The sequence below is a fragment of the Siphonobacter sp. SORGH_AS_0500 genome (assembly GCF_031453245.1).
Classification (GTDB): domain Bacteria; phylum Bacteroidota; class Bacteroidia; order Cytophagales; family Spirosomataceae; genus Siphonobacter.
This window is the reverse complement of record NZ_JAVIYT010000001.1, coordinates 1127916-1185586: the sequence shown is the minus strand read 5'-3', so window position 1 is coordinate 1185586 and position 57671 is coordinate 1127916. Positions and strand designations below refer to the sequence as shown.

Below are 57671 nucleotides of genomic sequence, written 5' to 3'. Positions count from 1 at the left end.
GTTTTTCTGGTTCTATATGATCACTTGCTGGCGGGATTTAATACGCTTCCCATTGGGCCTATCGGGGTTACCATTTTTTTCGTGCTAAGTGGGTTTCTCATTACCCGCATTCTCATTGAAAGTAAAAATCAGTATAAACCCCGTGAAGATGGCTTTAAGACTTATCTGAAAAAGTTTTACATCCGCCGGACCATTCGGATTTTCCCGATTTATTACCTGACAATCTTCCTGCTCGTGGTATTCAATGTGCCGCCCGCCCGTGAAAAATTCTGGTGGCTGGTAACTTATACTTCTAATATTTACATCGCCCATCACGAACACTGGCTGGGCGTGGTGGATCATTTCTGGTCATTGGCCGTTGAAGAGCAGTTCTATATCTTTTTCCCTTTCATTGTATTCTTTATTCCAAACCGGCATTTGCCTAAATTACTCGTCGGTTTTATTATCGGTAGCGTATTATTGCGTCTGTATTACTTCCTGACGGGAGCTCCCTGGTTTGTAGCCTATGTATTAATGCCGACCAGTCTGGATGCCTTCGGCCTGGGCGGACTCATGGCCTATATGTACATCTACCAGCGAGAGTTGTTTGACTCTACCTTTAAACGGGGAAGTCTGGTTTGGCTGGGTCTGGCTATTCTCGGGGGAAGTTTGTTATGGTATCATCTTTCGCCCGATCCTCATTTGTCCCTTAACTCGGTTTTTGAACGATTAGCGGGTTCTATTTTTGCCTTCTTCCTGATCGGTAAAGCCATTACGGGTTACAGTGGCGTAATGAAATGGCTCCTCGAAAACCCGGTCAGTGTCTATCTGGGGCGAATCAGCTATGGGCTATACCTGTATCATAATTTTGTTTTCAATCATTATCACATTACGCCTACGCATCCCGTATATCGCTTTATGCACCGGATTTACCGTTCATTCCCCTCGCTCGAGGAAAATCTGGTTTTCAATTTCGCTACCTACATCGTATTAACCATTTTCGTTGCCACGCTTTCCTGGTATATTATTGAGAAACCGATCAATAACCTAAAAAGTCGATTTAAGTATTAATCCTTCCCTATTGCTTAATCATTTTACAACCTTTATGTCTGGTTTTTTACAGCAACGATATTGGACGAACCTCGGCTGGGCGTTTCTGGTAGCCATTACCATCGTCCCTATGATGGTGCTTAGTTTCTTTAATCATCCCTCTGCCGCCGACGATTTTTGCTTTGCCTACATGGCTCGGGATTATGGTATTCTGTGGTCCACCAAATTCTATTACGACCAGTGGACAGGGCGTTATTTTGCCTGCCTGCTCTTCCATTCCACGCCCCTATTCAAGGGTTGGTTCTGGTATTACCAGGCCCTTCCCATCGTTTATATGCTCGCAACGGTCGGCAGCGTATACCTGTTGCTGGGTGAGTTAATTCACACCTCCCGTGCACAGAAATGGTTAATCAGCACTGCTTTTTTAGTCTTATACATTCTTCAGTTAGACAGTATTGTAGAGAGCTTTTTCTGGGTAACGGGTTCGTATACCTATGCTTTGCCCCAAATCCTGACCTTACTATTTTGGGTCGCTTTAATCCGTTCCTACAAACCTGAAAATAAACGTATTAAATACGGACTTATCGTTTGGGCAGCGTTTTTGGTTTTTGCCATGATTGGCCTTTGCGAGATGTTTCTCTTACTCACGACGGGCTTGCTACTTTGTTTTATGGGGTATCGGCTTCTGTTTCAGCGAAAACTAGACTGGCTATTGCTTATCCTTTTCCTCGAAGCTGTGATTTGCTGCTATCTAGTACTCGAATCCCCCGGTTCGAAGATTCGTCAGGGGAGTAATCCCCTAGGCGGTAATCTTTCTTTTTCCATCCTTACTTCCTTCAAAACAGCGGTAATGGTTGGCATTAAATGGTTACCCTTAACGCTCGTATTTCTGGTTTTCTGGATTAACTGGCTGAGTAATAAAATCAGTCATTCGTCTCTTTTCAGTGCGTACGTTCGCATCCCGGTTTGGGTAGGTTGGCTGGTATGGGCCGTGGTGGTTCCGGTTCTTTACTTCCCGATTTTTTACGGCGTAGGTATTGAAAGCGTTTCACCACGTATTCATAACTCCGTCTATTTCTTCTATTTAATCGGGTTCTTTTATAACGTATTGGTAACCATGCTCTGGATTCAGGAAAAGTGGAATCTTGGTTTTCTGAGTCCCGGTATTGTGCGAGTGCTAACGCTGCTGTCCATTCTTGTTTTGCCTTTACTTATCTGGAAAAATACGAACGTTCGGATGATGGCGAGTGATCTAAAAAATGGAACTGCGGCGGCTTACAGCCGCGAACTCTACGATCGTTACGAGAAAATCCGGCAGGCTCCCGCTCATGCAATGGTTACCATTCAACCCCTGAAGCACGTTCCTCGATCGCTTTTCCTGGAAGACATTAAAGACAATCCAAAGCACCCCTGGAATGATTGCGAGACTAAGTTTTTCCAGAAAAAAGCTCTCGTCATTACTCCTTAACCTTTGCCTTATTGATTGAATTTATATGAAAACCAGCCGTTTGTTCCCACTTCTGGTCAATACGATTCCCATTATTGGTTTCGTTATTTTCTTTCTATTATACGTTGTCAATGTTCCCTGGTTCGATGATTTCGAAGCTTTGTCAGGATTTTTTCTGGAATTCCTGAAATCCAAAACCTGGGCTGAAAAATGGCACTGGCTGATTGTTCCTAATAATGAACACCGGATGGCGACGGGCAAGCTTATTACTGTGCTGGTATATTACTGTTCGGGTTTTCTCGATTTCCGCTGGATTCAGGGGCTAGCAAATTTCTCGGTGATCGTTATCTGGGGATTATTACTGCTTACCTTCCGCCGATTTAAAGTATCGTACTGGTATTTTCTGCCATTAACGCTCATTCTGTTTCAGCCTCAGTATTACCTGCTTACGTTTTGGTCCATTACAGGCTTACAACACGAACCTTTACTAGCTCTGGTTTTACTGACTTTATATGTTCTAGCTTTACGCACCCGGCTTTCCTTCCCCCTAGCTTTAGTTTTAGGCCTAATCACGACCTTCACGATGAGTAATGGCATGTTTGTCTGGCTAGCGGGGTTAGGTGTACTTTTGCTTCGCAGACGCTTCCGTGAAGTCTTTATCTGGGCTTTTGGAATGGCCGTTGGAATAACTGGCTATTACTACAACTTCCCCTATTCGGGTAATGAACGCAGCTTTGGTAAATTCCTGCAAATGCCGCACTTATCCGTCAGTGGCTTTTTTACCTACATGGGGGGGCCATTTGACTTTTTCCCCTCTATGCCTGAACCCTGGCGATTTGTGTTACCCACGCTGGCGGGTTTGGTCATCATGTGGATCGCCGTTCGCTGGTTTACTCAGCAGTTCTGGCCTTTGATTCGTTACTATTTCCAACCTTCCATTGACCCACAGGAATCTACTTTCGTTCAGGACTTTCTCCTCGGCGGCATGCTTTTCCTCTTGATCAACGCAGGTGTAATCGCCATTCTACGTCCCCACTTCGGGTATTTCGTGATGTTGATTAGTAACTACCGGCTATACCCTTTGCTCTTTTTATGTTTATTATATCTGGCCTGGCTAAAAGGTCAAAAACGGGTGTCCTTCAGTCCGGCACCGCTAATCGCTTTGGGGGTTTTATTTAGTTTTCTATCCTATTTCAATTATTACCCATTAGTAGTCGAACGCCGCAAGTTGTTATTAACGAACGCCTTCAATCAATACCATAGTAACATCGGGCTTGCCGCCACTCGCGGCACCATTCTGGAGCCCTACATCATCTGGGCTTTCAAAGAGCCCATAAAAATGGGAGTATTTCAACCACCCGTTCATTTTTTTGATGAAGCTTTGAAAAAAAATAAGGAGGCTCAAAACATTTCTCTGATTCCAACTATTACCACTAAGGAAATTAGTGTCGTACAGTCGAACTTCCCTGTCCCCAGGAGTCGAAACGGCATGGTGTTACTTCACCTGAAATCGACCTTTAATACGGATGAATACCTCGTGCCATTTGGTGGCGTGCCTAATACGGGTAAAAACCCGTTTTTACCGGGGATTGGTGGCAGAGCGAGCTTCCCACACGATCTGCTGAAGCCGGGTTCTTACGAGATGGAGCTCATTCAAATGGAGGGTCAGGAAGCCAAACGCTATGCTTCTGAGACGAAATTGACCATTTGACATTACTTTTGCATCTTAATTCTGTTTCAACAACCTTCTTATTAATTTCCCATTGGATAGTCCACAAATATCAATCGTTGCTCCGCTGTATAATGAAAGTGAAACCTTTCCTCACCTCATTGAACGGCTAAATGCACTCATGGATAAGTTACCTCAAAGCATTGAGGTTGTTCTGATTGATGATGGCAGCAGGGATAATACCGCAACGCTAATGCAGGCTCTGGCTTTATCGGACTCCCGGTACCACTGCGTTTTTTTGGCTCGAAATCACGGCCACCAGTTAGCTCTAACGGCAGGGATGAGTGAAGCTCGTGGGACAGAAGCCATTATGGTTATTGACGGCGATTTACAAGATCCGCCAGAATTACTCGAAAGTTTTTACTCCAAATACAAAGAAGGCTATGATGTAGTATATGCCGTTCGCCGCAAGCGGAAAGAAGGATTCATCAAAAAAATGGCCTATCACAGTTTTTACCGCATTTTACGCTCTATTTCTTACATTGATATTCCTCTGGACAGTGGTGATTTTGCTCTGGTTTCGCGTCGGGTAGTGGATGTCATGAATAACATGCCCGAGGAAAGCCGATACCTGCGGGGCATGCGTACCTGGGTGGGCTTCAAGCAAATTGGAGTAGAATACGAACGGGATGAACGCATTGCCGGGGAGTCGAAGTATTCATTTGCGTTGCTCTTCAAACTGGCGTATAACGGTATTTTCAATTTCAGTGAATTTCCCATTAAGCTCTTAACCCGGCTCGGTTCTACAGCGATTGTTTTTGCAATGCTGTATTTTATCTATAACCTGATCAAGAAATTTGTATTAGGTATGGACGTTCCCGCGGGTTTCCCGGCCACGCTTTTCACCATTATTTTCTTCGGAGGTTTGAATCTGTTCGGACTGGGTATCATTGGCGAATACGTGCTTCGAATTTTCTTCCAGTCCAAAGGCCGACCTTTATTTATCATTCGTTCGAAGATTCGCAATAAACAGTGGGAAAACTAAGTCAGATTCTTGGAGCTTTTTCCACTCATCAGGCAATAGCCGGACTCTTGATCCGGCTATTGCCATTTCATCCCAAAATGTTGTTATTGACTCCCGGAAAATTTTAGCTTTGGCCCATAATTTTACACGAACGTTCTCACACAGATTTAAACTTCAACAAATATGTCACGCGGAATTATTGCTACGATTGCCATCATAGTTTTGATTGTCATTATGGGCGGCTGTTCCTACAACGGTCTGGTTCAACAGGATGAAAGTGTTAATACGGCCTGGAGTAAAGTTCAGTCTGATTACCAACGTCGGGCTGACCTGATTCCGAACCTGGTTAATACCGTTAAAGGTGCGGCTGAATTTGAGAAATCGACGCTTACCGATGTAGTGAATGCCCGGGCCAATGCCACTTCTGTCAAATTTACAGCAGATCAGTTAACGCCCGAAAACATTCAACGTTTCCAGCAAGCCCAATCTCAGTTAAATGGCTCTTTATCCCGATTGTTAGCCGTTGCTGAAAACTATCCTCAACTGAAAGCAAACGAGAATTTCCGGGATTTACAGGCTCAACTGGAGGGCACTGAAAACCGGATTAAGGTTTCTCGCAACGACTTTAACGACGCCGTTCAGAGCTATAACCGTAAGGTTCGTTCCTTCCCGACCAATGTCCTGGCCGGTATGTTCGGCTTCTCGGCCAAAGCGTATTTTGAAGCCGATGCCGGAGCAGAAAAAGCCCCAACGGTTAAATTTTAAGTCGGTCGCTGGTCTTTACCTCTCGGGTAAAGACCAGCTTTTTCTCCAGAATGGCTATGCTTACGGAAGATCAGACGCAGGAAATTATTCAGCATATTAAAGAGGCAGAGAAGCAAACCTCGGGTGAAATTCGGGTTCATATCGAAGAGAAAACGCAAGCCGATCTAAATCCACTCGAACGGGCTCAGCAAATTTTCATGAAGCTCAACATGCACCAGACCGCCCAGCGTAATGGTGTATTGTTTTACGTGGCTATAGAAGCCCGAAAATTTGCTATCTGCGGCGATAAAGGAATCAATGAGGTCGTTCCAGCGGAATTCTGGAATAGTACCCGTGATGCCATGCGGGAGCATTTCCGGCAGAATGATCTGGTACAAGGCTTATGCACAGGTATTGAAATGGCCGGAGTGCAGCTCAAGACCTACTTTCCCCGCCAGTCTGACGACCAGAACGAATTACCCGACGAAATTTCCTTCAGTTAACGTAAGAATTGCCTTCGGCAGATTGCAGTTTTGAGCCAGATCCACTCAAAACACCAAACTCAAAACTCCTAACAGTAATGGTCACAATTCCCGCTCCATTTTTCAAGTACCTACGGAAGGGACTCTGGCTGTTCTTCTCCCTACTCAGTTTCATTTTTACCTACGCTCAGGACATCCCTGAACGTCCCGTACCCGCCCGGTTGGTGAATGATTATGTAGGAATGCTCTCCGGTAACGAAAAAGCCCAGCTTGAACGTAAGCTGAAAAGTTACATGGATTCTACCTCTACCCAGATTGTCATTCTCGTTGTTAAAACCACGGGTGATTATCCGCCCGGCGATTATGCCTTCGAAGTGGGTAGACGCTGGGGCATTGGTCAGAAAGGAAAAAATAACGGTTTAATTATCCTCTGGGCCACAGAAACCCGGAAGTTATACATTGCCACGGGATACGGCATGGAAGGCTCTATTCCAGATGCGGTAGCCAAGCAAATTGTTTCGAATACACTCACACCCGCCTTCCGGGAACAGCAGTATTACCGGGGATTAGATCAGGCTACTACCGAGATTATTCAAAGAGCCAGCGGTGAATACAAAAGCGAGGGTAATGCCGAAGGTGATCTTCCCATTGGTACGGTACTTATTTTCCTAGGCATAGCCGTTGTAGTCTTTATTTTCATTGCCCGATCCATGGGTAACAGCTGTCGAAATTCCGGTGGTCCGGGTGCTGGAATGCCCTGGTTTGGTCCTTATACTACCATGGGCGGCTGGGGCAGTTCTTCGGGTAGTTGGGGAGGTGGAAGTAGCGGCGGTGGCGGCTTTGACTTTGGCGGAGGGAGCTTCGGCGGTGGTGGTGCTGGTGGTGATTATTAAAACCCATAAGGCCTTGAGTAAAGGCCTTATGGGTTAGTTTTTATTTTTGGTAAAGATTAAGATCACTCCGTCTTTCGCTTTACTCCCGTATTTTTCCATAGCCGATGCGTCTTTCAGCACATGAACTTCTTTAATCGTATTCGGCTCAATGTTACTTACATCGGTTGCTTCTTTTCCATCCACGATATACATCGGGGTTTTGACCTGAGTATCTGTCTTTAGTAGAGAGATTTTTACTTGACTGGTCGCGTTTTCATCGCCTGAATTGGCTTTTACCACTTCTACCGACTTTATCTGATCTGCGTTTACTTTCTCAACTTCTTTTTGGGTTACTTTTTCATCGTCCAGGTAATATTCCGTTGTCTTACTTTTTTCAGGATGCACTCTTACCTGCCGTTTTGGGTTAGATTTAGCTTCAACAACTGTTTTTTTCTGAAGCAGAATTGGCTCATCCTGAGTGGGTTTTTCAGCTAACTTTAAGGATTTAGCGACGCTGGTATGAATCGTGATTTTTTCTAATACCCGACGCGGGGTAAAGGCCATACCCCAGAAGACTAGTAAAGGAAAGATCAATAAAAACTTAATACTTTTCCAGGGAGCCGAGGAGGGCGTATTAATCTGACGGATTCGATTTTTAAGTTCTGAAACGTTGAAATGCGTCCGAACGGGGACGGCCAGTCCACTTTGGCGGAGTAAATGATATTGATAATGGCGAGCATTTAGTCCGCTTGTTAATACGCCATTATCCGCCAGATATTCCAGATTCTGACGAATGATTTTCACCCACCAATTGATCAGCGGATTAAACCAGAAGATGATTCGAAGGAATTCTCCCATAATCACGTCCCAGGAATGTCCCTGTTGGGCGTGAACCTGTTCGTGCAACAACACTTCTTTTAACTCATGGGAATTGAACTGAGCAGGATTCATGAAAATCCAGCGGAAAAAGGAAAAGGGAGCGGTCTCTTGTAAGGGCACCCAGATCACCTGCTTTTCAACGACTGAGCGTTGAGAAGATTGATACAAGTGATAAACGCTGACAAGTTGCCGGATGAATCGAATCATCATTATTACTACTCCCACTCCCCAAATACTCAGAATCAGCCCTTCAAGGGAGGGATACTGAGACTGCGTTTGCTGAAGAGCTTTGTACTGGAAACTCAGATCAGGTACATACGTCGTTACCTGCTGGATCGTGTTCCTTTGCGATAACCACTCGTTCCAGGCCGGAATAATCAGCGAGGCTAATCCGGCAAGCCAGAAAAAACAGCGATTCCAGCGGTAATAGGTTTCCTTTTGCAGAAGTAAAGCGTACAAGCCCGCAAAACCCGCCAGACTCAAACTCGCCTGTATCAGATAAATCAGGATTTCCATCTTATTGGCCTTTTTCAATCATGGATAAAATCTCCCGCAGCTCGTCTGCCGAGATTTTCTGTTCTTTGGCAAAGTGGGTTACCAGATTCTTGTACGAATCATCAAAGTAATCTTTTACTACCTGCCCCGCCATAGCTTCCCGTTCCACAGCAGGATAATATTCATACACATTGCCATACCGACGAAACTTCACATACCCTTTCTTTTCCAAGTTTTTAAAAGTCGAAGCCAATGTATTATAATGCGGTTTAGGCTCTGGCATGGCTTCCAAGATTACTCCTAAGGTACCTCGCTCTAATCGCCAGAGCGTTAGCATAGCGGCATCTTCTGCCGGAGTTAATTTTTCCATCATCAGTTGCATCCGAATTTTTCGGAAATCTACGTAATAAATAATAAACTAAAGACTTTTAGGGAACGGATTATCAAACTTAGGAGGCATTCATAACCTGTTGATAACACAGCCGCTGGCAGCATTTAATTTCAAATATGTGCAGCTGTTCACTTCCCAACGTTTTGCTATCAGCTTTTGAGCAAACGGCTTATCCATTCAAAGAAGTGTTTATAGCCTGTTACTCTGATAGCCGCTGGTAGCGACTTTTTGTTAGCCGAGCTATGCTACCAGCGTGGCCCGCAACGTATCTAATTCACTACATTAATTGGCGTTCCGTTCAGAAAAGCTTTGATATTATCCGCCGTCATTTGCAACAATCTCCGCCGAGCCTCAAAGGCCAACCAGGCTACGTGCGGGGTAATCACACAGTTTTTAGCTTCGGGTAAAGGATTATCCAGCGAAGGCGGCTCTACCGAAAGAACATCTAGTCCTGCTCCGGCGATTACTCCCTGATTCAACGCATCAGCTAAGTCCTGATCGACAATCAAAGGCCCTCTTCCCGTATTAATGAGGTAAGACGTAGGTTTCATCCAGCCCAATCGTTCGGCATTAATAATTCCTTTCGTTTCTTCGGTAAGCGGACAATGCAACGATACCACGTCACTTTCCCGGAAAGCCGTTTCTAAAGGCAGTATTTCAACGAATTCAAAACCGGTCGCGGGCTTTTCGCTGCGACGATGAGCAATGACCCGCATTCCAAAGGCATGAGCAATTTTAGCCACTTCTTTCGCAATACTTCCAAAGCCAATCAGACCTAATGTTTTGCCAGAAAGCTCCGTTAGAGGACTAAACGAGTAACAAAAATCGGGGCTTTTCGCCCACTGTTTCTGCCGAACCGATTCATTCAGTCGAGCTACGTCATTGGTGAAATGAAGTATCAACGAAAAGGTATGCTGAGCCACCGCTCGTGAGCTGTACTCACTGACATTGGTAACTGGAATATTCCGTTTGCGGGCGGCTTCCGTATCTACAATATTATAGCCTGTAGCCGTTACACCGATGTACTTGACCTTAGGTAGCTGCTCCAGAATTTCCGCCGTTAACTTCGATTTATTAGTTAAGAGGATGTCGGCCTCTTTTGCTTTTTCTACAATTTCGTCCGGTTTCACGCGGTCATATACCGTGAAATCACCGATTTCCTGCAAGGGTGCCCAGTTCAGATCGCCGGGATTAAGCGTGTACCCGTCGAGTAATACGATTTTCATGCGTTTAGCTACGGTTTTCAATGGTAAAGACGTCGATGGATCGCGTCTCCTTCTCCGTCAAAATTTCAGTGGCATTAATCTTAGCAAAAAAGACGCGATGAATCGCGTCTCTCTCGATGTATTCTTCAATGATTTAATCCACCAATAAGGGTTTGATTACTTCAGCCCAGCGACGATACCCTTCGGGCGTCATGTGCAGGCTGTCTGATTTGTATAAAGTCGGTTCTGGACGAAGGTCGGCGTTTAGCATTACAGGCCATACATCCAGATAATCAGCATCTTCCTCACCATCCAGAAATGAACTAACCAGACGGTTGAATTCCTGCATTTCAGCTCTTTTAGCCCAACGTGAAGGAGCGGGTTTAGCAGAGATGAAAAGCACCGGAACCTGAGGCATATCCTTGCGGATTTTGGCATATAGCTTAAAAAATTCCATATAGGTATCTTTTGCCGATTTACCGCCGGCAATGTCGTTTTCTCCGCAATAAATAACAATTTGTTTGGGCTTGTAGACGGGAATAAGGCGTTTATAGTAATACGAAACGTCAGTTAAAGTAGAACCTCCGAATCCCCGATTGAGTACGGGTTTATCGGGAAAAGCTTCTTTGATATCTGACCATAAACGTAAGGACGAGCTGCCCACAAAGAGAATGGGATCTTTTACGGGAGGATTGGTTTTGTCCTGCTCTTCGAATGCTTTAATTTCTCCTTCATACTTATTCTGAGCATAGCTGGAAAAAGTAAATAATAGTACGAAGGCATAAAGAAGGGTTACTTTCATCTCACAATAGTTAATGGGTTTGAGGTAGTAGTCAAATGTATAACGAAATCCGGGCAGGAGTGTTACAGGGGTCTTGCAAACCTCAACCCGTTTTAAAAATAAAGACGAATGGAAATCCATTCGTCTTCAAATAAAGTCTGAAATTCTCCGAAACTCAAAGTTTTACTTCTTCCATTTTCGGGGCAAAGATGTGCATGGCACCCCAGGCCAGCAGATACGCAAAGCCACAGATGATGAATACCAGGTTATAACCAGCAACGATATTACCCTGAGCTTTATAGGAATCAAGAATAGAGCCAATGAGAATTGGGAACAGCATACCGCCAATCGAGCCGGCCATGCCGCCCATGCCCACGACCGAACTTACGGCACGTTTGGGGAACATATCGGAAGCCGTGGTGAAGATGTTGGCACTCCAGGCCTGGTGAGCGGCAGCGGCCAAGCCAATCAGAGCAACGGCAATCCAGATGTCATTAATGTACTTAGCACTAATGATGGGAACAACGGCCAGAGCAAAAATCAGCATCGCCATTTTACGGGCTTTAAAGACGGGCATCCCGCGTTTGATGAAATAACCCGACAGATAACCGCCACCAATACTACCAATAGTTGTCGCCGTGTAAACGATAATTAGCGGTAAACTAGGTTTCTTTAAGTCCAACTGGAAACGCTCGGCAAAATAGGAAGGTAACCAGAACAGGAAGAACCACCAGATGGGGTCAGTCAGCATTTTGCCAAAAATGAACGCCCAGGTTTGCTTGATACCAATCAGACGGCCCCAGGAAACCGAACCACCCTCTACCTCGGCTGTGGCCGCGGCTAAGTCGCTGTCACTGTGAATGTGAGCGTACTCAGCAGGGTCCATGTTCTTTTTCTTAGCGGGAATTTCATACATCACCAACCAGAAAATAAGCCAGATAAAGCCGATGGCTCCGGTAATGATAAAAGCAGCCTCCCAACCATACACCCCAAGAATCCAGGGAACCATAATGGGAGCTACAACGGCTCCGATATTAGCTCCTGAATTGAAAATACCCGTAGCTAAAGCTCTTTCTTTTTTAGGAAACCATTCGGCAACGGACTTAATAGCCGTAGGGAAGTTACCTGCTTCGCCTAAACCTAATAACACACGAACGGTAATGAAACCCATGGTACTGCTTACAATAGCGTGTAACATAGCCGCTATGCTCCAGAAAATGATGGAAATGGTATACCCCATCTTGGTACCGACTTTATCAACGATACGCCCAAAGAGTAATAACCCGATGGCATAGGCCGCCGAGAAGAAGGTTACGATACGACTATAATCTGATTCGGTCCAGCTGAATTCTTTTTCCAGGGTAGGTTTAAGCAGGCCAATAATCTGACGATCAACGTAATTGATCGTCGTTGCAAAGAAAAGTAACATAACCACCGTCCAGCGATAATTGCCCATTTTCGTTGGAGTTGACAGTGATTGGCCTACCTGCGGAGGATTAATATTCATAGCAGTTGGGTACGTAAAGAGGTATTGGGGCTTAGAAATAACCCGGTCTATGCGAAATAGACGTTCCCGGCTCGGTTTTACCCTCACTCCCCCAAAAATAAAGAGCCGAATAATCGGAATTTTCCGACTACCCGGCTCTTTAGCGGCCCGTTTGAAAGGTTTGATGATCAGTTTGAAGAAGTTGGATCGTTTGATGATGTCTAACGTTTTAGAATAACTCTCTAACTTCAAACACAATCAAACTTTGAATCTAACCTTCAAACCCTCTCCAATACAATCCAACACGCTTACTTCTTCTCTGGCATGAGCTTCACCTGAATCAGGTTGGGGCCGAAAACTTTGGCGGCCAGTGCTTTCACGGAGGCTACCGTTACCTTATCAACCAGACTCATTTCTTTCAGGATGTCGCGGGGATCTTCGCCGTTTTCGTAGCTGGAAAGTAATTCTCCCAGCCAGTAACGGTTTTCCTTCAATTGTACTTCCAACTGACGTTTGGTTTCAATTTTAAATTTATCCACGTCCGTCTGTGAAGGGCCATTTTTCTTCAACCCATCCAGTAAGGCAATCGTTTTGGCACCTAACTCATCTACGCGGCTGGGGTTCGTTCCGTAAGCCACTAACAACGTGTAGCGAGGTTTGGGTAACTTCTCCGCACTTGCCTGAGACCCGATGTAATACACCCCGCTTTCCTTCTCGCGGATTTCTTCAATCAGTTTGATATTCAGAATTTCCTCGATGGCACTCAGGTTGGTTACGTTCTCAGGCGTATACACAAAGTCACCCGAATAGACCAGACGAGCGGCTGATTTATCGTCAATACCCCGATATACCGTCTTGGTTACTTTTCCTTTCAGAGGATGAATATTCAGATCTTTGTAAGATTCCTTCTTACCCGTCGATGGCAAACTGCCCAGGTATTTTTCCAGCAAAGGCTTCAGCTCTTCTACTTTGAAGTTTCCTACGAAGAAATACGTAAAGTCAGCCGCATTAGCGAAGCGTTCCTTATAGATGTTGAACGCCTTATCAACGTTGATTTTATCTACGTCGGAGGGCTTCATGGGCATCCGGCGGGGATTGTAACTGCTCAGAGCCGCCGAAAGTGTATCTCTGAAAACCGCCTGTGGATCGGGCGTATCGAAGCTTTGCTGTAACTCATCTTTCAGGTTAGCCAGGTATCCCTTGATCACTTCAGGATCTTTACGGGGAGCAGTAATGTTGGCGTAGATTAGCTGTAAAGCTGTTTCTGTGTCTTTAGGAGAGAACGAGCCCGACATTCCTTCCGTGGTTTCACCTACATACGTCGAGACGTTAGCGACTTTCCCCGTCAGGTATTTTCTAAGTTGAATAGCAGAAAAATCAGCCAAGCCACCCTGAGCCGCAATCACATTGGACTGATCGGCATCCAGGTTTTCGGCTAGAGGATACAGCGAAGTCCCCCCAAAACTGTACGACCGGAACAGAATTTCATCATTTTTGAAATCCGTCGGTTTCAGTACCACTTTCACCCCATTCGAAAGCGTCAGTTCGGTTACCCCGATTTCAGCAATCTGTTTTTCAGCCGTTACTTTACCAGCTTTAGGTTCACTCGCCAGCAAGGGTTTCGACACCACCTCATCCACGTAGGCCGTTACGTTTTGTCCGGCATTATCAATCCATTCCAGCAGTTGAGATTCTTTGGGTAAGGTGGCTTTGTCTTTCTCTGGAGCCATTACAATGACCGCCCGGTTTTCTTTCGAAATCAATTCTTTGGGTAAGGCATTGATTTCCTCGAGTTTGATACCGGGTAACTCTTCTTTCACGAAAGCAGCATAACGCTCGGTTCCCATGGAAGGCACGTCATTGATGAAGTCGTTCATGTACTCCATTGCGAAGGCTTCAGACTTGGTTTTATCCTTTTCCTTCAGACGTTTTTCCGTAGACGTCATCAGGTTTTGTTTGGCCCGTTCCAGCTCCGTTGCCGTGAAACCAAACTTAGCTACGCGTGCATTTTCGTCCAGAACGGCTTTCAGGCCTTTTTCAATGCCACCCGTTTTCGCCACAACGCCGCTTACATACGAATCGTAGTTACCCAGGAAGCTACTCGTTGAGCTGAATCCGTATTGGAATGGAGGATCAGCCTTTTTCGTTAATTCCTGCAAACGGTTATTCAACATCTGATTAAATAGAGTCCGTTTGATTTTCTCGCGGGTATCAGCAAAGGTTTTCTCCTTCAGCTCGGGTAAACGCGTCAGGATCTGAACAATGGTATAAGGTTGTTCCTTATCCGTTACAATGGCCACTTTCGTGTCTTTGTTATCAGGAATGGGGAATACGCCCACGGGCTTAGGATTGGTAACAGCCGGAATGGCTCCAAATTTTTCCTGAATGATTTTTTCTACCTGAGCTACGTCAAAATCACCCACCGCAATAATGGCTTGGTTTTGGGGCTGATACCAGGTTTTATAGAAGTTACGAATGGTTTCGGGTTTGAAGTTTTTCAGAATATCTTCCGTTCCGATTACGTTCCGCTGACCCCATTTCGAGCCGTTCATAATCACGGGAAAGTAAGCATCCCGCATGCGTTGCTGGGCACCTTTTCCACCGCGAAGCTCTTCCAGAATAACGCCACGTTCTTTATTGATTTCTGTTTCGTCCATGGTCAGATCGTGCGACCAGTCTTCCAGAATATCAAAAGCCCGCAGGAAAACCTTCATGGAATCCGTTGGAACGGGCAGAAAGTAAACCGTTTGTTCAAAACTGGTGAATGCATTCAGATCGTCTCCGAATTTAATGCCATTGGATTGCAGGAAGCTCACCAATTCATTTTTAGGAAAACTCTTGGTTCCGTTAAAGGCCATGTGCTCGGTGAAGTGAGCCAGACCATTTTCCGGATCTTCTTCCTGAATAGAGCCGACTTTTACCGCCAGCATCAAATGGGCCCGATTTTTCGGTTCGGCATTTTTACGGATGTAATACGTCAGTCCGTTGGGTAGTTTTCCTACTTTAGTTTGGGGGTCAAACGGAATGGGCTGATTTAGGTTTTGAGCCACCGTATTTATGGCTACCATCATCATTCCGATGAATAAACTGGAGCGAACTCTCATGTAAAGTATAAGTTATTAGTTTGCTAAGCGATGCAATAAAGGAAAGTTTTAGGTAAGAATGCTAATGAGAATTAGTAAGCGGAAAAAGTAATCTGATGAGCGGTATTACTCATTGAATGTCTCCGCCATTTTGCTGAACGAACGACGCAGGCCTTTCAGCATATCTTTTTCAGGCGGCATGGAACGTAAGCTTCTAAACGCCGCCTCGTAATAACGCAGAGCTTTAATGGCTTCCTGATCGTCATAAAACATCTGCCGCCAGAGCAATTTTGTGCCTGCAAATTTCTGAATACCAACGGCTCCACGATAAAACCGGACGGGAAGATTGATAAACCGTGGCTCGAAGTACCCCTGCTCCCGCTTAATGACAATGTCGAAGTAATGAGCCGCGTATTGAATATGCTGACCCACTTTAGCCTTCAGCTCGGCATCTGACAATCGATGATCCGGCCGGAGTCGCCAGGTATTGCTTTTCGGGTCGAGTAAATCGTGATCTTCATGCGTGAAAACGGTGGTGTACTTGAAAAGCCGGACACTGTCCAGACCCGGTAATTTCGCCGACCAGTAATTCGGAAAGAATGTATAGATCTTTAGCTGTAAGTTAGGTAAGGAAAGAGCCTGCCGCTTGAGGTAAATGGTCTGTTCGTCGGCAGAGATCTCCCAGTCAAACATTCGGTAATGACCACTGCGGGTATAACAGACGACGCGACCGCCGGGATAAAAATTCAGATAAGATTCGGGAGGAAAACCATCTGCTGTATCGGGAGGTAAGCCGGATACGGTTTCAATGTCTACGTCCGTTGTTTTCCAGCTTTTCATAAACTGGTCGCCTGGCTGAGTACAGGCAACCATTAATGCCATAAAAAGCATTAATACCATAAGCGGTTGTATTCGCTTCATTGCTTTCAACTGATTAGTAAGGTTTAGGTGGGGTACTCATTTTCATAGACTTCTCCGTACAAATTAAATCCAATTCAAAACTAAATCGCGTAGGTTCCGTTAGGTAGCTGGAGCAATAACGCGAAAGTTTTTCCTGATTGCGTATCTGAATGGCTTTTAGAAAAGTATTTTCGCGTTGAAATCCAAGTTTATACAAGGAATAAGTACCTGTTTTCGTATTAATAAAGAACTGATAACCTACCAATTTGATTTCCGTACGCATGCTGCTACAGACTCTTTCCGTGACTCCTGATTCGACTGCTGCTACTCCTGTAGCAGCGGGTGCCGAAAAATCGATTAGCCTTCTCGATCTGCTTGCCGCCGGTGGCTGGATTATGATTCCCATTGCGGTATTGCTTTTCCTCACGATTTATCTTTTCGTAGAACGCTGGCTGTACCTTAAAAAATCAACGGCTCTGGGGGCATCCTTCGAGGCCAGCTTCTGGGGACTTGTGCAGTCGGGTAACCTGAATGCAGCTCGTCAGCTTTGCCGGAATGATAGTTCAGCGGTTTCCCGCGTGCTGGAAAAAGGCCTGTCCCGCATTGGAACGCCTATTCCACAAATTGAGCAGGCCATGGGTAACACGGCTCAACTTGAGCTTTCCTACATGGAAAAGAACCTGGGCTTGTTAGGTACGGTTGCCGCGATTGCCCCCATGTTCGGCTTCCTCGGAACCGTAGCCGGGATGATCCGGGCTTTCCACGATATTTCCGTTTCCAATAACCTGAGCATCGGTACGATTTCAGGGGGTATTTATGAGAAAATGATTACGTCGGCTTCGGGTCTGGCCGTTGGTATTTTGGCCTACATTCTGCTGACGATCCTGAACGGTATGGTAGACCGGGCCGTGGCTCGTCTCCAGGCCGCCACGAACCAATTCCTGGACGTTCTTTACCAACCGGTTTCAGCATAAGAGTTTAGCATTTGGGGTTTAGCGTTTGGAGTAAAAGAACTCGCAACGCTAAACTCAAAACCCAAAACTCTAAACATACTCTCATGAAAATACAACGTCGTAACCGGCATAAGGGGCATATTGAGGCTGCTTCGCTGTCGGATATTCTATTTTTCTTACTGATTTTTTTCCTGATGATTGCGACGCTGGCGAGTCCTTCGGCGATGCAGATGTTGTTACCGCAATCATCTACGGCCCCTTCGACCCCATCACAGGTCATTAACCTGTCGGTAATGCCGGATCAGCAGTATAATGTGGAAGGCCAGGTCGTTGGGTTGGCTGAACTGGAGAGTGCGTTACAAAGCCGCACCGAAGGGCAGGAAGCTCCCGTTGTGTTAGTTCGCATCGAAAAAACCAGCTCCGTTCAGGATCTGGTCGACGTAGCCGACGTTACGGCCAAAGTAGGAGCTAAACTCGTCTTAGCAACCTCCGCAAAACCCGCCGCGACTAGCTCGAAGTAAGTCATATATTTTAAACAAAAACACCCCGACAGGTTAACGTGTCGGGGTGTTTTTGTTGCTTCCCCTTAAATTTAACTCCGCTAGGGTTATGGTATATGATACTTTTATGAAATAGATAACCCCGGAGGGTTTCCATACGAATAGCCCTGGATAAAATCCGGGGACACCCGTTAGCGACTGGCCTGAGATTTCTACTTCGTATCCATTTTTCCTTTATATGTTACTTCCCCGGATTCCATCCGGGGCTATTCATAATTTAACCCCGCTGGGGTTGTGGTATACGATACTTTTAAAAAAATGTCCCATTAAGTTCGAGAGAATAGGCAAGGTAACCCCTATTTCAAATGATTTAACGTATAACAAACCCAACGACTCAGCAAGCCTTCACCCGATTTGGCTTTTAAGTTGCCCAATCGGAATTCGTAGATAAAGCCGGGTTGTAAGTCTTCCAGTTCTAACGAAATCTTCTTTCCGTCGGCCGACTGTTTCACCTGCTTCACTACTACGGGTTTTTCGTCAAATTTCTTTGAACCATATTCCCGGTGGTATTCGTAATAGAAACGCTTCACCGCATACTGACTTATTTCTGTCGCTGTTTTTGCATCTATGGGTTTGGTAAACGTCAGGTCAAAACCCGTTTTTGTAAGCTTGAAATCCATAATATCCAGCGGCGTTTTGCCATTCCAGTGAATCCGCTGAATGCCTTCACTACCAACCCAGCCACGATCGGTCTGCCCTACCCACAAACTACCGTCGGGAGCAAAAGCAAAACGGTTATTACCTACTCGCATTCCCTGAATATGTACCGGAAGACAGGCTCCCTGCGTTTCGCCGCCTACTTCTTCAAGCAAGACCCGCATCAGGTAACGATGATCCATATCACCAACGAAAGTCTGGTTGATGAAAGGTCCAAATTTTCCCTGTGTCCGGTCAACAATGGGTTGTGTGACAGAATTGGCAACATATCCATGCGGAAAAGCCACTGATTCCCGGGTTCGCATAGAGTCCAGCGTTTTAGCTGGTAAAGTCAAAGGATCGATTTTGGGAAAGTCCTTCTTCCAGACCAGACTAGAGGGATGTCCATAGAATTTGCCGGGCTTCACTACGTACATTTTGCTTGTACCCAGCCAGTCGCCCTGATTATCATTGACCAGTAAGCGGCCCGCCGCGTCAAACGCCAGAGTATTCGGCGAACGGAACCCTAAAGCGTAAGGGTGTAACTTTCCATCCCTAGTCAGCTTCATTACCCAACCGCGATAGGGCACGCAGGAATACATCCGACCGGGACGACCGAGGGGGTTATACTCGCCCCGCACTTCGGGCCGAATACCCGCTCCGTTGGAAGCCGTATTCAGGGCAATGTAAAGGTTGCCTTCTTTATCCTTCACCGGACCAAAGTTGAATTCATGGTAATTACCCGAAATACCGAAATCGTCCGTTACTGTGCTGAAATCATCGGCTTTCCCATCGCCATCCGTATCCCGGATTCGGGTTAATTCGGCTCGTTGTAATACCAGTATTTCTTTGGAAGAAATGGCCATCAAACCCAGGGCATCGTGAATGCCTTCAGCAAAGAGTTTCCACTCTTTTGTTTTGGGGTTATAAAAATATAACTCGCCCCGGTGAAAAGTAGCGACTAAACGACCGTCAGGTAAAAAATCAATCGCTCCGACCTCTCCTTTTAATCCTACCGGAAGTGCAATATTTTCAGCCACGTAGACGGTATCGCCCAGAGCAGACGGGCTGCTCATGTGGTGACTATGATCCTGAGCCATCGCTTTCGTTACCAAACCCAGACTAATGGCGAGAGTAATGAGGTTCCGCATGATTAAGAATTGGGTTTAATGGTAACAGAAAATTTGGCACTACCGGGGTTCAGGACATAAACTTCCCGACTGGAAGGATCTGCTTTCAAAAATTTCGGCTGATACGTCGTTTGCTGGTAGGTTCCGGTTTTATAATAGATCTTCTTTTGAGCAGGATTTTTGATCACCAGAAAATCACGAGTAATGCCTATTTCGCCGGGTAATACACGTAGGGTTTCGTGAATTTCAATGCCGTCGACGAGGTATCGGAATGTGGGCAATCGGTCTTTCAACTTATACCCCAGAAATTTCACTACGGGAATGTGTTCGGGCGTGCCTACCCGGATGGGGTAATTCAGCGAATCTTCTTTCCAGTAGACATCTCCTATGATCTTTGTAAACTTATCCCCTTTTGAATACCACTGCTCGGAGTTGTCCACAAATCCCCCCGTCCAGGCATACCGCAGACGACACTGCCCGGCGTCCCAGCAGTAAGAACTATTCCCGTCGAAACTCACGACAATAGCCGCCGGACTGGCTCCAGAAACCCAGGTTCGGTATAACAGAGGATATTCCAGCGGAAAAGCATGCGGCCCTACCTGCTGTCCAGCCACTTTGTCTTTCACGATTTGAGCCACGTGCGGGTCTAGTTCAAGCGGCGGCAATTTCGCGTCTCGGGCATATAAAGCTCCGTACATTACAAAGCCGTGACCCGGATAGGTGCAAACGTAGGAATACACGCCCTCGCCTACCGTAAAGGTTATTTTTTCGGAGTTACCCGGAGCAACAATTTTGGTTGCGGCAATAACCATTGGCGTTTCAGGGACGTAATTTTTTTCGGAAGGGACCTTCAGAGCCTGTTCTACCACGGTTTTCCGCATGCCGGCTTTGGTAATAACCAGGTTATGGGCCATGTCGTCATAATTCTCCAGAATAAGCGTAACCTGGGTATTAGGGCTAACCTGAATTCGGGGTGGGTCGTACTGTAGACCTGCAATGGCTTTGATAACAATGGTAGTGTCCGACTGAGCCCACGCCAGTGACGCTGTACACAACAGCACGAGTATTAGTTGAATACGTTTTAGAGGCATCGAATTTCTGAGTAAATCAGAGCTTTATTAAATCCGGCTGGCTTGCTCAGACCAGCCTTTTACAAAATTTCACGGTAATTATTTTCTACACCGAGAAAATCGACCAAGTAGGCCATCTTCACGTTAAATCTGTGCAAGAAAGGAACCAGAATCTTCTTTCTGAAACCCTGAGGGCTTATTTCCATTCCCGCTAACTTATATTTTTTTCTTCATTACTCTACTTACTTTCAGGGTATAGACCGATTTTTAGCAGGCAATCCCCGAAGAATCAGGCTAGTTCGTTGAGTATTCCACCAGAATTTATCAATTTTGAGGTCTGACAGGGCTTTCACCTTTCGCGAAGGAAGAGCTTTTAAAAATCCATTTCTACTCGAAAAAAGAAAAATTTATACCTTTTTTCGGGAAATGAGCCAAAGGAAATTCTTTTCCCCTAACTAAAGGATTCTCTTCCTGAAAGCTGGATTTTTCGGGACGAAATCCTAACTTGCGGCCCTGGAAACTTGAACACTTGTATTCCGTACACATGCCTTACCAGAAAAAAACCAAAATTGTTGCCACCGTTGGTCCGGCTTCCCAATCCAAAGAAATGTTGCTGAAGCTCGCCCAGTCTGGTGCGAACATCTTTCGGCTTAACTTTTCCCACGGAACGCACGCTGACCACCTGAGTCGCATTCAGGCTATTCGCGAAATTAACGCCGAACATGGCTTAAACCTTACCATCCTTCAGGATTTACAAGGACCTAAGATTCGTACCCAACTCGTAGAAAATAACGGCGTTGAACTCATAGCCGGAAACCCACTGACTTTCGTTATGGACGAAAATCTGCTGGGAACTTCTGAACGCGTAGGTACGACTTATACTTCTATGTACCTGGACGTAAAACCCGGCGAACGCATCCTGATGGATGACGGTAACCTGGAAGTACTGGTAGAATCTATCGATTACGATAAAAAAGAAGTACACACGAAAGTGGTATACGGTGGTATCCTGAAATCGAAGAAAGGCATTAACCTGCCCGGCACGAAAGTAGGCTTACCCGCTCTAACTGAAAAAGACGAAGAAGACTTGATCTTCGGTCTGGAGCATGACGTAGACTGGATCGCTCTTTCGTTCGTTCGTTCCGCTGAAGATATTCTGGCCGTTAAGGAAAAAATCAAGGCGAAAAACGGTCGTTCGAAAATCATCGCTAAGATCGAAAAACCCGAAGCCGTTGTTCCCGAAGTACTCGATGCCATTATCGAAGCTACGGACGGGGTAATGGTCGCTCGTGGTGACTTAGGCGTAGAGTTAGATGGTGCCATGGTTCCTGAATTACAGAAAACCATGATTCGCAAGTGTATCAAGCAGGCGAAACCCGTAATCGTAGCCACGCAAATGCTGGAATCGATGACGAGCTCTCCCCGCCCTACGCGTGCGGAAACTTCTGACGTTGCCAACGCCGTTCTGGATGGAGCTTCGGCAACCATGCTTTCGGCAGAATCTGCTTCTGGTCAGTATCCCGTAGAAGCGGTTTCGACGATGACACACATCATCGAAGCCGTGGAAGAACAGCAGAACCATATTCCTATTATTTATGGCGATGAATCAGCGATTTACTTCAAAAATCACATGCTGAAAGGAGAAGAAAACTCTCCTACCATCCTGAACGACCGGGTTATTGCGGCAGCCTGCCGTCTGGCTCGTGACGTACAGGCGAAAGCCATCCTGTGCATTACGAACAGTGGTTACACAGCTTACCGTCTGTCTTCACACCGTCCCAAAGCGGATATTTTCGTATTCTCGGCGGACGAAAAACTGATGACGCAGATGGGACTGTTATGGGGCACACGCGTATTCAATTATGACAGTGCCAACCTCAGCACCGAACAAATCTCACACGATATTGCGAAAATTCTGGTTCAACAGGGTCATCTGCAAAAAGGCGATGTATTCGTAACCTTACTGAGCGTTCCTGCTCAGCAGGATTTACGTACGAACACCGTGAAAATGGGTGTAATCGACAAAATCGCGGATGAAGTAGCTGCTGAACAGTAATCTTCATTATCAATAGTAGCAAACCCCCGTTACTTGAATCTCTGAGTAACGGGGGTTTGTGTTTGTGAGCCTCATACACTTGCAGCCCTAGCCTTCTTTTTTTACCTTGTCAGTCATGGAAAACCAACCTATAAAAACCTGGCAGGAACGGCTTCAGCAAGTGATTTATGAGTCGAATACCAAGGCCGGCAAAGCTTTCGATATTGCTTTATTGATTGCCATTTTCACCAGTATTCTTGTGGTAATGCTGGATAGCGTGGATAAATACCACCAGCATTATGGCCGATTATTCTTCTTTCTGGAGTGGTCCTTTACCTTTCTCTTTACGATTGAATATATTCTTCGACTCATCAGTATCCGGCAACCTATTCGTTATGTGCTGAGCCCGCTGGGGCTGATTGATTTACTCTCCATCATTCCTTCCTATCTCAGTATTTTTTACGCAGGTGCTCAATCCTTACTCGTCTTGCGGGCTTTGCGTCTGCTACGGGTCTTCCGAATTTTCAAGCTCACCCATTACCTTACTGAAATGGAATTTCTGACGGTTGCGATTCGATCCAGCCTTAAGAAAATCAGTATTTTTATGCTTACGGTTATTACCCTGGTAACGATCCTGGGTTCGGTGATGTACCTGGTTGAAAATCATCAAAATGGGTTTTCCAGCATTCCCGAAAGCATTTACTGGGCCATTGTTACTATTACCACCGTAGGGTATGGCGATATTTCGCCCGTCACTCCCATGGGTAAGTTTATTTCCAGCCTTGTCATGCTGATTGGTTACGGTATCATCGCCGTTCCGACGGGTATCATTACCAATGAAATTGCCGCCGCCGCCCGCAAAAGGAATCACAGCAGTGAAGCCTGCCCCTCCTGCGGTCGCGAGGGTCACGATATGGATGCCGTTTTTTGTAAATTTTGCGGAGCAAGACTCTGAGGGTTTGAGTTCGTTAGAAAAGGTTTGAAGAAGTTTAAGTGAATTGGAGTTAGCAAGCAATGAGTGTAAGGTATTGCAACAATCGCAGGCCTTAACTTATTCCTGTCAAATCTTTTCAAACTTCTTCAAACCTTTTTCTAACGAACTCAAACCTGCTCTAACCCACTCAAACTATTTTAATCCGTTTTTAAAGTTCCTTTAAAGCTCCTATAAGTTCTTGAAAGAACCTTTGCTGACGTCAAGCACAGAAAGTACAGCCCGTTTACTACCCGCTGATCCCACTTTTAAACTACCAGACAGTGAAGCTTATTCCATTATTCAGAGTCTTACTGAGCATCCTTTTTTTAGGTTCGGTTGCTCAATCGTCTTTTGCACAGACCGATACGCTTCGCCTGACCTTACCTCAGGCCGAGCAGCAGTTTTTGCAAAAAAACTTTACGCTGATCGCCCAGAAGTACAACATCAATTTATCAGAAGCGGCTGTGCAGCAGGCGAAACTTTGGGATAATCCTAACTTTCAGTTTGGGTTTAATGCCTACAATCCCAATACGTCAAAAGTGCTTCCTCTAAGAAACCCATCAGGAGATATACTTAATCCTACGGGGGGGGCCTATAGCTGGCAACTACAGCAAGTACTGAATCTGGCGGGTCGCCGGAGTAAACTGGTGGCCTTAAATGAAGCAAATACGGAAGTTCAGCAAGCCATTTTTCAGGATGTGATGCGGAGTTTGCGTTATCAATTAGCCCAGACGTTTGGTAACCTTGCCAGCGAGCAGGCTCAGTATGCCTTCATTCAGGAAGAACGAGCTCGCCTGGCCAATCTACTTGAGGCATTCCGGGCTCAATTAAAACTGGGTGTTATTTCTGAATATGAAGTTACCCGTCTGGAACTGGAACAACGGAATACGGATGCTTCCATCAATGACCTACGTAACCAGATCAGTCAAGACGAAGCCACCTTACGTATACTTCTAGCCGATTCGTCCTCTACCTACTACCTCACTGAATTTCAAAACCTTGATTCGGCATCACCCCTGCTCAATCAATTACTGGATCAGGCAGTTTCTAATCGTCCTGATTTAAAAGCAGCTCAACGCCAATCGGCATACGCTCAGCAAAATCTTACGTATCAGAAATCGCTGGCAACTCCGCAGCTAATGGTTGGGGCCAACTATGCAAGATTTGGGGATGCTTATCCTAACTATTACGGTTTGCAGGTAGCCATGGACCTTCCTTTCAAAAATCGCAATCAGGGAAACATTCAGGCGGCTAAAATTGGAATCGAACAAAGCAATCAGAGCATTAACCAAAGTCAGTTACAGGTAAAACAGGAAGTCATTTCCGCCTACGAACAGTGGCAGCATGCTCAGCAACTACAGGCAAATCTTGATCCAGGATACCGTCAACGCATTCAGGACATCAGTAAAAACGCGACCATCGACTACCAAAAACGGGTGATTGATCTGGTCAGTTTTATTGATAAAGTTCGCTCCTATAAAGATGCTCAGTTGAACTTCATTAACCTGAGTAACCAGTTGTATCAGGCTCAGCAACAAATCAATTACGTTACTAACTCCAAGACTTTTTAACTCCACTCCAGGTTTCCATCCCTTTTCCCACTTTTTATGAAAACGAACTTAAAGCCGTTTTTCTACCTGCTGAGTCTGCTGACTCTTGCGGCTTGTCAGCAAAACAAAACACCCCAGGAAGTAAATACGAAGGATACGGATTCGGCCTTTAAGACAGATACGGTTCACATTCGAAATTACGAGCAGGAGTTACAATTCACGGGCGAAGTGTCTTTCGATCAGAAACAGGTAGATCGCGTTTTCCCCATTGTTAGTGGTAATGTGTTGGAAGTAAACGCCGAGCTTGGAGCCTATGTGAAACAGGGCCAAATATTAGCCAAACTGCAAAGTGCGGATGTAAGCCAGTTTCAACGCGATTATAATCAGGCCAAAGCCGGTTTCGACATTGCCAAACGCAATGCAGATAATGCCGAACAGCTTTATAAAAGCAAATTTTCGAGCGAATCGGATTTGATTAATGCCCGTAAGCAACTCGAAATTGCGACTTCAGAACTGGATCGTTCGACGCAGGTATTGAAAATGTACGGCGGAACCTCGTCTACTAACCAGCCGACCTTCCTGGTGAAATCTCCCGTGAGTGGTTACGTGGTAGAACGGAACGTGAACCCCAATACCCAAATTCGTTCGGACAATGGAAACAGCATGTTCACCATCTCCAATCTGTCGGATGTCTGGATTCTGATTAATATCTACGAATCGGACATTGAAGCCGTTAAAGTGGGACAGCAAGTGAATATCACAACTCTGGCGTATCCTGATAAAGTTTTTCAGGGAAAAATTGAAAACATCAGCCAGGTGATTGATAACGACAGTAAGGTATTACAAGCCCGCGTGGTATTACCTAACCCCGGTGGACTTTTGAAACCTCAGATGTTCTGCACGATTAAACTGCACATTGAAAAACCCGAAAGCTTACTGGCGGTAAATCCGAAGTCGGTCATTTTTAGCGAAGATAAATACTTTGTCATCAAGGATATGGGCAAAGGAAAATACGAGGCAGTACCCGTGGAAGTCATCCGTAGCACTTCCCGCTATAGCTATGTGAAAGGCGACTTGAAAGATGGTGATCCCATCGTTACCGAAGGTGCCTTATTACTTTTCAATGAATTAACGGACTAATCCCCCCACTCCCTTCCCGGGTCCGATCATGAATAAGTTCATTAAAAATATCATTGGCTTTTCCCTTAAACACAAAGGCATTGTGTTTCTGATGACCGGACTGGTTGTCATTGCGGGAGCCGTTAGTTTTTACAATACGCCGGTGGAAGCTTACCCCGACGTAACCAATACCGAAGTGGTTATTATTACCCAATGGCCGGGTCGTAGTGCCGAAGAAGTGGAGCGTTTCATTTCCAGTCCGATTGAAACAGAAATGAACTCCATTTCCCATAAGACGGCGATTCGTTCCATTAACCTGTTCGGCTTATCTTTCATTAAAATCGTTTTTGAAGATGGCGTTGATAACTTCAACGCCCGCATGGAGGCCAGTCAGAAACTGGCGAATGTAAACTTACCCGATGGCGTAGATGCTGAAATTCAGCCTCCCGCTGGCCCTACGGGGGAGATTTATCGCTACACGCTGACTTCCAATACCAAGAATACCACGGAATTAAAAACCATTCAGGACTGGACGGTAGAGAAAGCGATCAAGGCCGTTCCGGGCATTGCTGATGTGGTCAGTTTTGGTGGACACGTTAAGACCTTCGAAGTAAGTATTAACCCTGCTTTACTGGCCAAATATGACTTGACGGCTCTTGATGTCTACAGTGCCCTGCAACGAGCTAACGTGAATGTCGGCGGGGATATCCTTCGGGAAGGGCAGCAAGCATTTGTGGTTCGGGGTATCGGGATTGTAAAAAATGTCTCTGACATTGAGAAGGTGATCGTTAAGAACGTAAAAGGCGTTCCCGTTCGGCTTTCCAATCTGGGAACCGTTCACGAATCGGCTTTACCTCAACTAGGCATCGTCGGTCGGGACAATCATGATGATGTGGTAGAAGGCATTGTTCTGATGCGGAAAGGTGAAAACCCAGGACTGGTTTTACCCCAACTAAAGGAGAAAATTGCCTATCTCAATTCGGTTGTCTTACCCTCTGATGTAAAAATCAAGGTTTTCTACGACCGTACGGAGCTCAACAATCACACGCTGCACACCGTGGGCGAAAACGTGATTATGGGTATTACGCTGGTCACCGTCATTCTGTTGATTTTCCTGGCGGACTGGCGGACAACGGTTACCGTAGCCATCGTCATTCCTCTGGCTTTACTCTTCGCTTTTATCCTGATGCGGATGAAAGGAATGTCAGCCAATCTCTTATCCATCGGAGCTATTGACTTTGGAATTATCATTGACGGAGCGGTAGTAATGGTGGAAGGGCTCTTTGTAATGCTGGCTCACTGGGCCGAGCATGAGGGTATGGAGAGGTTTAATAAACGAGCCAAAATGGGCCGAATTTTGAAAACTTCGGTGGAAATGGGTAAATCCATTTTTACCTCCAAGCTGATCATTATTACGGCTTTATTACCCATTTTCTCGTTCCAGAAAGTGGAAGGTAAACTTTTCAGTCCGCTGGCTTTCACGATGGGTTTTGCTCTGCTCGGTGCTTTATTGCTGGCCTTGACACTGGTTCCAGTTTTAAGTAGCATTTTACTCAATAAAAACGTCCGCGAACGTCATAATCCGGTTATTGAATTTCTAAACCGGAACTACGCTCCACTGCTGAATCGGGTGATGGATCACCCCAAACGGGCTATCACGATAGCCGTTCTTTTCCTCATCGGATCCCTCGCTTCCTTCCACTTTGTAGGAACGGAATTTCTGCCTCACCTTAACGAAGGTTCGATTTACGTGCGGGCCAGTATGCCTTTAAGTATCAGTCTGGAAGATTCCTATCACTATACCCGCAAATTCCGTCAGGTTTTTGAGCAGTATCCTGAAGTTCGCGGCGTAATCTCCCAAACGGGCCGTCCTAACGACGGAACGGATGCAACGGGCTTTTTCAATCAGGAATTCTTCGTGGACTTATACCCTCAGGAAGAGTGGAAACGCGACATTACCAAAGATGAGTTAATCGCCGAAATGCAACAGAAACTGCATAAATACCGGGGCATTGACTTTAACTTTTCCCAACCCATTTCGGATAACGTTGAAGAAGCCGTATCCGGCGTCAAAGGCTCGATTGCCGTCAAAATACAGGGACGAGACTTAAACGTACTGGACAAAAAAGCGGATCAGGTCTACGCTATTCTTAAGAAAGTACCCGGCATTCAGGACTTAGGCGTGTTTCGTAACCTCGGTCAACCGGAGTTAATCATTACGCTGAATCCCGACAAAATGGCTCAATACGGCGTAGATGCTGCCGATGCAAACGCCGTTATTGAAATGGCGATTGGTGGTAAAGCCGTAAGTCAGGTCTACGAAGAAGAACGCAAATTCGATCTTCGGTTACGCTATGATTTACCCTTCCGTTCGTCCATCGAACAGATCGGAGCTTTACGAGTACCAACCATGGACGGCGGTAAGATTCCGCTCAAGGAAATTGCTAATATTGGTAACGTAGCTGGCCCAGCCTTCATTTACCGGGAAAACAACGCCCGCTTCATTGCCGTCAAATTCTCGGTTCGTGGCCGGGATTTGGGAAGCACCATTGAAGATGCTCAAAGTCGGGTAAATAAGGCGGTAAAACTGGATAAAGGTTACGAAATCAAGTGGAACGGGGAGTTTGAGAACCAACAACGGGCCGAGAAACAGTTAGCGATTGTAGTTCCTATCAGTATTTTACTTATTTTCTTTATCCTCTTTGCTTCGTTCGGCAGTGCTCTGGATTCAACTCTGGTGTTACTTAACGTACCTTTTGCCTTGATCGGCGGCATTCTTGCCCTCTTGCTTACTGGAATGAATTTTAGTATCTCTGCCGGGGTTGGTTTCATCGCTTTATTTGGGGTTGCTACGCAGGATGGGGTTATCCTCGTCAACAAATTCCGACAGAACTTACACGAAAAAATGCCATTGGGAGAAGCCATTAAAGAAGGAGCTAAATCCCGTTTACGTCCGGTAGTGATGACCGCGTTGATGGCTTCGCTGGGTCTGTTACCCGCCGCTTTATCTCACGGTATTGGTTCCGAAACGCAGAAACCACTGGCGATTGTAGTCATTGGAGGCTTGATGACTGCTTCGGTATTATCCTTATTGATTCTACCCGCTGTATACGAATGGGTTTACAGTGGCCGCGAACGTCGGAAAAAGTTGATGCAGTAGCATTGGGATTTGATTTTGTTTGAAGGGTTCAAAGGGTTTGAGGAAAGTGATTTCCTCAAACCCTTTGTTTTGTTAAGCCTAAGTCTATCAAAATGGAATTATGGGAAATGATGTTGAGGGGACGCAGGAATGCGGAAGTTAGTCCAAGTTTTTAACACGGATTTGAGAGAACCGCGTCTGTGACGCTGTGAAAGCAGGATAGTGGATTCTTCTCTGCGGATTGTCAATTCAGGGCTGTCCAACCTGGGGCTATCCACAGTATAATCTATCCCAAACTGCGGAGGGGTTATACCTCCCATTTACAAACGTCTTGCCTAACTTTCCACCATGGTTGGTGTCCTCACCAACCACTAGGCTTTATATGAATGGCTGGTGAAGACACCAGCCAGGGCGGGAAAGCTAGTTCGTAAGAACAACAGAAGTAGAGTTCTAGTCTCCCTCTTTGTTAGAGACGCGATGAAGTCGCATCTTCATGTGAATTGTCGCACTCTCAAATTATCCGGCCCATTCACCCCGGATTATCATCCGGGGCTATCCAGCCTGGGGCTATTCATGTTAAACCCCTCCAGGGTTAGGGTCTCCATTTTCAAACGTCTCCCCTATCTTTACTGGTTTTCCCTCTTAAACTCTAAACTCTAAACTCTAAACTCTAAACTCTAAACTCTAAACTCTAAACTCCAAACCGCAACGGCGACACCAAGGCATTCCAAACCATCTTCCTTCCTTTGCAGTTTATTAGCTTAGCTTCTCTAATGCCTGATACCTCTATACATTGCCATTTATGCCTTCTGCCTTTTTACGGTTTGTTTTTCTTTGGTTTGGACTACTTCTCCCCCAACTGCTGTTAGCTCAAAGTCATGAACTAAAAGTCACCTCTGAAAACGATGCCTACCTTTGGAACAGGCACGATGGTTATTATACCAACGGTATTTTTGCCAGCTTTCATTACCTACCCTCAAAGCTTAATAATCGCCTCGATAGCACCCGTAAGGTTACTAAAATCACGTCTACGTACCAGATCGGGCAAATGATTTATAATCCAGAAAACGTTTTTTTAGTAACGACTCGCCAAATTGATCGACCCTATACGGGCTATCTCTATGCCCAAAAAGGCTTTTCTTTTTTCTACCGGAAAAATCAGGTTTTAAATGTTTCGGCCTCCCTCGGCTTTACAGGTAAGCATTCGTATGCCAAGCAGATACAAACGCTTATTCACAAAACCTTTAATTTTATTCCTCCCGAAGGCTGGGTTAAGCAGTTGAATAGCGAGTTCTCCCTAAACCTTCGCGGACAATATTTTCACAGCTTATTACCTCCCAAACGTCAGCGTTGGCTAGAAGTATTTACGTCGGCACAAGTGGAGCTCGGTACGCCTTTTACCAGTGCTTCAGCGGGTTTGTTATTCCAGCTCGGCCTCTTTCAAAAGGCTTCGGAGTCCTCTTTATTTAATGCCCAAATCAGTCGTAATTCCGATCATCAGAAACCGGAGATTTATTTCTTTTTCCATCCTCAACTCAGATACCAGCTCTATAACTCCACCATCCAGGGTGGTCTTTTTCTTCAGGACAAAGGTCCCGCTACCGGACCTATCACTCCATTTGTTTACTTGCATCAACTGGGAATAACGGCAGCATTTCATCGGCTAACCCTTTCCTCTACCTTCTCCTACACGCAACGCGAAGCTCGTTTGATGCGGGAAAAAGCCGAGCATTACGGAGGATTTGCCATTGCCTATCGATTTAACTAATAAAAAGCGACTCATCGTATCAAATGACACGGTTATTCCGCGTTTTCAATACGGATTCCTGAGAATTGCGTCTTCGACGCCAACGGGAACTATCCGTATCGTATTTCATGCTCGGCCAGATGCAATAAACCGTGTCTCTACAGTCGATGCGTTCCGTTTTAGATTCCAAATATTATTCGGCAATTCTTTTATAAGGCGGTTTTAGAATTTTATACTTCCTTAAAACCATCATTTTTTCATCAAGTATTTGTAGCCTTCCCAGAATTTCAATCGTTTTCTTTTCTAGCCCAAACCATTTCCCATATTTGTAAAATATTTTAAAAAATAAGGATTCGCCTTCTAAGCTCCTTAACTTCAACTCCCTTAATACGATTTCTTAGGGTTACCTAACACTATTGATACATTTCTACCGAGGCTCTTGCTGCCTTTGCGTGTTCTGTTTTTATGAAAAAAGTAAGTATTCTGGCTTTGGCCCTGCTGGCTGCCGCTTGCGGCAAACATAGTAAACCCCATTCTTCCGCTGCCAAAGCGAAGCCGGGGCATTTTACCCAGTATGTTGATCCCCGCATTGGTACGGGTTTTCACGGTCACGTATTTTTAGGGGCGAACGTTCCTTTTGGGGCAATACAGATTGGACCTACACAGGCGAACCCCGGGAAGTTAGGGGATGGCTGGGACTGGTGTTCGGGTTACCACGTATCGGACTCCCTGATTGCCGGTTTCTCTCACACGCACCTCAGCGGAACGGGTATCGGGGATCTAGGCGATGTACTCATGATTCCAACGACGGGTAAAGTCCGGCTGGAGCGTAGCGTAGCGGGTAATTCACCAAGCGGGTACATGTCTCGTTTCTCGCACGATGACGAAGTGGTTTACCCCGGTTATTATGCCGTAAAATTGCAACGCTATGATATTGGTGTGGAGTTAACCGCCTCCGAGCGGGTGGGAATGCATCGCTATACCTTCCCTAAATCTGACGAATCACACATTCTTATTGATCTGAAAGAAGGCATTGGCTGGGATCGGGCAACGGATACGTATCTCGAACAAAAAGACGCGACCACTTTAACAGGGTATCGTTATTCAACGGGTTGGGCTAAAGATCAGCGGTTATTCTTCGCCATCGTTTTCTCGAAACCCATCGAAAAACTCGATTTATACAATGCCACCACTGCCATTTCCGGCAAATCAGCCAAGGGGAATCAGGTGAAAGGCGTGCTGAGTTTTGCTACCAAACAGGGCGATCAGGTGCTTGTAAAAGTGGGAATTTCTCCCGTCAGTGAAGCCAACGCTTTAGCTAATATTAAAGCCGAAGTACCGGGCTGGGATTTTGATCAGGTAGCGAAAAATGCCGATGAATCCTGGAATAAGGAACTGAGCAAAATTCAGGTGCACACCAAAGATCAGGATCGTTTGAAGGTTTTTTACACGGCTCTGTATCACACCATGATTGCTCCGTCAACGTTCAACGATCATAACGGCGATTATCGCGGAGCAGATCAGAAAGTATACCCGAACGCAAAGTTCAAAAACCTGACTACCTTTTCACTTTGGGATACGTATCGGGCAGCAAATCCGTTGTTGACGATTACGCAGGGTCAACGCGTGAATGACATTGTAAACACAATGCTGCACATTTATCAGCAGCAAGGTAAGTTACCCATCTGGCATTTAGTAGGTAATGAAACAAACACCATGCCCGGTAACAGCTCATTACCCATTATCTCGGATGCCATTCTGAAAGGATTTAATGGTTTTGACGTAAATCTGGCTTTTGAGGCGATGAAAAAATCGGCTATGCTGGATGAACGCGGCCTGAATTACATCAAAGCAAAAGGGTACATTCCAGCAGATACGCAAACGGAAAGTGTGGCGAAAAACATGGAATACAGCATCGACGACTGGGCCGTGGCTCAGGTAGCAAAGAAGCTGGGTAAAATGGAAGACTACGCCTACTTCAGCAAGCGGGCGAAAAACTACCGGAATAACTTCGACGCCAGCACGCGTTTCATGCGGGGTCGGGTTTCCGATACAGAATGGCGGACGCCTTTCAATCCTTTCGTTTCGCGTCACGAAAAAGATGATTTCGCCGAAGGTAATGCCTGGCAATACACCTGGCTGGTGCCTCAGGATGTGGAAGGTTTGATTGAATTACTGGGTGGAGAAAAAGGGTTCACACAAAAACTGGATTCCCTTTTTATCATTAAAGGTGACATGGGAGCCGAGGCCTCTAACGACATTTCAGGTCTGATTGGTCAATATGCCCATGGAAATGAACCCAGTCACCACGTAACGTATCTGTATACTTACGTAGGTCAACCCTGGAAAACGGCGGAAAAAGTACGCTACATCCTTGACCATATGTACACTACCAAACCTGACGGAATCATTGGTAATGAAGATGTCGGCCAAATGTCAGCCTGGTATATCCTGTCTTCGATGGGCTTCTACCCCGTAAACCCTGCCAATGGAGCTTACGTATTTGGTAGTCCTGTATTTGACAAGGTGGCTCTGCAATTGGGTAACGGAAAAACCTTCCACCTGAAAACGGTGAATAACGGTCCCGAGAACAAGTACATTCAGAGCATTAAGCTGAATGGAAAGCCTTATACCCGGTCTTATTTATTACACCAAGACCTGATGAATGGTGGTGAAATGGAAATTCAAATGGGTAAAGAACCCAGCAAAACGTTTGGCGTCAATCCCGCCGACCGTCCACGTTCCATTCACGACTAACTAATCTTTTACCCGCCCGGAGGGCCTTATGTAACCTCCGGCGAAACCGTTGAATCTGGTTTTGCCGGAGGTTATTCTTTTAATCCTCAAACATTTCTTCCCTCAATTCTATGAAAAAGACCTTACTTGCTCTGGCATCCCTGCTGACTTCGGCTCTGGGTTTTGCTCAGCAACCCTATGAACTCAACGCGGGCTGGAAGTGTGCCCCCGTTGGGAAAGTAGCGGTAAAAGGCACGGAACTTTCCAATCCTTCGTACAGCCTGGCCAACTGGCAACCTGCCACCGTTCCCGGCACGGTGCTGACGACCCTGCTGAATAATAAGCAGATTCCCGACCCTTTTTACGGAATGAATAACAAGCACATTCCAGACATTTACCACACGGGTCGGGATTATTACACTTATTGGTTCGTCAAAGATTTTAAGGAAGAAGCTCAATCAGGTGAGCAGGTCTGGCTTCAGTTTCGGGGCATTAATTACAGTTGTGAAGTATTCCTGAACGGAAAAAAATTAACCGATAAGCCCCACACGGGCATGTTTCTGCGGAAGACGTTTAACATTACGCCTTACCTGAAAAAAGGCAGCCCCAACCGTTTGGCGGTCATTGTCTATCCTCCCGATCCGGTAGGTAACCCTAACGGTGGACAGGGCGGCGACGGTACGATTGCTAAAAACGTTTCGCATCAATACGTAGCGGGTTGGGACTGGATTCAACCCATCCGCGATCGTAACACGGGCATTTGGGATAAGGTAACGATTGAAAAAACGGGAGCCATTCATCTGAAAAATCCGCACGTGGTTACGCTCGTTCCCGGCAAACGGATGCCCGAGGGCCCACAGAAACCCGCAACGATTAAAGTATCTACGGAGCTGGAAAATCCTACAGCCAACCGCGTGGAGGGAATGGTTCAATACACGCTTGAAGGCACTAAAATTTCTAAAAAAGTAAGTATCCCCGCTAAATCTACGGTAACTGTTGACTTACCCGCCTTAACGCTGAACAATCCTAAACTGTGGTGGCCTTATGGGTATGGTCAGCAACATTTATATCCAGTCACGATTCAGTTTGTAGCGGGAGCGAACGTTTCAGATGAAGAAAAAATCAATATTGGTGTTCGGGAAATTCAAACGGAATGGAACGCCACCACCCGCAGCAAGCAGGTTTCGGTAAACGGGCAGAAAGTATTTATCAAGGGCGGTAACTGGATTATCTCGGATGCCATGCTACGCTTCTCCCCTGAGCGTTACGATGCCGAGATTCGCTTTCACCGCGACATGCACCTCAACCTGATTCGTATCTGGGGAGGAGCCATTACCGAACGTCCTGAATTTTACGAAGCCTGTGATAAATATGGATTACTGGTTATGCAGGATTTCTGGGGTTCGGGCGACTGCAATGGCCGTTGGGTAGATCCCGCGAAACTGGAAGATCAGTGGACTCGCCGAAAATATCCCGATGACCATTCGCTATTCCTTGAATCAGCCGCCGATCAGATTAAGATGATTCGGAATTACCCTTCGCTGGCCATCTGGTGTGGAGGGAACGAAATTACCTTGCCTACTGACATCATGTTACCACTCCGTGATTCGCTGTTACCTGCTCTGGATGGCACGCGTTGGTTCATTGATTATTCCAACTCGGATGATATGTCCTTCAATTCACTCGGCGGTAATGGTGACGGGCCTTATGGCATTCAACCCATTGCTAAATTCTGGTCCTTCAAAACCTGGCCTTTCAATTCCGAAGTGGGTTCAGTGGGTGTAGGAGATATTCAGTCGCTCGAACGCTTTATTCCGAAGGAAAATCTTACTGCTCCCCAATTCAGTAATGGTAAATCAAAAGTGGATTCGGTGTGGGACTACCATAAATACATTGGATACGACGAGTACATTGACCCTTACGGTAAGGCTAAAGATACCCGCGATTTCGGACTGAAAGCTCAGGTCGTTAATTACGATCAGTACCGGGCATTAATGGAAGGTTTCTCTTCACACATGTGGGAATGGTATACGGGAAGTATCATCTGGAAAACGCAAAACCCCTGGACGGCTCTTCGCGGTCAGATGTACGATTATTACCTCGATCCGAATGCCTGCTTGTATGGCTTGCATAGCGGTAGCGAGCCGTTGCACATCATGTATAATCCTGTGGACAGCATGGTGATGATGGCGAATAATACCTTTCAGACGCAACGCGACTTAATGATGGTCGTGAAGCTCTACGACATGAAGGGCAAGGAAACGGTGATTACACAGGTATTCACAGAAATTGGCCCCAGTACGGCACGCCCTTACCTGTCCATAGCGAAAGCTTTGGAAAAAGCTGCGAAAGAAGACGGCGTGTTTCTGTCCTTACGTCTGTTGAATTTGAATAAGGAAGTGGTGAGTGATAACCTGTACTGGTTACCAAATGAGAAAGGCACCTACACGGGCTTACAGCAGTTAAAGAAAGTAGACATTCAGGCTACGGCCCGACAAGTAGCCAAAGGTAAAATTGCAGTAACGCTACGCAATGAAGCCAATAATCCGGTAGCGTTTTTCAATCGAATCTCGCTGGTACACTCGCAAACGAAGCAACGCGTGTTACCCGTCTTTTATAGCGACAATTACATTTCGATATTACCGGGGGAACAAAAAACCATAACGCTGGAATATACACCCAAAACCGAAGACAAACCGCTCGTTTCGCTGGAAGGCTGGAATGTAGGGGACCGTTTCATTCCTATTGGATTGTAATGAATTGTTGGTTGTTTATGCCCTTCCCGGAAGTTTAAGAACTTTCGGGAAGGGCTGTTTTAGAGGGTTGTTAACGGAAATTTGGAGGCTAGACAGCTATACAACAAATATTTCATCTGAGGTATCGCTTGCTCAAAAGGTTGCGAATAATCCTGAACGGCGTATATTATTTTGCCATTTGATCTTATCAAAGCATAAGCTTACTCTGAAGATATGCTTACCTTTCCTGACCGGATTCATCAATTCTGGATGAATGCCCTTCTTTCCGTTATTTCAACTGTCTGGTTCTCCGTTATTTCAAGTAATTATCTTATCTCAAGTCTATTAACTAGGTGAGTCATTAGCTGATTCACTAATTTATTCAAATAAATCTAATAGGTAAGCCCTACTAGTTTAGCTACATCTCTCCTAGTTATTAAGGCTAATGAATTTAAGTATGGTATGTGAATTTCAGGGAGTTAAGGAAATAAAAAGTTATTTAACAAATCCAACTCCACATGAAATCAACATTGAATACGTATGCAGAAAAGAAGCATCGACTTCTTTTGAAGGGAGGTTATCTTCTGGCGATGTTCGCTCTGCTAAGCTTAACAGCTTGCAACAAAAATGACGACACGGATCCGGGTAAGGATATTCAACCGACTGGTCCCAAGCCTTCCTGGGGACCCACCATTAAGCCACAAATGCAGGCTATTATCGAAGAAATGGCTCGTCTGGATTCGACTCCTCTTTATACCCTCACTCCTCAGCAGGCCCGTACCAAACCATCCATTAAAGACGCCGTTAGCTCTTTGCTGAGCAGAAACAACATTACGGCTCCTGACATGCAGGTAGATACCAGTCAACGCCTGATTCCCGGTTATGGTGGTACAAATATCCGGGCAGTAGTATATCGTCCGCAAGGGGCTAGTGGTAATTTACCCGTCATTGTGTATTACCACGGCGGTGGCTGGGTTATTGCCAGTCCCGAAGTGTATGAGGCTTCAGCCCGTGCACTGGCTCGCAATACTGGAGCAATAGTCGTTTCTGTTGAATACCGTAAAGCACCCGAAAATAAGTTTCCAACGGCTCATATGGACAGTTACGAAGCCTACAAATGGGTGAGACGAAACGCCGCTTCACTCAATGGCGATTCTACTAAAATTGCCGTAGCCGGTGAAAGTGCCGGTGGTAATATGGCCGTTGGCGTAAGTATCATGGCTCGTGAGAACAATTTCCCAATGCCGATTCACCAACTCCTAGTGTATCCAGTAGCTAATAATGATTTAACTACCGCCTCGTATAATACGTATGCAAACGCAAAACCGCTAAGCAAGCCTCTGGTAGAGTGGTTTGTAGACAAGTATTTCCGTACTATGTCTGACGGCGATAGCAGATATATCTCGCTGGTTGACGTAGCCACACTAAGTGGTTTACCTGCCACGACTATCATCGGAGCGGAGATCGATCCCTTGCAAACGGAAGGCAAACAACTGGCAGACAAATTTACTTCTGCCGGAGTAAGTACGGAATACCGTCTGTATGAAGGTGTAACCCACGAATTCTTTGGAACTTATGCCATCGAGCCTAATGCTCAGGACGCTCAGGAATACGCGGCTTCACGACTGAGAAGTGCTTTTGGTCGATAGTGAGTGATGATTCTATAGAAAGAGGGATGCAAACGTTTTGCGTCCCTCTTTTATTTTCTGCCAATGACTGCGACCATTCGTCCCGTTATGCCCTTTTCAAGACGATGGGAGAAGTAATCTTCATTGTGAAGGACCGTTGAATAAGGTGATATTTCAATTTGAGAATCAGGAATACCAAAGCTTTGCAAGGGGTAGGCATTAGCGGCTTTCAAATCCACAAAGAATTTTTGCCTGTTTTCGTCCCAGCGTTTAAAACGATCGGCGAAATGATCGGACACGTCGCTCCCTACTTCAAACGAACACTCGTCAATGCAAGTACCAACCCAGGCATAACAGTCTTCAGGTTGAGTTCCGTAGGTTTCCTGCATCGTTTTTAGTGTTTTTGCTACAATTCCAGCTACTGTCCCCCGCCACCCTGCGTGAATGGCAGCAACTGCTTGGGTACGGGCATCATATACTAGAATTGGTGTGCAGTCGGCAATGGTTACCAAAGCCATTACCCCAGCCTGATTAGTTATGACGGCATCGTGCCCCTGTTCTCGTCCAGGTTGATTGGTTATGAATATCTCCGTTCCGTGCACCTGATGAGAAGAAGCCACCTGGCTTTTTTTGATTCCTAAACTCTCGTAAAAAAGGCGTTTGTTCTCAAGAACCGCTTCAGGATCATCCTGCGTAGAACCGCCCAAATTCAGACTATGATAGGGCGATTGGCTCACGCCACCGTGACGCGTGCTCTGAGCGGCAATTAATTCTGAAAATGCTTGGAATATGGGGGGTGTATAAAAAAGAGACTTAGTACTCATGGCCATCTAAACTTGATAAGAAAGCTCAAAACTAATGATTTATTGTTTTGACCCATGAGCAAACCTCAGTTTCAGCCCGTCCCTCTTACCCAGACGCGACTTCATCGCGTCTGGGTAAGAGGCAGTTTCATCACGATTGAAAGGATTTTTATTTACCGACCAGACGCAGTAAAGTCGTATCTCTACTTGAATGCTTGATTGTGTGCTTTTTCCGCCCTGGTTGGTGTCCTCACTAACCACTATGCTTTTTGGCTGGTGAAGACACCAGCCAGGGCGGGGAGCGTATGGCCCGTCCAACGTTTACCCCGGGTTATCACCCGGGGCTATCCACATTCAACCCCTCTGGGGTTATACCTCCCATTTCCAAACCTCTTCCCATCCAACGTGGTTGGTGTCTTCACCAAACACTAGGCTTTTTGGCTGGTAAAGACACCAGCCAGGGCAGGAGTATGTACCTCACACAAAAAAACCGGATTAACATCCGGGGCTATTCAGGTTCAACCCCTCCGGGGTTATGATTCCCATTTCCAAACAACTCCCCTACCTTTATAGGTTTTTACCTTTCCAAACTCCAAACTCCAAACTCCAAACTCCAAACTCCAAACTCCAAACTCCAAACTCCAAACTCCAGCGGTGGCCGCTCCAAACTCCTTAATAAGTGTTAAGTATTCTAGACAGATGGAATAAAAAACGTCTGATCTCTGTTATAGGTGTAAGGAGTTTTGATTTACTTTGCCACTAATTTAAACTAAATAAAAATAAATCTATGAACACGAAACGTTTCCGGCTCTTTGCGGCTGCTCTTGCTTTATGTAGTGTATCTACTTTCCTACCTGCAACTGAAGCTTCCGCTCAAGCTGGTAAACCTGCTAAAGCATTGGTCCTGAATGCGAACGATGCCATGCAGTTTGATAAAAAAGAATTTAAAGTGAAAGCTGGCCAGAAAGTAAAGCTGACGCTCAAACATACGGGTAAATTTGCCAAACAAGCCATGGGTCATAACTTCGTGTTGCTAAAACCCGGCACCGATTTACAAGCTTTTGCCTCGAAAGCTAATATGGCTTCCAGTACAGAATATATTCCTAAGTCAGAGTCAGCCAGCATTGTGGCTCATACCAAACTGCTAGGCGGTGGCGAAAGCGATACCATCGAATTTACGGCTCCTAAAAAAGGAACGTATACGTATATCTGTAGCTTCCCCGGCCACTATGGCATCATGCAGGGTAAGTTCGTTGTAGAATAAGCGTAAACGAAGCTATTCTTCACTGAGTTAATAAAGTAAAAGCGGTCTGGAGGTTCTCCAGACCGCTTTTACTTTATTAAAAACGTTCTCAAACTATAGTACACTGTTCATATTCCTAACGGCTTCTGCTGACTTATTGAATGCGGCCTGTTCAGCTTCAGTCAGACCAAAGTCAATGATTTTTTCCCAGCCATTTTTGCCGATTACTACGGGCACGCCCAGGCAAATATCTGATTGACCGTATTCACCTTCCAGATACACACAGCAGGGAAGAATCCGCTTCTGATCTCTGACAATACTTTCAACGAGTAAGGCTCCCGCAGCTCCCGGAGCATACCAGGCTGAAGTCCCGATTAATCCCGTCAGCGTTGCTCCACCGACCATCGTATCTGAGGCTACTTTCTGTAAGGTAGTTTCATCCAGATATTGACTGACGGGCGTTCCTGAATAAGTTGCCAGTCGAGTCAAGGGAATCATCGTGGTATCGCCGTGACCGCCAATAACCGTAGCCTGTAAATCCGACGGTGGCACATCCATCGCCAGCGACAGGTAGGTTTTAAATCGGGCTGAATCCAGAATTCCACCCATGCCGATGATCTTATGCTTGGAAACTCCCGCCGTTTGCAGAGCTAAATAAGTCATGGTATCCATTGGATTGGAGATCACAACAATAATCGCTTCGGGCGAATGTTCCAGAATCTGCGTCGTAACCGTTTTCACAATCCCCGCGTTAATACCGATCAGTTCTTCGCGGGTCATGCCGGGTTTTCGTGGAATTCCCGAGGTAATCACGACGACATCAGAGCCAGCCGTTTTGGCGTAATCATTGGTTGAACCGACTATCCGGGAATCAAAATCCAGCAGAGTGGCGGTTTGAAACATATCCAGTGACTTTCCCTCTGCCAGTCCTTCTTTAATATCAAGCAAGACTACTTCCTGAGCTAATTCTCGCCGAACGATGTTATCAGCACAGGTAGCTCCAACGGCTCCAGCTCCTACAACGGTGATTTTCATGGAATCTACGTTTAAAATCGTGAACGAAGGTGAATACGTTGCAATTAAGTAAATATTCCAACAATTAATAGAACATTTACTATTGAACTTTATTCACGAGAAAAAGATGAAGAGAATTATGAGGACGATAATGAACGATAAATACATGGCTCCATCGACGCCAATATACTGGCGATATTTGTGGATTGCCGCCCAGATTTTTTTCATAACTCAAAATGCTAGTGCTGAATTCGACTAAAGGACAATGTTACTGAAACCCGTTGATATTGTAGAGAAAAGACCGAATGAATCTTCAGAAGCTGATTTATTTCTATGCATTTATCAAGCGAAGCCCCTTCCTTTGTGGATCATTTGCATTCCTTATCTATCACTCCATATCATGACTATTGGCGATAATTACCAGCATTCCTTTCAGTTTTCACAAGAAGATGTCATCCGTTTTGCGGAAGTTTCCGGTGATAATAATCCATTACACTTAGACGCTGAATTTGCAGCGACAACTCCGTTCAAGAAACCGATAATCCACGGCATTCTGGGAGCCAGCATTTTTTCTAATGTTATTGGTACGAAGTTCCCCGGAGCGGGTAGCGTATACGTGAAGCAGTCACTCGAATTTTTACGCCCCATGTTTGTAGACGTGGCTTATGAAGCTCGTTTTGAAGTGCTCAGCGTTAATGCTGATAAACACACTGCCGAGATCTCTACCGAAATTATTGATGCCCAGACCAAGAAAGTAACTACCCGAGGCGTGGCCGTGGTAATGAACAAAGAGCATTTCTAACAAGGCAATAAAAAACCCTCGAATGATCGCATTCGAGGGTTATCGATAAAGAGGATGGCGACTAGCCTTCTTTTTCATTTTTCTTTTCTTGTACTTCAGAACGAATATCCTGAGCCAATACTTTTAGGTCTTGCATACCTTTGCGAACACGTGTGCCCGCAGCCTGGTTTTGTTTATCGTAGAATTTTTCGAAGTCGCCTTCTAGGGATAATACCAATTCTTTGAGTTCTGAGAATCTGCTCATGTGAGTCTGGTGTTTATAATGTATAACGAATGATTGAAAGTATGCAAAAGTGCATTTTTGGCGAAATTTAGGCATTTACGCTATTCCCGCAAGTGAACCCGGCTCGAAAATGTGAAAGTTCTTGGAAAAATTATACAATTTTATCCTTTGAGCAGAAAAATACCCCATTTTATCCAGTCTTTTCTGAATAAAATGGGGTAAAAACAGCGTTTAGGGCTACTAAACCGTAGTTTTGCTTACGTCAGCAAATCCTTTATTCGCATATTCGCCCTTAGTAAGTTTCTCTTGAATGATATCAAAAGCATCCAGCGTTTCTTCAACATCTGCCAGCGTATGAACAGCCGTTGGGATAATCCGCAACATGATTACTCCTTTCGGCACAACAGGGTACACCACGATAGAACAGAAAATACCCAGATTTTCGCGTAAGTCAGCTACTAACTGAGTTACCACACTACCATCGTATTGTCCGTGTAAGAACACAGGCGTAACAGGCGACTGCGTCGTACCAATATCAAAACCACGTTCGCGAAGACCATTCTGCACGGCACGAACGATATTCCAGAGATTTTCACGCAATTCAGGCTGCGTACGAACCAGTTCCAGACGCTTCATCGCACCCAATACCAGTGGCATCGGCAGTGACTTGGCGTACGTTTGTGAACGCATGTTGTAACGCAGGTACTGGATGATGGCTTTAGGTCCAGCAATGAAACCACCAATACTAGCCATTGATTTAGCGAACGTTGAGAAATGCAAGTCCACACCCGCCTGCACACCCAGGTGCTCGGCTACGCCTGAACCATTCTTACCCATCGTCCCAAAACCGTGAGCGTCGTCTACTAATAAACGGAAATTGTACTTTTGCTTGAGAGCTACGATTTCATCAAGTTTACCGATGTTACCAGACATCCCAAACACACCTTCCGTAATAACCAGAACGCCACCACCCTGCTCGTCGGCCAGTTTCGTAGCCCGCTGGAGGTTTTTCTCCAACGACTCCATGTCGTTATGCTTGAAGGTAAAGTACTTACCTAATTTCGCTTTGTGCAGCCGAATACCGTCAATCAGACAGGCGTGACTTTCTGCATCGTAAACGATAATATCTTTATAATCAACAATGGCTTCGATGGTGGACATAACCCCCTGATAACCGAAGTTAAGCAGGAAGGCGTCTTCTTTTTCTACGAAGTCAGCCAGTTGGCGTTCCAGAGCCTCATGATACGGCGTTTGACCCGACATCATCCGGGCTCCCATCGGAGCGGCCATACCCCATTCCGCAGCAGCTTCGGCATCTGCTTTCCGTACTTCCGGGTGATTGGCTAACCCTAAATAGTTATTCAGGCTCCAGTTCAGCATCTGCTTTCCATGGAACTTCATACGAGGGCCAATCTCTCCTTCAAGGTAAGGAAAAGCAAAGTACCCATGGACTTTGTCGGAATACTGTCCGAGAGGCCCCAGGTTAGCCAGACGACGTTCAAAAATATCTGCCACGTTCAATCAGATTTTTATTGTTAACATTGAGCAGTAATCAAAAAATGGTGCTCTTTACTAGTACTTTTCCGAGATTTCATCCCGAAAATTTCATCCGTTTGATTACTGCTTTTTCACGATTTCTACGCCGCTAAAATAGGATTTTTCTACGATAACACCAAGCAATTGTTTTTTGCTTTTTGATTGGGTCTAAGTAGTTTGGCTATTTTGCGACGAATTTAAAAATATTAACGATTTCATACAAAAGTATAAAGCCATAAACCCTAGCATGAATCAATTGTTTTACGAGTAATCGCCCTGTCTCTTCCAAGCATTAATCAAACCCATAGGCCGGAACGGTAATTTACTGACTTGCAATAAATTACAGTCTATATTTTCCAGATCGGTTGTTAATGGTAGTTTGTAATTCCCACTATTGTTTTAGAAAGTTACCCTTGCTGTACAGCCATACTCCTTATGCATTTTCTTCGTAGAATTGATCGGTTTATCTTTTTCATCTTAGTCGTCGGTGTAGGCATTCTAACCTGGAATCTCATTCAAACGTATCCTCAGCGTACTCAAAATCTATTTCACACGGAGCCTTTCGGCGTACGTCTCAACGAACAGAGAAAAGCATTAAAGTTAGAACCCGTCCTGGACAGTGATCAGCCCCAAGTCACGCAGGATACTTCAGGAATATACCATTTGTACTGGCTTCCCGCACAGATTCCCGCCATTAATCGACCTTATTTCTGGAAGAAAGAGATGGTCATTCGTCAGCAAAAACTCATTCGCGAAACAGATACTTATTATTATCCCCTTCCCAAAGGTCATCATTTGATGCACTTTGATTATTACCCGGATAGCACAGCCAAACGGCAACTCCGAACCCGGCTTGAAGTAGCGGGTCTACCGACCATCAGTTCCTTCGAAATTCCCACTACCCAGACGGCTCAGTTGTTCAGAGATAGTTTATTACAGGAATGGAAGATTAAGCCTCGACGGGTAGAGGAGTAAGTTCGAATGGTTTTCTGTCAACTTCATAACTCCCGCATCCGTTGACTCTATTATGCTTGATCGTTAGCCAAACGTTAAGCTTCACAGGCATTCTTTTTTTGCGAGTTGAGTGATCACTATTAAATGGAATGCCCCATGTTATTACGTGCCGGAAACCTCACGCTACTTTACCACGAAGGCTCATTACGCTACTTTACCATTAATGATCAGGAAATTCTGAGGAGGATTTACGTGGCCATCCGCGATGAAAATTGGGGCACGGCTGCTATTACTATTCAGGACGAACGCATTGAACCATCGGAAGATACTTTTGAGGTATATTATCGCTGGACGACTGACGAACCCAAGATGGCAGGTGAAGTAACCATTACAGGTGAAGCAGACGGCACCGTTACGTTTGACTGGCAGGGTACGGCTCTGGAAGATTTTTCTAAAAATCGACTTGGCCTTTGCATTCTACATCCCATTGAAGGCTTCAAAAATCAGATTGTCAGGGTTATTCATCCCAACGGAGAAGAAACGCCATCAACCTTTCCGGACTTGATCTTACCGCATCAACCTTTCATGACCGTTGCCGGACTGGAATGGCACGCCATCAACGGCCTGAAAGCTCAGCTACAGCTTGAAGGCGACATTTTTGAAACGGAAGATCAGCGGAACTACTCGGATACTTCCTATAAAACCTACGCTACACCCCAGAGCTTACCCAAGCCCGTGGACGTAAGCAAAGGTGAAGTTTTTCAGCAAAAAGCTGTTTTATCTTTTTCGGGAGAATGGCCTTTGTATATCAGTCCCGACCCAAATGTACGGGTGGATTTAGCAGGAGAATCGCAGCCACTGGCTAAGTGGGGTCTATGCTGGCCCAAGGAAAACCGTACCCTTACTGAAAAAGAAATTGAGCTGCTGCGGAAGCTTTCGCCTTCGCATATTCGCCTGGAACTGGATTTAACCGAAAAGCACTGGCAGGAGACATTTTTTGCCGCTTTCAGGGAAATCGAGAAGCTGAATATCCCTATTCTGCTGGCGGTCTTAATTGACTTGAATGCAGTACCCGATCTGAATGTCTTTAAGTCCAAGTCACTCATCAAAGAAGTCGTCCTGCTTAACGAAAACGGTTTGACCACGAATGAGTTATTGGAGCAAGCCTTACCCCTGTTAGAATCTCGCTGGCCTACCTTACGCATGGGTGGAGGAACGACTAACTTCTTCGTAGAATTCAACCGTAATCCTTTCGAATACGCTCGGGTTGACTTTGTAAGTTATTCCATCTGTCCACAGGTCCATTGCTTTGATGAAGTTTCTATTGTTGAAAATCTGGCTGGACAAGCCGAAACCGTTCGGTCAGCCATTCAGCTTTCTGAAAAGCCTGTTCAGATTTCGCCCGTACGATTTGCCGATCAAACGGATGAACGGCTTCAGACACCTTTTGCCGCCAGTTGGACCATTGGCAGTTATAAATATCTCGCCGAAGCCGGAGCTGAAGCGATCACCTATTATGACCTTTTCGGTCCCGATGGCATTATCTATGAAGAGAGTCCAACGCCCGTTTACGAGCTTTTTGCTTTTTTAAGTGAGTTTAAGCCCGAGCAGCTTATTCCCAGCCGTACTTCTCAACCTTTGCGTTGCAGCAGTTTAATTCTGGAAAAAGCAAACGGCTGGAAAACGACCTTAATCGCTAATCATACCGACGAAACGTTCGCCGTCCGCTTGCCCGGGGCAGTAGTGATTACGCTAAAGCCTTATGAATGGCGGAGCATTTTCTAAGTAGGATGTTGGCGGCAGAGGATTACCAATCCCTTGCAGATGGATTTCGAATCACAGATCCGAAAGATCGATTAGCTCAGATTATCTATTGTTCCTTCTATCTGTTGCCTTGAATGTTCCTTTCTCTATCATCTATATCGCGTCTGGTCTCCCCGCCATGGCTGGTGTCTCACCAGTCATTTGTACGCCAACCGTGGTTGGTGAGACACCAACCACAGCGTAGGTACCTTTAAAATACTTCCATCTCCCGGCCAGACGCGATGAAGTCGCGTCTCTACGTTTTGTAAGGCCTAATTACTAGTTACCTGTAAGAAATTAGCTAGGACATAAGGAAGGTCCTTTGCTCTGGCTGACAGGGTAGTAAAAAAGTATTCATTACAACCCTGGGATCTGCAAAATCAGGTTGGGATCGGGGCAGTTATTCAGATACTTTTCACGCTGACTAACGGCACACACGCCCGGATAATCTCCCGACCAGCCTTCCAGATTTTCAATGACCTGAATGTGTAAATGCGGCGGCCAGTCGCCGTTTTCTGGAAAGGGACCTAATTCAGAAAATACCTCTCCCGCCTGAATCTGCTGTCCAACTTCCTTCCCCACTAAAGACGTTCGACTCAAATGACCGTATAGGGTATAAAACGGCTGTCCGTCGAGCTCGTGTTCAAGAATAATTGTTGGCCCGTAATCTCCGAAATTAGCATTATCCCGAAAGCTATGAATTCTTCCCTTTAGGGGTGCAGCCACTGGGGTTCCGGCTTTTGCCCAAATATCAATTCCCAAATGAATTTCCCGGGGTTCTTCCGCTTGCTGAAAATGCGGACTTCGGCGGTATAAAACCCGGTGTTCATTATATCCCCCTACCCCATAAACGGCCCCTGCCGCTTCAATTTCCTGGGTTACAAAAGCGGCGAAATCCGCCGTTTGTGTCAAATTTTGCTGTTCCAGTGCCCGATTACCCGCCGTAAAATCCAGAATCTTTACGGGCGTTTTTTTCCAGTCAAAAGACATGACCGGAGCAAAGGAAATTTGGTATTTTTGAAGAGTCTCAGTAAGTTTCATAGATGGCCTGTATTTGGCTTACCTCAAACTTCGCTTATATTTGACCATTTTTTATTTCTATCAACAATTAAAAAAATATGTCTGATAAAAAATTTCTAGGACATCCTAGAGGCCTCTTTCTTTTATTTATTGTAGAAATGTGGGAGCGTTTTTCATACTATGGTATGAGGGCCATATTATTACTATTTCTACTGGACAAAACAAAGGGAGGAATGGGATTGAATGAAGGAGAAGGTGGAGCTATTTATGGGCTTTATACCTTCTCCGTTTATTTGTTATCCTTACCTGGGGGTTGGCTAGCTGACAATATCTTTGGTCAACGTAAATCCATCTGGTATGGTGGTCTTGCTATCATGGCGGGCCACGTTGTTCTTGCTTTTCCTGCCAGTCAAACGGTATTTTTTGCGGGGCTGGCTTTAGTTGCCATTGGAACAGGTTTATTAAAACCCAACATCAGCTCGATCGTCAGTGAGCTTTATCCTGAAGGAGGAGCTATTCGAGATGCAGCCTTCTCAATATTTTATATGGGAATCAACATGGGTTCTTTTTTAGGAATCACGATTGTGGGCTATCTCGGACAGAAAATAGGTTGGCATTATGGCTTTGGAGCTGCCGCTATTGCCATGTTACTAGGCCTCGTCGCCTATCGCTTATTTGCCAGTACTTATCTAGGTGAGAAAGGGTTATATCCCAAAGCCAGTATAGATACCGAAGAGAAAACTCCTGTCAAAACGCTTACCTGGATTCTGATCGGCTCATTATTCATCTTCCTGGTTATCATGCAAGTAAGTGGCACATTCAAGTGGGATAGTAAACAGGCAGTGGCAGCATCAATGGGAGTTTTAGCCATTGCTGTGGTTATGACTTACTTTTTGAATATGTTTTTCGCATCTGGTTTTGATAGAGTTGAACAAAAACGATTAGCCATTCTATTTATACTATTTTGGGGTGCCGTACTATTTTGGGCAGGTTTTGAACAGCAAGGCTCCTCTTTGCAGATTTTTGCAGATCGTTACTCTGAACTTCCATTTGGAATGCCCTCTAGCTGGTTTCAAAACTTCAATCCGTTTTACATTCTCGTATTTGCCCCTGTTGTAGGTGGTATCTGGGTCTTTTTAGAAAAACGGGGACTCAACCCTCCTTTACTAATTAAGTTTTCTATTGGACTTTTTCTACTAGCTCTTGGCTATTACATCATGGTGATTGGGGCAAAAACCGCACTTTCCGGCGTGAAAGCTTCCGCATGGGTTCTGACCTTTACCTATTTATTCCATACACTCGGAGAACTTTGCCTGAGTCCGGTCGGCCTCAGTGCTTATACAAAGCTTGCCCCTAAAAAATACCTGAGTCAGCTGATGGGTATTTGGTTTGTTGCAGCTGCTTTAGGAAATCTTTTCGCAGGGCTCTTCGCTGGTGGATTTGACGAAGAAAATATTCATCAAATGCCCGAAATGTTTATGAGCATTGTATGGTTCTGCCTTGTGGTTGGAAGTATCATTTTTATATTACAGCGACCCTTGAAAAACTGGACGGGAGGAATTAAATAATAAAAAACGACGCTGAAGGTTTTGGAGTGCCCCCAGAAGTTAGACACTACTTGGGGGCATTTTTTATTTCTTACGGGTATCACTAATCTGGATGATCTTCCAGCCCTGATCGGTTTTGTATAACTGAAAAGCGTCTACGCCCGAGTGACTCAATTTGCCATTAACGTAAAATTCATAAGGGGTCCATGCCGTTGCTAACCGATCATCTACCCTGATTTCATAGTTTTTCAGACGTTCCTCAACTGTAACTGTTGCTGGAATGGAGCCAATGGATTTTACAAAAGCATCGATAGAAGTTAAGGTTAACACGGGTGTACCCTGCTTATCTAATCCCGCTGATTGCAGTCGAGCCGTCGGATGAAAAACACTTCGCACCAGAATTGTATCGTGTTTTGCCATTCCTTCGAATAGTCGGTCAATGACGCTTTTCACTGCTTCTGTATCCTGAGCTTTCAAACTTAAGGTTGTCAGGGCTAAGGCAAGGGTTATCATTATTTTCATAAAAAAATTCGGTTTTATTTCGGTAGAGAGGCGACATTATTGCGTATAGTTAGAAAACGGGAATCAATAACTAGTAATAAAACCGCCTCTTACCTAAACGCCATAAATGGACGTCTCTACCGCTTTGAAGTTACTGTTTTGCCATGTAAGACAAATACCCTACGATCTCATCAATTTCCTTTTTCTTCAAACCCAGATTCGGCATTTTTACCTTGTCCCGATAACGCTCAGGGTTAGCAATAAAGGCTTTCAAATCTTCCGTTTTCCAGTATTCCGTTACGCTTTTGGGTCTGTTTAATTCTGGTCCTAACGTTCCACCTACGCCGTTTAGGGCATGGCAAGTCAGGCAATGGGTTTTAAATAATCCGTACCCTTTCACTACCGAATCATCATGCTTCGGAAACAAAGCTGCCGTTTCTTTCGAAGCCGAAGTCAGGCTAATTTTCACCAGATTGTAAGGCCATTTATAGGCTGGATCGTTACCCCTTCCATCCGTATAACAAATGTAAAACGGAGCAATTTTTTTTGTTTCCGGGCCCTTCTGTAGAGTTGTCCAGTCTTCGCCTGCCGCAGCGTCTTTATCTCTTATGGCCAGATAAGCCTTACTGTTTACTATTTTGGTTAAGGGCATCGAAGGATTATAGCCATCTTCACACTCAAAAACCACTTGCGTTTCTTCTGGTTTCAGATGGGCGTAAGCTGGAATTTGCTTCAAAACATTCACTAAAGGAATAGCTTCGAAGGTTTTAGTTTTGTGAAAAACGGGGTCATTGGTAATCGTAATGGTTTCCGCTTTGCCGAATGTTGCTTTTTTTTCCACCAGATCAATAGAGGTAGAATCAAGCTCTGAAACCAGCGTTTGCGTCGAATCGACTGATGGCTTTTCCTGCGTATTTTTAGAGGAAGGCTGACAGGCTAAAAAGGGTATAAATGAAAGCAGAAGTAAGGCTCGTTGCATAGGCACAAATATGGTAAAAGATCAGTGGTAACAGGCAATTTTTATTCGCAATGACTCGCCTGTTTTTTTCTTTAAAAAGAGCGGTTCCAAAAATTTATTTAGATTATAATCTATTAACAATCAATACATTACTTATTATCGATGAAATTTTTTAAAAAAATATGGTCACACAGGCAACCTTTTCGCTTTTTCTACCGAGTAAGGGATTGAAACGACCTTAACCGTGACGAAAATCACCGCCGCAGAGCTACTTCCCTTGCTAAAAGGGTGTACCCGGAACGAGCGAAAAAGCCAGGAGACCCTGCACCGGCTTTTTTATTCGTTCGCTATGGGTATTGCCCTTCGGTATTGTCCCGATAAGGAAGTGAGTCTGGAGGTAGTGAATGATGGGTTTTTGAAGGTTTTCCAGGGCATGAGTCAGTATCAGATCGAAAAGCACGATCCGGTTCCGTCGTTCATTGGTTACCTCAAACGAATCGTCATTAATACGGCGATTGATCAGTATCGAAGTACGCTTAAATATTCCAGTCAGGTTGGACTGGAAGACATTCATGTTCCTGCATCCCTCACCGAAAGTCCGCTCGACGGGCTGGCTTATGAAGATTTGATTGGCCTGATTCAGCAGTTGAGTCCGGGTTACCGGGCCGTGTTTAACCTTTACGTTATTGACGGGTATTCGCACGAGGAAGTAGCCCAGCAACTGAACATTAACGTGGGCACGTCTAAATCAAACCTGGCCAAAGCCCGTCAGCATTTGAAGGAACTATTAAAAAAAAGTCATGAAGAACGATCCTCCAAATATGCCTGACGATCAGCTGGACGACCTGTTCCGGAAAGCTGCTTCGGGATTCGAACCGCCGTTCGATCCAGAGGCCTGGAAACGCATGGAGCAAAAGCTCGATGGGGATCAGTATTTTCAAACCAAACTAAAACGTTTTACACTGATTGAAGGAATTGTTATTCTGGTTATGATGGGCCTGTTCTGGTTAACCACTGGCCGGGATGTTACGCAATTGGATCAACAAACCCTGTTAGAGCATCAAGAGAAGCCGGCCCCACCGACCTACTCTACCCTTCCATCCAGTTCTAGAAATCCCTTACCCAAATCGTCAAACGTTATACCAGGTAGCCATGAGCATGCCCAGGAAGCGAACGAGCGGCTTCCTGAACTTAACTCAAACGCTTCCTCTGCCCTTGCTGAACAACCCGCAACGTCGGCTAAAAAGGCAAAGATTTCTCAAAAATCCATTCCTAGAAAACAGGTTTTACATGAACCCTTTTCTCCCATTACCGCTCAGAAGAAGTCAGGTCAACAACGCTCCGTTTCTGATGCTATCCTATTGAATTCAACCCCAGCAACAATCCACCCCGAGCTCAGTTCGGACTCCCACGTTACATCTATTGATACCTTAGCAACCCTTGCATTATCCCGATTGAAGGCGTCCAAGTGGCAAAAGTTACCCGTGAATTTAAGCTGGCAAACGCCCGACCTGGCATCAGCTCCAGAAATTCCGGTTCAACCGTTGGCTAGCCGCTGGGCCTTGCAATTGCTGCTTTCTCCTGATTTCACGCAAGTGCCAGGGCGGCAAGCAGCCACGGGTTATAATACCGGCTTGCAGTTGGAATACCGTTTCGCTCCGCGTTGGCGGGCTTCGGCGGGGGTTATTTATTCGCTCAAAAATTACTCCGCCAGCAGTTATGATTACCGACCTTACCAGGGTTACTGGGCCACGTACAAACGCCCGGATGTCATCGATGCCGCCTGTCGGATGCTCGACGTGCCGCTAACTATTACGTATGATGCCTGGAAGTGGAAGCAAAACCAGTTTTTCGTTAGTCTGGGGAGTACGTCTTACCTGATGCTCAAGGAAGATTATTATTACCAATATCCGACTTATACCTACGAACTGGAGAAAAAACGAACGGGAAATCACTGGTTAGCTACCGCCAATATCTCTTTAGGGTTGGAACGACCTATCCTTCCACGCTTACTCGTACGTATAGAACCATTCGTAAAGACACCACTGGGCGGCGTAGGCTTTGGCAAGGTACGGCTCCGCAGTAGCGGTGTATTTTTCTCGTTGCGGTACCAACTTAAAAAGCACTGATTTTCAATAGTTTAATTATAAATTACCTGTAGTAACATACATTTTACAGTTTTTTTGCAACGCCGTGTTTAAACCACTCGTAATGGTTGGTAGCTCTTTCGGGCTATAGCACGACTATTGCCTTACCCAAACGCTTACACTAATTATCAACGACATGAAATCGATGGACCGCAAGCAATTCATGACCCTGGTAGGTACCAGCATCGGGGCTATTGTACTACAACACTGCCTCTCAGGTTGTAAAAATGAAAAGGATGAAGCCGTCAATCCAGGCAGCGGTTCTGGGGGTGGTAGCACGGGTCTATCCCTTGATTTATCGAATACCGCCTATTCCGCTCTAAATGCCAATGGAGGTTACGTATACGTCAGCGGAATTATCGTGGCCCGTACCTCAGCCGGAGCGTACATTGCGGTTTCTCAGGCCTGCACGCATCAGGGCGTATCGGTGCAGTATCGTTCCGCAAACAATGATTTCTATTGCTCGGCTCATGGTTCACGCTTTAGTACCACAGGGTCGGTATTGGCTGGCCCCGCTTCTTCAGCCCTAAAACAGTACAAAACGGAGCTGACTGGCACCACTCTGCGAGTATTTGAGTAATCCTTTTTCCACGAGAGCATCAAGCTTCTATGAAACATTCTCTGTTCTTTTTTCTCCTATCCGGGTTGAGTCTGTGCGGGCAAAAATCTTTTGCTCAGGATGATGACTTATTGAAATCACTTGACCAGCCCGCCGCCAAAACCTATACGTCAGCAACCTTCAAAGGAACTCGGCTCATGAATGGTCATACCGTTGAAACGGTAAAAGGGAAACACCTGGATTTTCTGATTTCTCACCGCTTTGGCCGTTTAAATTCGGGCGTAGATAACTTTTATGGCCTCGACGAAGCTTACATCAGACTCGGACTTGATTACGGAGTTACGGACCGCTTAACCGTAGGCGTTGGTCGTAGCAGTATCCAGAAAACGGTGGATTTATACGCCAAATACCGTCTGCTCCGCCAAAGCACCGGCGAGCATTCGTCTCCGGTGAGTATTACCCTTTTTGCTTCGGATGCTATCGTTACCGAACCCACGCGGGAGAATGCCACCAGTACGCTGTACTATAACAACGGCGAACGCCAGAACTGGACGTTTCAGGCTCTGATTGCTCGTAAGTTCAATGATAAGTTTTCTTTACAATTGATGCCCACGTTTGTGACGCTGGGCAAGGCTGACACTGAAACCGAGGCAGTAACAGCCCTGGGCATTGGTGGTCGTTATAAAATCAGTAAACGGGTATCTGTTAACGCTGAATACTATGCACGATTCCTGAGTTCAGATCAGAAGAATATGGCTCCCGGCGGAGCTAATACGTACAATGCTTTTGCCGTAGGTGTGGATATTGAAACGGGTGGTCACGTCTTTCAATTGCATTTCACGAACGCTCAGGGCATGATTGAAAAGCAATTCCTGACGCAAACGACGGGTAACTTCTTCAAAGGCGATATTCATTACGGCTTCAATATTTCCCGCACGTTTAGTTTTGATCGCAAACGTTAACCTTTGATTTTTATGTCCAACTCCATTTTCAGAATACTAACCTTGCTGATTTTGGCAGCAGGATCAGCTCAGGCTCAGCTCTTTATTACTCAGACCGGAGAAACGAGTTTTTTCTCAAAAACGCCGATGGAAAATATATCGGCTGTTAATAAAAAAGTAGGGTCGGTGCTGAATACGCAAACGGGAGAGATCGTCGTACGAATGACTATGACGGATTTTAGTTTCCCCAATAAATTGATGCAGGAACACTTCAATGAAAACTACGTGGAGTCGGAAAAGTATCCATACGCGATGTTTCGGGGAAAGATTCAACCCATACCTGACCTTAATAAACCGGGAACTTACGACGTGTCGGCGGTAGGGACTTTTGACTTGCACGGCGTAAAAAAAGAGCGAACGTTAAATGGAAAGTTGACCGTTCAGGGCGATAAGATTACCCTTCAATCTGATTTTCAAGTCGCATTAGTTGATCATAAGATCGAAGTTCCCAAGCTGGTCTTTGCAAAGATCGCCGAAGTTATAGACGTGAAAAATCAGTTTACCCTTACGAAGAAGTGAGTATTTCGTTGTTTTGGGTTTTGAGTGAACGTTCAAGTTTCACTAGCCGCCTAAGAGACCTTTTTTAGTGTTCTTAGAAGCTCATCTATCTGTTGGTTTGCCCTCACTTTCTTCGACAATATCCTTGAGAGTGAATACCACTAGCTTCTGGGCAGGTATTTTCGGCACTCTTTATGATCTTTTATTCCAATATTTAGGTGTCGGATACTCCTGATTACAACCCCAAAGGGCAGGCGATCCTGCAAGTAGAGACGCGACTTCATCGCGTCTGGCCGGGAGATGAAAATAATGGACTAGTGTTAAAACCGCCTCCTACCCAGACGCGATGAAGTCGCGTCTCTACTTATGAAACCCTTGTCTACTATCTGATACTTCCAGACGCTGACGTTCCTATTCTTATCCGCTATGGCCGGAGAAAACAACAACCCCAGAGGGGTTTAATATGAATAGCCCCGGGTGACAACCCGGGGGGCGAGTACGTAATTCCAAAACTGCAACATGCCTAGGGAGATATGATTTCCACCATGGTTGGTGTCCTCACCAACCACTAGGCTTCCTATTAATTGCTGGTGAAGACACCAGCCAAAGAAAAAACCCGGATTATCATCCGGGGCTATTGGTGTTGAACCCCGCTGGGGTTATACCTGCCATTTCCAAACGTCTTGCCTACCTTTACGGGTTTCTCTTTCCAACTGAAAACTGAAAACTGAAAACTGAAAACTGAAAACTGAAAACTGAAAACTGAAAACTCAAAACTCAAAACTCAAAACTCAAAACTCAAAACCGCAGCGGCGGCCGCTCAAAACTCTAAAGCTTGTACCAGCTTGGTTTCTCCAGTGGTTTTCTACGTCCGTCGAAGGTTTGTTTCGAGGGTCCGTAATACTTTTCCAAGTAATCCAGTACCGCCACTTCGGATGGGCCTAAGTCCCAGAGTTTGTGGTACTTCTGCATCCATCGAATTTTATCGACCCAACCCGTTCGGGTAAAATGATTTTGCGTAATTAACTTACTGGAATGACAAGCCGTGCAATGAGCCTTGATCAAAGGCAAATTGGTATCTACAGCCAATCCAGTTTCCGGGTCTTTCTTTACAGAATCGGCCCAGGCTTGCGTAGTTGTGGTCGTAGGCTTATTACCGGACTGCGATGTCCAGGCCACACTTCCCAGCAGCAGGAAGGCCGATAACATGAATAGGTATTTCATAAAATAGATTTCTGTCTACCGATCCTCCACCAATCAGTATTAGTACAAAATTGCCTTTTACCCAGACGCGATTCATCCCGTCTCTAGCCTCAGACTACCTTTATCGCAATCCGATGGCAGGAGTTATTAATGTATCCTTCAGGATTCCACTGGGGCATTACCATGGGTTGACTTACACCCTTCGAATCCGTGGCTTTAGCCCAAACTTCGTAATAACCTTTTTTCGGGAATTGTACCTCTGCCGTCCAGTGTTGCCAGGCCAGCCGATTCTTAGGAGCCTGTAGTTTTGCTTTTTGCCAGGTAGCTCCAAAGTCAATAGAAACTTCCAACTGTTTCACTTCCAGGTCTCCCGCCCAGGCGTGGCCTCGTAAGGCCAGGGTTTTCCCGAAATCCAGCATTGCTCCCGTTTGTGGATAGGTAATGAGTGATTTTACGGGCATGGACTCAATAATCCGAAACTGATCTTCTGGTGGATCAACGCCTGGCTCAACGGGGTTAATAGGCACTTTGTAGCTTTTCCCCGTCATTTTAGGCCCGTCGTGCACTTTATTACGAATCGAAATCGTATGCAACCACTTGCCCGAAACTGAAGCTGGCCAGCCTCCGATAACCAATCGCAGCGGATACCCGTGCACCACCGGAATATCTTTTCCGTTCATCACCCAGGCAATGAGCGATTCATCTTCAAGAGCTTTTTTAAGGGGTACACCACGCGAGATTACCACCTTGCCCGGTTCGCGACTGGGGTGAATGTCTTTTCCGTAATAGCCGATGTACACCGCATCATCCTTGATGCCTGCGTCCTCAAGAATGTCCCGCAGGCGTACACCCGTCCATTCCGCACAACTGATTCCGCCGTTCGTCCATTGATTGCCGGCGGTGCTCGGGAAGTAACCTGCCCGACCATTTCCGCCGCATTCGAGCGTCAGTTGATAGGTATAGGGCTTGAACTTTTTCTTCAGATCCTCCAGCGTATATACCTTTTTATTCTTTGCTGACTCGCCATTGATTGTTAAGGTCCAGCCATTTACGTCAATCGTTTCGGGCACAATGCCGTTGTTACGAATGAACATTTTTTCGGCGGGCGTTACGGCATCGTCCAGTAAATGAGCGGGAGCTTCTACGTTCCAGGGACGGTCGTTTAGCACCACCATTTCTGCACTTTTCCCCTTTAGGGCGTCTCGATCATTGTCAAAAAAAAGCGGCTTATATCCTTCTGGAATAGCAAAGACTACTTCTGTACTTAAAATGGTCCCCAGAGTTCCTAAAACGGATTGTTTGATAAACCGCCGCCGGTCGTTTTCACGCATTGATTTAGAAGTTTTATAATGACTCACCGA

46 protein-coding genes (1 of these 46 only partly in view) are annotated in these 57671 nt (G+C 45.6%); 28 read left to right on the top strand and 18 right to left on the bottom strand.

Annotated features, from left to right (window positions below):
- The 7 genes from QE357_RS04995 to QE357_RS04965 form a co-directional block, all read left to right on the top strand.
- Positions 1-1050, top strand: the 3' portion of a protein-coding gene (locus tag QE357_RS04995) for an acyltransferase (protein ID WP_309706300.1). 87 nt of this gene lie to the left of the window's left edge; the window shows 1050 of its 1137 coding nt (coding positions 88-1137); its start codon lies off the left edge, out of view; the stop codon is at positions 1048-1050.
- Positions 1051-1084: 34 nt separating this feature from the next.
- Complete coding sequence (locus QE357_RS04990; protein WP_309706299.1) at positions 1085-2497, top strand: DUF6056 family protein; 1413 nt, start codon at positions 1085-1087, stop codon at positions 2495-2497.
- A gap of 25 nt (positions 2498-2522) precedes the next feature.
- Complete coding sequence (locus QE357_RS04985; RefSeq protein WP_309706298.1) at positions 2523-4187, top strand: hypothetical protein; 1665 nt, start codon at positions 2523-2525, stop codon at positions 4185-4187.
- Between the two features lie 52 nt (positions 4188-4239).
- Positions 4240-5190, top strand: coding sequence for a glycosyltransferase family 2 protein (locus QE357_RS04980; RefSeq protein WP_106638013.1), 951 nt, complete (start codon positions 4240-4242; stop codon positions 5188-5190).
- Between the two features lie 162 nt (positions 5191-5352).
- On the top strand, positions 5353-5934 hold the full coding sequence (locus QE357_RS04975) for a LemA family protein (protein WP_106638012.1): 582 nt from the start codon (positions 5353-5355) through the stop codon (positions 5932-5934).
- 50 nt (positions 5935-5984) lie between these two features.
- The gene (locus tag QE357_RS04970; protein WP_309706297.1) at positions 5985-6416 is read left to right on the top strand and encodes a TPM domain-containing protein; all 432 of its coding nucleotides are present in this window, start codon (positions 5985-5987) and stop codon (positions 6414-6416) included.
- 77 nt (positions 6417-6493) lie between these two features.
- Entirely contained in the window at positions 6494-7288 is a 795-nt protein-coding gene (locus tag QE357_RS04965) for a TPM domain-containing protein (protein ID WP_309706296.1), read from the top strand.
- 33 nt (positions 7289-7321) lie between these two features.
- On the opposite strand, the gene QE357_RS04960 is transcribed toward QE357_RS04965, so the two are convergent.
- The 7 genes from QE357_RS04960 to QE357_RS04930 form a co-directional block, all read right to left on the bottom strand.
- On the bottom strand, positions 7322-8662 hold the full coding sequence (locus QE357_RS04960; protein WP_309706295.1) for a M56 family metallopeptidase: 1341 nt from the start codon (positions 8660-8662) through the stop codon (positions 7322-7324).
- Position 8663: 1 nt separating this feature from the next.
- Positions 8664-9014, bottom strand: a complete 351-nt coding sequence (locus QE357_RS04955; RefSeq protein WP_307142239.1) for a BlaI/MecI/CopY family transcriptional regulator — start codon at positions 9012-9014, stop codon at positions 8664-8666.
- Positions 9015-9301: 287 nt separating this feature from the next.
- A complete protein-coding gene (locus QE357_RS04950; protein WP_309706294.1) occupies positions 9302-10258 on the bottom strand; it encodes a D-2-hydroxyacid dehydrogenase in 957 nt (318 codons plus the stop codon).
- Between the two features lie 133 nt (positions 10259-10391).
- Positions 10392-11039 carry a GDSL-type esterase/lipase family protein gene (locus QE357_RS04945; protein ID WP_309706293.1) on the bottom strand — a complete coding sequence of 216 codons (648 nt, stop codon included), beginning with the start codon at positions 11037-11039 and terminating at the stop codon, positions 10392-10394.
- A gap of 154 nt (positions 11040-11193) precedes the next feature.
- The gene (locus tag QE357_RS04940) at positions 11194-12474 is read right to left on the bottom strand and encodes an MFS transporter (RefSeq protein ID WP_198555303.1); all 1281 of its coding nucleotides are present in this window, start codon (positions 12472-12474) and stop codon (positions 11194-11196) included.
- Positions 12475-12812: 338 nt separating this feature from the next.
- The gene (locus QE357_RS04935; RefSeq protein WP_309706292.1) at positions 12813-15608 is read right to left on the bottom strand and encodes an insulinase family protein; all 2796 of its coding nucleotides are present in this window, start codon (positions 15606-15608) and stop codon (positions 12813-12815) included.
- 105 nt (positions 15609-15713) lie between these two features.
- The gene (locus QE357_RS04930) at positions 15714-16508 is read right to left on the bottom strand and encodes a hypothetical protein (RefSeq protein WP_157830433.1); all 795 of its coding nucleotides are present in this window, start codon (positions 16506-16508) and stop codon (positions 15714-15716) included.
- Between the two features lie 260 nt (positions 16509-16768).
- Here QE357_RS04930 and QE357_RS04925 point away from each other — a divergent pair, with 260 nt between their 5' ends.
- Together QE357_RS04925 and QE357_RS04920 are read left to right on the top strand one after the other, a co-directional pair.
- The gene (locus tag QE357_RS04925; RefSeq protein ID WP_307142233.1) at positions 16769-17461 is read left to right on the top strand and encodes a MotA/TolQ/ExbB proton channel family protein; all 693 of its coding nucleotides are present in this window, start codon (positions 16769-16771) and stop codon (positions 17459-17461) included.
- A gap of 83 nt (positions 17462-17544) precedes the next feature.
- Positions 17545-17961, top strand: coding sequence for a biopolymer transporter ExbD (locus QE357_RS04920; RefSeq protein WP_106638003.1), 417 nt, complete (start codon positions 17545-17547; stop codon positions 17959-17961).
- 335 nt (positions 17962-18296) lie between these two features.
- Here QE357_RS04920 and QE357_RS04915 read toward each other — a convergent pair whose 3' ends face one another.
- Both QE357_RS04915 and QE357_RS04910 read right to left on the bottom strand, forming a co-directional pair.
- Positions 18297-19787 (bottom strand): hypothetical protein, encoded by a 1491-nt coding sequence (locus tag QE357_RS04915; RefSeq protein WP_309706291.1) that lies wholly within the window; start codon positions 19785-19787, stop codon positions 18297-18299.
- Between the two features lie 2 nt (positions 19788-19789).
- On the bottom strand, positions 19790-20857 hold the full coding sequence (locus tag QE357_RS04910) for a plastocyanin/azurin family copper-binding protein (protein WP_307142231.1): 1068 nt from the start codon (positions 20855-20857) through the stop codon (positions 19790-19792).
- Between the two features lie 523 nt (positions 20858-21380).
- Here QE357_RS04910 and pyk point away from each other — a divergent pair.
- The 9 genes from pyk to QE357_RS04865 all read left to right on the top strand — a co-directional run bounded on the left by pyk (position 21381) and on the right by QE357_RS04865 (position 38519).
- Positions 21381-22892: a pyruvate kinase gene (gene pyk / locus QE357_RS04905; protein WP_307142230.1), complete on the top strand. Its 1512-nt coding sequence runs from the start codon at positions 21381-21383 to the stop codon at positions 22890-22892.
- A gap of 115 nt (positions 22893-23007) precedes the next feature.
- Positions 23008-23826, top strand: a complete 819-nt coding sequence (locus QE357_RS04900) for an ion transporter (protein ID WP_106637999.1) — start codon at positions 23008-23010, stop codon at positions 23824-23826.
- A gap of 299 nt (positions 23827-24125) precedes the next feature.
- Positions 24126-25415 (top strand): TolC family protein, encoded by a 1290-nt coding sequence (locus tag QE357_RS04895; protein ID WP_309706290.1) that lies wholly within the window; start codon positions 24126-24128, stop codon positions 25413-25415.
- 36 nt (positions 25416-25451) lie between these two features.
- Positions 25452-26534: an efflux RND transporter periplasmic adaptor subunit gene (locus tag QE357_RS04890; RefSeq protein WP_106637997.1), complete on the top strand. Its 1083-nt coding sequence runs from the start codon at positions 25452-25454 to the stop codon at positions 26532-26534.
- Between the two features lie 28 nt (positions 26535-26562).
- On the top strand, positions 26563-29673 hold the full coding sequence (locus QE357_RS04885; RefSeq protein WP_309706289.1) for a CusA/CzcA family heavy metal efflux RND transporter: 3111 nt from the start codon (positions 26563-26565) through the stop codon (positions 29671-29673).
- 781 nt (positions 29674-30454) lie between these two features.
- Positions 30455-31420, top strand: coding sequence for a lipid A deacylase LpxR family protein (locus QE357_RS04880; RefSeq protein ID WP_309706287.1), 966 nt, complete (start codon positions 30455-30457; stop codon positions 31418-31420).
- A gap of 444 nt (positions 31421-31864) precedes the next feature.
- The gene (locus QE357_RS04875) at positions 31865-34156 is read left to right on the top strand and encodes a GH92 family glycosyl hydrolase (RefSeq protein WP_309706285.1); all 2292 of its coding nucleotides are present in this window, start codon (positions 31865-31867) and stop codon (positions 34154-34156) included.
- A 110-nt stretch (positions 34157-34266) separates the two neighbouring features.
- Positions 34267-36891, top strand: a complete 2625-nt coding sequence (locus tag QE357_RS04870; protein ID WP_309706283.1) for a glycosyl hydrolase 2 galactose-binding domain-containing protein — start codon at positions 34267-34269, stop codon at positions 36889-36891.
- A 497-nt stretch (positions 36892-37388) separates the two neighbouring features.
- Positions 37389-38519 (top strand): alpha/beta hydrolase, encoded by a 1131-nt coding sequence (locus QE357_RS04865; RefSeq protein ID WP_307142224.1) that lies wholly within the window; start codon positions 37389-37391, stop codon positions 38517-38519.
- A gap of 50 nt (positions 38520-38569) precedes the next feature.
- Here QE357_RS04865 and pgeF read toward each other — a convergent pair whose 3' ends face one another.
- Complete coding sequence (gene pgeF, locus QE357_RS04860; protein ID WP_309706280.1) at positions 38570-39322, bottom strand: peptidoglycan editing factor PgeF; 753 nt, start codon at positions 39320-39322, stop codon at positions 38570-38572.
- A 766-nt stretch (positions 39323-40088) separates the two neighbouring features.
- Here pgeF and azu point away from each other — a divergent pair.
- The gene (gene azu, locus QE357_RS04855; protein WP_106637989.1) at positions 40089-40565 is read left to right on the top strand and encodes an azurin; all 477 of its coding nucleotides are present in this window, start codon (positions 40089-40091) and stop codon (positions 40563-40565) included.
- 93 nt (positions 40566-40658) lie between these two features.
- On the opposite strand, the gene mdh is transcribed toward azu, so the two are convergent.
- On the bottom strand, positions 40659-41579 hold the full coding sequence (gene mdh / locus QE357_RS04850) for a malate dehydrogenase (protein WP_309706276.1): 921 nt from the start codon (positions 41577-41579) through the stop codon (positions 40659-40661).
- 379 nt (positions 41580-41958) lie between these two features.
- Here mdh and QE357_RS04845 point away from each other — a divergent pair, with 379 nt between their 5' ends.
- A complete protein-coding gene (locus QE357_RS04845) occupies positions 41959-42360 on the top strand; it encodes a MaoC family dehydratase (protein WP_307143546.1) in 402 nt (133 codons plus the stop codon).
- A gap of 61 nt (positions 42361-42421) precedes the next feature.
- Here the strand turns inward: QE357_RS04845 and QE357_RS04840 are convergent, their stop codons facing one another.
- Together QE357_RS04840 and QE357_RS04835 are read right to left on the bottom strand one after the other, a co-directional pair.
- Positions 42422-42604: a histone H1 gene (locus tag QE357_RS04840; protein WP_106637987.1), complete on the bottom strand. Its 183-nt coding sequence runs from the start codon at positions 42602-42604 to the stop codon at positions 42422-42424.
- Positions 42605-42823: 219 nt separating this feature from the next.
- Positions 42824-44098, bottom strand: coding sequence for an aminotransferase class I/II-fold pyridoxal phosphate-dependent enzyme (locus tag QE357_RS04835; protein ID WP_232793802.1), 1275 nt, complete (start codon positions 44096-44098; stop codon positions 42824-42826).
- Positions 44099-44554: 456 nt separating this feature from the next.
- On the opposite strand from QE357_RS04835, the gene QE357_RS04830 reads away from it, so the two are divergent.
- Together QE357_RS04830 and QE357_RS04825 are read left to right on the top strand one after the other, a co-directional pair.
- Positions 44555-45094, top strand: a complete 540-nt coding sequence (locus tag QE357_RS04830; protein ID WP_307142220.1) for a hypothetical protein — start codon at positions 44555-44557, stop codon at positions 45092-45094.
- Positions 45095-45229: 135 nt separating this feature from the next.
- Complete coding sequence (locus tag QE357_RS04825) at positions 45230-46858, top strand: hypothetical protein (protein ID WP_309706272.1); 1629 nt, start codon at positions 45230-45232, stop codon at positions 46856-46858.
- Between the two features lie 375 nt (positions 46859-47233).
- On the opposite strand, the gene QE357_RS04820 is transcribed toward QE357_RS04825, so the two are convergent.
- Entirely contained in the window at positions 47234-47917 is a 684-nt protein-coding gene (locus QE357_RS04820; RefSeq protein ID WP_309706269.1) for a peptidoglycan DD-metalloendopeptidase family protein, read from the bottom strand.
- Between the two features lie 77 nt (positions 47918-47994).
- Between QE357_RS04820 and QE357_RS04815 the strand changes: the two genes are divergently transcribed.
- Entirely contained in the window at positions 47995-49464 is a 1470-nt protein-coding gene (locus QE357_RS04815; RefSeq protein WP_309706267.1) for a peptide MFS transporter, read from the top strand.
- A 63-nt stretch (positions 49465-49527) separates the two neighbouring features.
- Here QE357_RS04815 and QE357_RS04810 read toward each other — a convergent pair whose 3' ends face one another.
- Both QE357_RS04810 and QE357_RS04805 read right to left on the bottom strand, forming a co-directional pair.
- A complete protein-coding gene (locus tag QE357_RS04810) occupies positions 49528-49965 on the bottom strand; it encodes a nuclear transport factor 2 family protein (RefSeq protein WP_106637983.1) in 438 nt (145 codons plus the stop codon).
- 130 nt (positions 49966-50095) lie between these two features.
- Positions 50096-50923: a c-type cytochrome gene (locus QE357_RS04805; protein WP_309706264.1), complete on the bottom strand. Its 828-nt coding sequence runs from the start codon at positions 50921-50923 to the stop codon at positions 50096-50098.
- Between the two features lie 223 nt (positions 50924-51146).
- Here QE357_RS04805 and QE357_RS04800 point away from each other — a divergent pair, with 223 nt between their 5' ends.
- The 5 genes from QE357_RS04800 to QE357_RS04780 all read left to right on the top strand — a co-directional run bounded on the left by QE357_RS04800 (position 51147) and on the right by QE357_RS04780 (position 55128).
- Positions 51147-51731 (top strand): sigma-70 family RNA polymerase sigma factor, encoded by a 585-nt coding sequence (locus QE357_RS04800; protein WP_309706262.1) that lies wholly within the window; start codon positions 51147-51149, stop codon positions 51729-51731.
- Positions 51703-53031: a hypothetical protein gene (locus QE357_RS04795; RefSeq protein ID WP_309706260.1), complete on the top strand. Its 1329-nt coding sequence runs from the start codon at positions 51703-51705 to the stop codon at positions 53029-53031. The genes QE357_RS04800 and QE357_RS04795 overlap by 29 nt, the downstream gene beginning before the upstream one ends.
- Positions 53032-53185: 154 nt before the next feature.
- The gene (locus QE357_RS04790) at positions 53186-53629 is read left to right on the top strand and encodes a ubiquinol-cytochrome c reductase iron-sulfur subunit (RefSeq protein ID WP_307142213.1); all 444 of its coding nucleotides are present in this window, start codon (positions 53186-53188) and stop codon (positions 53627-53629) included.
- Positions 53630-53658: 29 nt separating this feature from the next.
- Entirely contained in the window at positions 53659-54570 is a 912-nt protein-coding gene (locus QE357_RS04785; protein ID WP_309706258.1) for a DUF5777 family beta-barrel protein, read from the top strand.
- Between the two features lie 12 nt (positions 54571-54582).
- A complete protein-coding gene (locus QE357_RS04780) occupies positions 54583-55128 on the top strand; it encodes a YceI family protein (protein WP_309706255.1) in 546 nt (181 codons plus the stop codon).
- An 807-nt stretch (positions 55129-55935) separates the two neighbouring features.
- On the opposite strand, the gene QE357_RS04775 is transcribed toward QE357_RS04780, so the two are convergent.
- Positions 55936-56331: a hypothetical protein gene (locus QE357_RS04775; protein WP_309706253.1), complete on the bottom strand. Its 396-nt coding sequence runs from the start codon at positions 56329-56331 to the stop codon at positions 55936-55938.
- A gap of 89 nt (positions 56332-56420) precedes the next feature.
- A complete protein-coding gene (locus tag QE357_RS04770; protein ID WP_309706251.1) occupies positions 56421-57641 on the bottom strand; it encodes a sulfite oxidase in 1221 nt (406 codons plus the stop codon).
- Between the last annotated feature and the right edge of the window lie 30 nt (positions 57642-57671).

Excerpts from the sequence above, each read along its gene's own strand:
- QE357_RS04990 (WP_309706299.1), top strand. The coding sequence starts at position 1,085 with ATGTCTGGTTTTTTACAGCAACGATATTGGACGAACCTCGGCTGGGCG.
- QE357_RS04985 (WP_309706298.1), top strand. The coding sequence starts at position 2,523 with ATGAAAACCAGCCGTTTGTTCCCACTTCTGGTCAATACGATTCCCATT.
- QE357_RS04975 (WP_106638012.1), top strand. The coding sequence starts at position 5,353 with ATGTCACGCGGAATTATTGCTACGATTGCCATCATAGTTTTGATTGTC.
- QE357_RS04970 (WP_309706297.1), top strand. The coding sequence starts at position 5,985 with ATGGCTATGCTTACGGAAGATCAGACGCAGGAAATTATTCAGCATATT.
- QE357_RS04965 (WP_309706296.1), top strand. The coding sequence starts at position 6,494 with ATGGTCACAATTCCCGCTCCATTTTTCAAGTACCTACGGAAGGGACTC.
- QE357_RS04960 (WP_309706295.1), bottom strand. The coding sequence starts at position 8,662 with ATGGAAATCCTGATTTATCTGATACAGGCGAGTTTGAGTCTGGCGGGT.
- QE357_RS04955 (WP_307142239.1), bottom strand. The coding sequence starts at position 9,014 with ATGATGGAAAAATTAACTCCGGCAGAAGATGCCGCTATGCTAACGCTC.
- QE357_RS04950 (WP_309706294.1), bottom strand. The coding sequence starts at position 10,258 with ATGAAAATCGTATTACTCGACGGGTACACGCTTAATCCCGGCGATCTG.
- QE357_RS04945 (WP_309706293.1), bottom strand. The coding sequence starts at position 11,039 with ATGAAAGTAACCCTTCTTTATGCCTTCGTACTATTATTTACTTTTTCC.
- QE357_RS04940 (WP_198555303.1), bottom strand. The coding sequence starts at position 12,474 with ATGGGCAATTATCGCTGGACGGTGGTTATGTTACTTTTCTTTGCAACG.
- QE357_RS04935 (WP_309706292.1), bottom strand. The coding sequence starts at position 15,608 with ATGAGAGTTCGCTCCAGTTTATTCATCGGAATGATGATGGTAGCCATA.
- QE357_RS04930 (WP_157830433.1), bottom strand. The coding sequence starts at position 16,508 with ATGAAGCGAATACAACCGCTTATGGTATTAATGCTTTTTATGGCATTA.
- QE357_RS04925 (WP_307142233.1), top strand. The coding sequence starts at position 16,769 with ATGCTGCTACAGACTCTTTCCGTGACTCCTGATTCGACTGCTGCTACT.
- QE357_RS04920 (WP_106638003.1), top strand. The coding sequence starts at position 17,545 with ATGAAAATACAACGTCGTAACCGGCATAAGGGGCATATTGAGGCTGCT.
- QE357_RS04915 (WP_309706291.1), bottom strand. The coding sequence starts at position 19,787 with ATGCGGAACCTCATTACTCTCGCCATTAGTCTGGGTTTGGTAACGAAA.
- QE357_RS04910 (WP_307142231.1), bottom strand. The coding sequence starts at position 20,857 with ATGCCTCTAAAACGTATTCAACTAATACTCGTGCTGTTGTGTACAGCG.
- pyk (WP_307142230.1), top strand. The coding sequence starts at position 21,381 with ATGCCTTACCAGAAAAAAACCAAAATTGTTGCCACCGTTGGTCCGGCT.
- QE357_RS04900 (WP_106637999.1), top strand. The coding sequence starts at position 23,008 with ATGGAAAACCAACCTATAAAAACCTGGCAGGAACGGCTTCAGCAAGTG.
- QE357_RS04890 (WP_106637997.1), top strand. The coding sequence starts at position 25,452 with ATGAAAACGAACTTAAAGCCGTTTTTCTACCTGCTGAGTCTGCTGACT.
- QE357_RS04885 (WP_309706289.1), top strand. The coding sequence starts at position 26,563 with ATGAATAAGTTCATTAAAAATATCATTGGCTTTTCCCTTAAACACAAA.
- QE357_RS04880 (WP_309706287.1), top strand. The coding sequence starts at position 30,455 with ATGCCTTCTGCCTTTTTACGGTTTGTTTTTCTTTGGTTTGGACTACTT.
- QE357_RS04875 (WP_309706285.1), top strand. The coding sequence starts at position 31,865 with ATGAAAAAAGTAAGTATTCTGGCTTTGGCCCTGCTGGCTGCCGCTTGC.
- QE357_RS04870 (WP_309706283.1), top strand. The coding sequence starts at position 34,267 with ATGAAAAAGACCTTACTTGCTCTGGCATCCCTGCTGACTTCGGCTCTG.
- QE357_RS04865 (WP_307142224.1), top strand. The coding sequence starts at position 37,389 with ATGAAATCAACATTGAATACGTATGCAGAAAAGAAGCATCGACTTCTT.
- pgeF (WP_309706280.1), bottom strand. The coding sequence starts at position 39,322 with ATGAGTACTAAGTCTCTTTTTTATACACCCCCCATATTCCAAGCATTT.
- azu (WP_106637989.1), top strand. The coding sequence starts at position 40,089 with ATGAACACGAAACGTTTCCGGCTCTTTGCGGCTGCTCTTGCTTTATGT.
- mdh (WP_309706276.1), bottom strand. The coding sequence starts at position 41,579 with ATGAAAATCACCGTTGTAGGAGCTGGAGCCGTTGGAGCTACCTGTGCT.
- QE357_RS04845 (WP_307143546.1), top strand. The coding sequence starts at position 41,959 with ATGACTATTGGCGATAATTACCAGCATTCCTTTCAGTTTTCACAAGAA.
- QE357_RS04840 (WP_106637987.1), bottom strand. The coding sequence starts at position 42,604 with ATGAGCAGATTCTCAGAACTCAAAGAATTGGTATTATCCCTAGAAGGC.
- QE357_RS04830 (WP_307142220.1), top strand. The coding sequence starts at position 44,555 with ATGCATTTTCTTCGTAGAATTGATCGGTTTATCTTTTTCATCTTAGTC.
- QE357_RS04825 (WP_309706272.1), top strand. The coding sequence starts at position 45,230 with ATGTTATTACGTGCCGGAAACCTCACGCTACTTTACCACGAAGGCTCA.
- QE357_RS04820 (WP_309706269.1), bottom strand. The coding sequence starts at position 47,917 with ATGAAACTTACTGAGACTCTTCAAAAATACCAAATTTCCTTTGCTCCG.
- QE357_RS04815 (WP_309706267.1), top strand. The coding sequence starts at position 47,995 with ATGTCTGATAAAAAATTTCTAGGACATCCTAGAGGCCTCTTTCTTTTA.
- QE357_RS04810 (WP_106637983.1), bottom strand. The coding sequence starts at position 49,965 with ATGAAAATAATGATAACCCTTGCCTTAGCCCTGACAACCTTAAGTTTG.
- QE357_RS04805 (WP_309706264.1), bottom strand. The coding sequence starts at position 50,923 with ATGCAACGAGCCTTACTTCTGCTTTCATTTATACCCTTTTTAGCCTGT.
- QE357_RS04795 (WP_309706260.1), top strand. The coding sequence starts at position 51,703 with ATGAAGAACGATCCTCCAAATATGCCTGACGATCAGCTGGACGACCTG.
- QE357_RS04790 (WP_307142213.1), top strand. The coding sequence starts at position 53,186 with ATGAAATCGATGGACCGCAAGCAATTCATGACCCTGGTAGGTACCAGC.
- QE357_RS04785 (WP_309706258.1), top strand. The coding sequence starts at position 53,659 with ATGAAACATTCTCTGTTCTTTTTTCTCCTATCCGGGTTGAGTCTGTGC.
- QE357_RS04780 (WP_309706255.1), top strand. The coding sequence starts at position 54,583 with ATGTCCAACTCCATTTTCAGAATACTAACCTTGCTGATTTTGGCAGCA.
- QE357_RS04775 (WP_309706253.1), bottom strand. The coding sequence starts at position 56,331 with ATGAAATACCTATTCATGTTATCGGCCTTCCTGCTGCTGGGAAGTGTG.
- QE357_RS04770 (WP_309706251.1), bottom strand. The coding sequence starts at position 57,641 with ATGCGTGAAAACGACCGGCGGCGGTTTATCAAACAATCCGTTTTAGGA.